The following is a 55,805-nucleotide window of genomic DNA, read 5'->3' as shown; positions in this document are numbered from 1 at the left end:
GAGTCACAGGCGCACCCGGGGTGCGGGCCGGTAGCCGGGATCGCAATCCCACCGGCCAGGGAGATCACGATGGACCGCAGGACCTTCCTCAAGGGCTCGGCCGCACTCGGGCTGGCAGCGCCGCAGATCGCGATGCCGGCCGTGGCGCAGGGCGCCAAGGTGCTGCGCTTCGTGCCCCAGGCGAACCTCGCCAATTTCGATCCGATCTGGGGCACGCAATACGTCGTGCGCAATGCCGGCACCCTCGTCTGGGACATGCTCTACGGGGTCGACGCGCAGCTGAAGCCGCAGCGGCAGATGGTCGAATCCGAGGAGGTCTCGGGCGACCAGCTGACCTGGACCTTCCGGCTCCGCCCCGGCCAGACATTCCATGACGGCGAGCCGGTGCTCGCCAAGGATGTCGTGGCGAGCCTGACCCGCTGGATGGCCCGCGACCCGATCGGCCTGATGATCCGCGGGATCCAGGACGACCTCGCCGCCGTGGACGACCGGACGTTCCGCTGGCGCCTCAAGAAGCCCTTCCCGAAGCTCCTCTACGCGCTCGGCAAGACCAACGCTCCGATGGCCCTGATCATGCCGGAGCGGATCGCCAAGACCGACCCGTTCACGCAGATTACCGAATATGTCGGCTCGGGCCCGATGACCTTCGTGCGCAACGAATGGGTGCCGGGCGCCCGGGCCGTGTTCCAGAAGTTCGCCGGCTACAAGCCCCGCGCGGAGCCGAATTCCTGGCTGGCCGGGGGCAAGCACATCCTGGTCGACCGGGTCGAGTGGGTGATCATGCCGGACGCGGCCACCGCCTCGGCGGCCCTGCAGAACGGCGAGGTCGATTGGTGGGAGAACCCGATCTCCGACCTCGTGCCGCTCCTGCGCAAGAACGCCAACCTCAACGTCGATATCGCCGATCCGCTGGGCAATGTCGGGTCGTTCCGGATGAACCACCTGTATCCGCCCTTCGACAACCCGAAGATCCGCCAGGCGGTCATGACCGCCATGAACCAGGAGGATTACATGCGGGCGATCGTCGGCGACGACGACAGCCTGTGGAAACCGCTGCCGGGTTTCTTCACGCCGGGGACGCCGCTCTACAGCGAGGCGGGGGGCGCCCATGTCGGCAAGGGCGACCTCAAGCTCGGCCAGAAGCTGCTCAAGGAAGCCGGCTACAAGGGCGAGCCGGTGGTCTGCATCGTGGCCCAGGACCAGGGGATCACCAAGGCGCAGGGCGACATCACCGCCGACCTCTTGAAGCAGATGGGCTTCAACGTCGATTTCGTCGCCACCGACTGGGGTACCACCGGCACCCGCAGGGCCTCCAAGGCGCCGCCGAGCCAGGGCGGCTGGAACATGTTCCACACCTGGCATGCGGGCGCCGACTGCATCAATCCGGCGGGCTACCCCGCGGTCCGGGCCAGCGGCGACAAGGCCTGGTTCGGCTGGCCGAACGTCCCGCCCGTGGAGGCGGCCATCGCCGAATGGTTCGACGCGGCTGATCCGGCCGCCGAGAAGGCCGCCATCGACAAGGTCAACGCCGCCGCCTGCGAGGGCGTGGTCTACGTCCCGACCGGGTTCTTCCTCGGCTACCAGGCCTGGCGCAAGAGCGTCTCGGGCATCGTGAAGGGGCCGATCCCGTTCACCTGGGGCGTGTCGAAGGCGTGATGGGACGTCCCGCGATCATCCCGTTCGGCGCGACGCGCCCCCTCTCCCGTGCGGGAGAGGGCTGGGGTGAGGGATATGCCCTCTCCGGACAAACCTGGCCCCTCACCCTGTCCCTCTCCCGCACGGGAGAGGGGACCTGCGCCCCAGCCGGATGCGGCCCGGGGCGCGGGCGACCGATGAGATAGCGGAGGACCCATGCTCGGCTATATCGGCAGGCGCATCCTGGCCACCATCCCGGTGATGGCGGTGGTCGGCTTGTTCGTCTTCAGCCTCCTCTACTTCGCCCCCGGCGATCCGGCCGCGATCATCGCGGGCGATCAGGCGACGCCGGACGATGTCGCCCGCATCCGCGCCTCGCTCGGCCTCGACCGGCCGTTCCTGGTGCGGTTCGGCGAATGGTCCTGGCAGATCCTGCACGGGGATCTCGGCACCTCGATCTTCACCAACCTGCCGGTCACCACGATGATCGGGCAGCGGGTGCAGCCGACCGTGTCGCTGATGCTCGTCACCCTGGTCCTGGCCATCGTGGTGGCGGTGCCGCTCGGTGTCGTGGCGGCCTGGAAGGCCGGCAGCCTGATCGACCGGCTGGTCATGGGGCTCGCCGTGATGGGCTTCTCGGTGCCGGTCTTCGTGGTCGGCTACGTGCTCGCCTACGTGTTCGCCCTCGAGCTCGGCTGGCTGCCGGTGCAGGGCTACACGCCGATCGAGCAGGGCCTGTGGCCATGGTTCGCGAACCTGATCCTGCCCGCGGTAACGCTCGGCCTCGTCTACATCGCGCTGATCGCCCGGGTGACGCGGGCGACTATGCTCGACGTGCTGAGCCAGGATTACGTCCGCACCGCCCGGGCCAAGGGGTTGGCGCAGGGGCCGGTGCTGTTCATCCACGCCCTCAAGAACGCCGCGGTGCCGATCGTCACCGTGATCGGCATCGGCATCGCCCTGCTGATCGGCGGCGCCGTGGTCACCGAGACGGTCTTCGCGATTCCCGGCCTCGGGCGCCTCACGGTCGATGCGATCCTGCGGCGCGATTACCCCGTCATCCAGGGCGTCGTCCTGCTGTTCAGCTTCGTCTACGTGCTGGTGAACCTCGCCATCGACCTGTTCTACACCTTGCTCGACCCGAGGATCCGCTATTGACCGCGACCGTCCCGCCTCTCTCCGGTCAGCCCCTCGCCAAGGGGCCCCTGCCCAAGGTGTCGCTCCCCGTCGGCATCGCCATCGCTTGGCCGATGCCGGATGTGATCCCGGCGCGCAAACGCCGGGGGCCGGTCTGGACCTATGTCCGCCGCCACCCGACCATCGTGGTCGGCGGGATCCTGCTGCTGATCGTGTTCCTGATGGCGGTGCTCGCCCCCTATCTCGGCACCGTCGATCCCACCGCCCTGGCCCCGGCCAAGCGCACCCGCGTGCCCTCGGCCCAGTACTGGTTCGGCACCGACATGCTCGGGCGGGACATCTACTCGCGGGTGGTCTACGGCGCCCGGGTCTCGCTGCTGGTCGGCTTCTCGGTGGCGCTCCTCGCCTCGGTGGCGGGGCTCGCGGTCGGGCTGATCTCCGGGATGGTGCGCTGGCTCGACGGGATCGTGATGCGGATCGTCGACGGCATGATGTCGATCCCGCCGATCCTGCTGGCCATCACCCTGATGGCGCTCACTCGCGGCTCGGTCCAGAACGTCATCGTGGCGATCACCATCGCGGAGATCCCCCGGGTCGCCCGGCTGGTCCGGGGCGTCGTGCTGTCTCTGCGCGAGCAGCCCTATGTCGAGGCCGCCGTGACCACGGGCACGCGCATGCCGGCGATCATCTGGCGCCACATCCTGCCCAACACCCTGGCGCCCATGACCGTGCAGGCGACCTATATCTGCGCCTCCGCGATGATCACCGAGGCGATCCTGTCGTTCATCGGTGCGGGCGTGCCGCCCTCGACGCCGTCCTGGGGCAACATCATGGCCGAGGGCCGGGCCCTCTGGCAGGTCAAGTTCTACATCATCCTGTTCCCGGCGATCTTCCTGTCCATGACGGTGCTCGCGGTGAACCTCGTGGGCGACGGCCTGCGCGACGCCCTCGACCCCCGCATGGCGAAAGACGCATGAGGAGCCCCGGCGTGAACGGCGTACCCCTCCTCTCCATCGAGAACCTGCAGGTCCATTTCCGAACCCCCGACGGAGCCAACCGGGCGGTGGACGGCGTGTCCTTCGCGATCCAGGCCGGCGAGACCCTGGCGATCGTCGGCGAATCCGGCTGCGGCAAGTCGGTGACCGCGATGTCGATCCTGCGGCTCCTGCCCGAGCCGCCGGCCAGCATCGCCGGCGCCATCCGGTTCGAGGGCCAGAACCTCCTCGACCTGCCCATGAAGGCGATGCGCAAGATCCGCGGCAACGACATCAGCGTCATCTTCCAGGAGCCGATGACCAGCCTGAACCCGGTGCTGACGGTCGGCCGCCAGATCGGTGAGACCTTAAGGCTGCACCAGGGCCTCAGCCGGCGCGAGGCCGAGGCGCGGGCGGTGGAGATGCTGACGCTGGTCGGCATCCCCGAACCCGGGCGCCGGGTCCGGGAATACCCGCATCAGCTCTCGGGCGGCATGCGCCAGCGGGTGATGATCGCCATCGCGCTCGCCTGCTCGCCCAAGCTCCTGATCGCCGACGAGCCGACCACGGCGCTCGACGTGACCATCCAGGCCCAGATCCTCGACCTGATGCGCGACCTGAAGCGCCGGGTCGGCGCCGCGATCATGCTGATCACCCACGATCTCGGCGTGGTCGCCGAGGTCGCCGACCGGGTGGTGGTGATGTATGCCGGCCGGAAGGTCGAGGAGGCGCCGGTCCGCGACCTGTTCCGGGCGCCGCGCCACCCCTACACCCGCGGGCTGATGGGGGCGGTGCCCAAGCTCGGCGCGGTCGAGCACGGCGCCACCGAGCGGCTCGCCGAGATCCCCGGCATGGTCCCGAGCCTGAAGCAGCGGATCGAGGGCTGCGTCTTCGCCGGCCGCTGCCCGGACGTGACCGACCTGTGCCGCGCCTACGCCCCGGCCCTGGAGCCGAAGGCCCCGGCCCACCTCGCCGCCTGCCACTACGCGCCCAAGGACGCACTCGCGGCATGATTCTTTTTCCTGGTGAGACCGGCACCCGCATGCGCCCTCCCTCCCCCCTCTGCGGGGGAGGGTGGGCCGGCCGTCAGGCCGGGTCGGGAGAGGAGAACCCGGCTTCAGAAAAGGGCGCGACTGTCAGGACGACCACAGGCCTGTTCGGCACCGTTGCTCCCCTCTCCCGACCCCCTTCGGGGGCCACCCTCCCCCGCACAGGGGGGAGGGAAGGCGCGGCTATCGACGCGCTTCACCATGATTGGGAGCCCCGCTCATGAACCCGGCCCCCCGCACCCTGCTGGAGGTCAACGACCTGAAAAAGCACTTCGCCCTCGGCGGCGGCCTGTTCGGCCGGTCCGCCCGGGTGCTGAAGGCGGTGGACGGCCTGTCCTTCACGGTGGACCGGGGCGAGACGCTCTCGCTGGTCGGCGAATCCGGTTGCGGCAAGTCCACGGTCGCCAAGGCGCTGATGCGCCTCTACACCCCGACGGCCGGGCAGGTTGTGCTGGCGGGCCGGCGCATCGACGACCTCTCGGCCGGCACCCTGCGGCCTCTGCGCCGCCGGATGCAGATGGTGTTCCAGGACCCGTTCTCCTCGCTCAACCCGCGGATGCGGGTGCGGGCGATCCTGGCCGAGCCGATCCGCAATTTCGGCCTGGCCCAGGGCTCGGCCGACCTCGAGGCGAAGCTCGCCGCCCTGATGGAGCGGGTCGGCCTGCCGCGGGAGGCCCTGGGGCGCTGGCCCCACGAATTCTCCGGCGGCCAGCGCCAGCGCATCGGCATCGCCCGGGCGCTCGCCGCCGAGCCGGACCTGATCATCTGCGACGAGGCGGTCTCGGCGCTCGACGTCTCGGTGAAGGCCCAGATCGTCAACCTGCTGCGCGACCTGCAGCGCGAGCTCGACCTCGCCATGCTGTTCATCTCGCACGACCTCGCCATCGTCGAGCACATGACCCACCGGGTGGCCGTGATGTATCTCGGCAAGATCGTCGAGATCGGCCCGCGCCGGGAGCTGTTCCTGGCCCCGAAGCACCCCTACACGCAGGCGCTGCTCTCCGCGGTGCCGATCCCGGAGCCCGGGGCCGGGCGCACGCGCATCGTGCTCAAGGGCGACGTCCCGAGCCCGATCAACCCGCCCAGCGGCTGCCGCTTCCACACCCGCTGCCCGCAGGCCTTCGACCGCTGCCGGGTCGAGGAGCCGACCCTGGATCCCGTGGGCGCCGGCCACCTCGCCGCCTGCCACCTCAACGACGCGGCCGTGCCGGCCCAGGCGGCCTGACGGATCGGATCCCTGCAGACGGCTTTTGGAGACAACCGTGCATCACGACCTCATCCTGAAGGGCGCGCGGGTGATCGACCCGTCGCAGAACCATGACGGCGTCTGCGACGTCGCCTTCGCGGAGGGCCGCGTCTCGGGCTTCGGCCGCGACCTGCCGGCCGGACCCGCCACGCAGGTCCGCGACATGGCGGGCGCCATCGTCACCCCGGGGCTGATCGACCTGCACACCCATGTCTACTGGGGCGGCACCTCGATCGGGATCGATGCGGACGAATTCTGCCGCACCTCCGGGGTGACCACCTCGGTCGATACCGGCAGCGCCGGGCCGGGCAATTTCGCCGGCTTCCGCAAGCACGTGATCGACCGCTCGGAGGCGCGCATCCTCGCCTACCTTCACGTGTCGTTCGCCGGCATCTTCGCCTTCTCCAAGACGATCATGGTCGGCGAGAGCAGGGACCCGCAGCTCATGGCGCCACGCGAGGCGGTGGAGGTGGCCGAGGCCAACCGCGACGTGATCGTCGGCATCAAGGTCCGGGTCGGGCGCAACTCCTCCGGGGACCAGGGCACCGCGCCGCTCAACATCGCCCTCCAGGTCGCCGAGGAGACCGGGCTGCCGCTGATGGCCCATATCGACGAGCCGCCGCCGAGCTACGAGGAGGTGCTGGCCATGCTGCGCCCCGGCGACGTGCTGACCCACGCCTTCCGGCCGTTCCCGAATTCCCCCGTGACCGCGCAGGGCGCGGTCAAGCCGGCGCTCCGCGACGCCCGGGCCCGCGGCGTGCTGTTCGATATCGGCCACGGCAAGGGCTCGTTCGCGTTCAAGACCGCCCGGGCCATGCTGGCCGGCGGCTTCCTGCCGGACACGATCTCGTCCGACGTGCACCAGCTCTGCATCGACGGCCCGGCCTTCGACCAGGTCACCACCATGTCGAAGATGCTCTGTCTCGGCATGAGCCTGCACGAGGTCATCGCCGCCTCCACGGTCAACGCCGCCGTGGCGCTCAAGCGGATGGAATACGGCACCCTGAAGGTCGGCGCGCTCGGCGACGCCACCGTGCTGTCGGTCCGGGACGGCGCGTTCGACTACGTGGACACAAGGGGCGAGCACATGACCGGCGCCCAGCGGATCTTTTCCGAGGGCGTGGTGCTGCGGGGCCGGTGGTGGCACCCGGTTTGAGATAGGAAGGCACGCTCGACCGTCCTTGCGAGCGCAGCGAAGCAACCGAGGGACACGCCACCTCCGGGGATCGCGCGCTGCCCTGGGTTGCTTCGCTGCGCTCGCCATGACGGTGCGGGACCATCGAACGGGCGCTTCGGCCGGGAGATGTACGAGAGACGCCCCCTCGGCTGCCCGCCGGGAACGGCTCTGTTGGATATTCCCGACCCTGAGCGGCAGACCGGGATAGACGAAACAATCGGGCTGATCCGGACAGCAATCCTGATTTATCAAGAATACGCCGCTTTACAGCCTCTCCTCGCCGACCCTACACTTTCCCGTGAGGCCCGGACCATCTCCGGGCCATCAGCGACACGCGGCTCAAGCTGCGGCGCCAGGGAGGATGGATGGGTACGGGTCAGCCTCTGCTGGAGGTCGACGGCGTCACGCTGCGCTACAAGACGCCCGAGCACCTCGTCACGGCCACCTACCGGGTGAGCTTCAAGGTCTGGCCCGGAGACCGGTTCGTCCTGCTCGGGCCATCCGGCTGCGGAAAGTCGACCCTGCTCAAGGCGGTCGGCGGCTACATGGCCCCCACCGAGGGGGAGATCCGGCTGAAAGGCCGCCCGGTGACCGAGCCCGGGCCCGACCGGATGATGGTGTTCCAGGAATTCGACCAGCTCCTGCCGTGGAAGACGGTCCGGCAGAACGTGGTCTTCGCCCTCGAAGCCTCGGGCCGGCTGAAAGGCCGCCAGGCGCTGGAGCGGGCCAACCTCTACATCGACAAGGTCAACCTCACGAAGTTCGCCGACAGCTACCCGCACACCCTGTCGGGCGGGATGAAGCAGCGCGTCGCCATCGCCCGCGGCATGGCGATGGAGCCCGACATCCTGCTGATGGACGAGCCGTTCGCGGCGCTCGACGCGCTCACCCGGCGGCGCATGCAGGACGAACTGCTGATGCTCTGGGAGGAGACACGCTTCACGGTCCTGTTCGTGACGCACTCGATCCCCGAGGCGATCAAGGTCGGCTCGCGCATCCTGCTGCTCTCGCCCCATCCCGGCGAGGTCAAGGCCGAGCTCAACAGCGCCGCCACTCCGGAGGCGGCGCTGCGGCTCGAGAACCGCATCCAGCAGATGCTGTTCTCCGAGGAGATCCAGGAGGCCGAGAATGTCTAGCGCGCCCCTTCTGAGCGAGGCTCCGACGGCCGTGCCGCCGCGGCCGGCCGCCGCGGAGCCGGTCCGCCCCGAGATCGTGCGGGAGACCGGCCACGCCCACGGCGCCCCGGTGGTGGAGAAGCCGCTCTCGGCTTTCGAGCGGCTCTACAACCAGGCGTGGCTGCGCAAGATCCTGATCCTGGTCCTGCTGGCGGGGATCTGGGAGGCCTACGGGCGCTACCTCGACAACGACCTGCTGTTCCCGACCTTCTCGGCGACCATGGAGGCGTTCTTCCGGGCGGTCGCCGACGGCACGTTGCCGGCCCGGGCCTGGAGCTCGCTGAAGGTGCTGCTGATGGGCTACGCCGCCGGCATCGTGCTGGCGACCCTGCTCACCGGCATCGCCATCGCGTCTCGGATCGGGACCGATTTCCTCGAGACCCTGACCTCGATGTTCAATCCCCTGCCGGCCATCGCGCTGCTGCCGCTGGCGCTGATCTGGTTCGGTCTGGGCAATGGCAGCCTGATCTTCGTCCTGGTCCACTCGGTGACCTGGGCGATCGCGCTCAACACCCATTCCGGCTTCCTGTCGGTGAGCCGGACGCTCCGGATGGTCGGGCGCAATTACGGGCTGTCGGGACCGCGGCTGATCGGCAAGATTCTGATCCCGGCGGCCTTCCCGTCGATCCTCACCGGATTGAAGGTCGGCTGGGCCTTCGCCTGGCGCACCCTGATCGCGGCCGAGCTCGTGTTCGGCGTCTCGTCCGGGGCGGGCGGGCTCGGCTGGTTCATCTTCGAGAACAAGAACATGCTCGACATCCCGAACGTGTTCGCCGGGCTGCTCACCGTGATCCTGATCGGTCTCGTGGTGGAGAACCTGATCTTCCAGACGATCGAGCGGCGGACCATCCAGCGTTGGGGGATGCAGGCCTGACCGAAGTCCGGCATGGCGTCGGGTGATGTCGCGCAGCCATCCGGAGTCCTGACCATGCCGATCCTGTCCCTCGCGGAGGCGCACGCCCTCGCGGCCGGCGCCTTCCGCCGCTGTGGCGCCTCGGCGGCTGCGGCCGACAGCACCGCCCGGGCCCTGGTGGCCGCCGAGGCGGACGGCCTGAAGGGGCACGGCCTGTCGCGGGTGCCGAGCTACGCCGCGCAGCTGCGGACCGGCAAGGTCGTGGGCGATGCCGCGGTCAGCGTCACCCACCCGCGGCCGGGGCTCCTGGCGATCGATGCCGGACACGGCTTCGCCTATCCGGCCCTCGACGCGGCGCTGGCCGAGCTGCCCGAACTGGCACGCCGGCAGGGGATCGCGGCGGCCGGGATCCGGCGCTCGCATCATTGCGGCGCCGCCGGCCGGCCGGTCGAGGCCCTGGCCGAGGCCGGATGTCTCGCGATCCTGTTCGCCAACACGCCGGCCGCTATGGCGCCCTGGGGCGGCAACCGCGCGGTGTTCGGCACCAACCCGCTGGCCTTCGCCTGCCCGTTGCCCGGTCGCGCGCCGATCGTGATCGACCTGGCTCTGTCGAAGGTCGCCCGGGCCGCCATCGTGGGCGCCAAGCAGCGCGGGGAGGCGATCCCGGAGGGCTGGGCGCTCGATGCCGAGGGCCGTCCGACCACCGATCCCGCCGCCGCCCTCGACGGCACGATGGTATCGCTCGGCGACGCCAAGGGCGCGGCCCTCGCCCTGATGGTGGAGCTGCTCGCTGCCGGACTCACCGGGGGGCGCTTCGCAGCGGAGGCCAGCTCGTTCCTCGACGCGGCGGGCGACCCGCCCGGAACCGGGCAACTGATCCTGGCGATCGACGCCACGGCCTTGAGCTCCGACGCGCCGGAGCGCTTCGCCGTCCTGGCCGGAGCGATCGAGGATCAGGACGGCGCCCGGCTGCCGGGGAGCCGACGCCTCGATCTGCGCAGCCGCGCCGCGCGCGACGGGCTGACGGTCCCCGACGCCCTCGCGGCCGAGATCGCGGCGCTGGGCTGAAAGCGGCGCAATGTTTCCCGTGAAACACGAATGCCTCGGGAGAGGCCGGTTCGGCCGGACGAAATTCTGATACACCCCCACGGTAGGGCCGCCCCGGGATTGCCGGATCGAGGAGCGTCCGCGCGCAGATCGTTCGGTTTCCCAGGGTGGTGGAAGAAGGACGCGACGATGGCTGATCTCGACAGGCGCCGGGTTCTGCAGGGCGGTCTCGGCGCGCTCGCGGCCGTGGCGGCACCGGTGCAGGCCCGGGCCGAGGAGGTCACGCTTCCCTTCGGCAACGGCACACGGCCGCTGGTCGCCTATCCGGGCAAGCGCCCGCTTCTCCAGAATACGGCCCGGCCGCCCCAGCTCGAGACGCCGTTCGCGGTGTTCGACGCGGGGGCGATCACCCCCAACGACGCGTTCTTCGTGCGCTACCACCTGGCCGACATCCCGCTGGAGATCGATCCGGACACGTTCCGGCTCGGGGTGACGGGCCATGTCGAGCACCCGGTCTCGCTGTCGCTGGCCGAGATCAAGGCCCTGCCCGGGCGGACCGAGATCGTGGCCGTGAACCAGTGCTCGGGCAATTCCCGCGGCTTCTTCGAGCCGCGCATGGCCGGCGGCCAGCTGGGCAACGGCGCCATGGGCTGCGCCCGCTGGACCGGCGTACCGCTGAAGAGCGTGCTCGACCGGGCCGGCGTGAAGGCCGGCGCCGTGCAGGTGACGTTCGACGGGATGGACGGCCCGGTCCTGCCCGAGACCCCGGATTTCGTGAAGGCGCTCGGCCTCGACCATGCCCGCGACGGGCAGGTGATGCTGGCCTGGGCCATGAACGGCGAAGACCTCCCCTGGCTCAACGGCTTTCCGCTGCGCCTCGTGGTGCCGGGCTTCTACGGCACCTACTGGGTCAAGCACCTGAACGCGATCACGGTCCGCGACACGCCCTTCGACGGCTTCTTCATGAAGAGCGCCTACCGCATCCCGGACAATGCGTGCGCCTGCACGGAGCCCGGCCAGGCCGCCGCCGCCACGGTGCCGATCGGGCGCCTCAATGTGCGGTCGTTCCTGACCAACCTCGTCGACGGCGCGGACATCCGGGCCGGCAGGACGCATCTGCGCGGGATCGCGTTCGACGGCGGCTCCGGCATCAAGGCCGTCGCGGTCTCCACCGACGATGGCCGGAGCTGGATGCCGGCGGCCCTGGGGCAGGATCTCGGCCCCTACGCGTTCCGTCCCTGGTCGCTCGATCTCGATCTGAATCCGGGGCCGCACGCGATCCGGGTCCGGGCCACCGCCAATGACGGCAGCACGCAGCCGATGGAGTCGCGCTGGAACCCGTCCGGCTACATGCGCAACGGGGTCGAGACCACCCGGGTCCGGGTGGCGTGAAAGGGAACGGGATGCGCGCGCTTCTTGTCGGATCGCTGGCCGCCGGTCTGATCGCGGGCACTGCCCTGTCGGCACCGCGAAGCTACTCCGTGCCGGATCCGACCGCGGCGCTGAAGGCGCCCCGGGACGGGGAGGGGGGCAGCCAGGGCCGGGGCTTCGCGGCGGCGCAGGCCAATTGCCAGACCTGCCACTCGGTCGATTACATCGCCACGCAGCCGCCGGGCCGCGGCAAGGCGTTCTGGGATGCGGAGGTGACCAAGATGATCAGGGTCTATCACGCCCCGATCGACGAGGCGGATGGCCGCGCGATCGCGGCTTATCTGGCCGATACGTATTGAGTGACGGCCGCGCCTCAGCGCAGGGCGACGACCTGCGCGGCGTAGGAGGCGACGCTTTCCACCGCCGGCATGTCGTAGGCGTAGACGCGCCCGGCCAGGATCGCCAGCGCGAGCGTCCAGAACACGGCGCCGCCGACCCGACGGGCGGTCCGGTCGCCGGACGCGGTCGGGCAAGCGTTCGCCACGCCTTCGGCGACGGGCTCGCCAAAGGGGTCGAACGCCATCGTCGTCGACCGGGTGTTCGGGGTAGTGCGCATGGGGGTGAATGTCGCGCTCGGACCCTCGCGCCGCAATGGACGCGTCTTCCGAAGTTTTCTCGCGCCGTAGAGTGTCCTTCTCTCTTGCGCGTTCGCGGCAAACGTTTTCTTCCCTTTGCTCGGGTGTCGACCACGGAGCGACCGGCGTGAGCTCAAAAACCTCGTCCCGGACGGGCGAAACCGGCGCGGCCGTGCGGGACGGAACCGGTGCCTCCGTGCTGCCGGGCCTCGGCCTGTGCGCGGCGATCACCGCCGTCGCCATGGCCGCGCAGGCGCTTGAGGAGCGCGTCGCCGGCCACCCCTATGTCGAGGCGCTGGTGCTGGCGATCCTGATCGGCATCGCCGTACGCACCGCCTGGACCCCGGATGCCCGGTTCCGCACCGGCATCGCGTTCTCGGCCAAGCAACTCCTCGAGGTCGCGGTCGTCCTGCTCGGCGCCTCCCTCAGTCTCGGGGCGATCCTGGCCTCTGGACCGGCCCTGCTCGCCGGCATCGTCGGCACCGTGGTGATCGGCATCGGCGCCAGCGTCGCGATCTGCCGGGCCCTCGGCCTGCCGCCCCGGATGGCGATCCTGGTGGCCTGCGGCAACGCGATCTGCGGCAACTCGGCCATCGCCGCGGTGGCGCCGGTGATCGGGGCCCAGCCCAAGGACATCGCGGCGGCCATCGCGTTCACGGCGGTGCTCGGCGTGCTGATGGTGCTCGGGCTGCCCTTGTTCGTGCCGCTCGCCGGCTTGAGCGACAACCAGTACGGCGTGCTGGCCGGGCTCACCGTCTATGCGGTGCCGCAGGTCCTGGCCGCGACCGTGCCGGTGAGCCTGCTCGCCACACAGGTCGGCACCCTGGTCAAGCTCGTGCGCGTGCTGATGCTCGGGCCGGTGGTGGTGGCGTTCTCGCTGATCGCCCCGCGCCTGCCCCAGGAGGCCGGCCTCGAAGCGACCGGCCCGAAGCCCCGTCCCGGCCTGACCAAGCTGGTGCCCTGGTTCATCCTGGGCTTCCTGGTGCTCGCCACCGCCCGCTCCCTCGGGCTGATCCCGGATGCGGCGGTCAAGCCGCTGACGCAGCTCGCGGGCGTGCTCACGGTCCTGTCCATGGCGGCCCTGGGTCTCGGGGTCGACGTGCGCGTCCTCGCCCGGGTCGGGGGCCGGGTCACCCTGGCGGTGACCGCCTCGCTGGCCGTCCTGGTCGCGGTCAGCCTCGGTCTCATCCGCGGACTCGGGATCGGTTGAGACCGTGGACAGAAGCATACTGCGTTCTGAGTTTCGTATTTCGGATTTTCTGCAGATCTGATCGGGACAGGCCCAGCAAATCGCGGGACGGACGCAGTGAAAACACTCTGTCGGAAACGTGTTTTCCTTAGAGGCTGCATTAAAATGCTGCCGCGAATCGGGATCGGCTGAACAAAGCATCTTGACACTGCGACGGTTTTTGCTTTGGAACCGTGGTGTCACGAACGAAATCTTAGACTGGAACTTGCGCAGTGCCCGAAGCGATCCCCGAGAGCAGCGCCGAACTGGCCGTCTTGGTCGGCGACATCGTCGCCGCCTATGTCTCGAACAATCCCGTCCCGCCGACCGCGCTGCCCGAGCTGATCGCCAGCGTTCACGGCGCCCTGGTCAATCTCGACGGCAAGCCGCCCGTGGAGGTCGAGCCCGTGATCGAGCCGCCGACCGCGGCCCAGATCCGCAAGTCGGTCCAGCAGGACGGCATCATCAGCTTCATCGACGGCCGGTCGTACAAGACGCTGAAGCGCCACCTGACGGCCCACGGCCTGACGCCCGAGCGCTACCGCGAGCGCTACGGCCTGCCGGCGGATTATCCGATGACCGCGCCGGGCTATGCCGCGCAGCGCTCTGCCCTCGCCAAGGCGATCGGCCTCGGCGTTCCGGGTGCCCGCGCCGATCAGCGCAGGACGGGCACCAAAGGCTGACCGGCGCCTCCGCCGATCAGCGGCTTCCTCCGGTCGCCGGTTACCGCTGGCGGAACGGCAGGATGCGGGCGATCATCCCGGGCAACCGCGCCCGGGGCGGACGTCCGAAGGTCTGGGCCCAGCTCAGGTAGATGATCCGAGCGCCGACGATCTCGGCGACCGCCTCCGGCTTGCCCGCGCGGCGGTTGCCGGTGTTGGCCCTGCGGCCCGCCCGGTGCGCCGATCCTTGGCGCCGGGACGGATGCCCATCCGGCAGGGACCGCCTGCGCGAGGGCTGAGGATCATCGGGCTTGGCTGAGAACGACACGTCAAGAGTCCCCGTCCGCGTTCGAGGTTCGAGCGGGGACGGACGTTGCGGTCGGCCGTAGATCCGCCGGGGCGCTCTGCCCTCGACAATGCCGGCATTTTACCGGATGGCCCGAAGCGGGACAGTCCGAGTCCGTCCAAAAAACTTGTCTGTGTGTCCAATGGCGGCCCGCGGCGTCTCAGAGAGGGGCCAGGACGTCTCAGCCGCCCGCTACGACGCGCGGGCGCCCGGCACGGCCGCCAGCAGGCTGCGCGTGTAGGCGTGCTCCGGCGCGGCGAACAGGTCGGCGGTGGTGCGCATCTCCACGATGGCGCCGCGATGCATCACGGCGATGCGGTCGCAGATCGTGGCCGCCACCCGCAGGTCGTGGGTGATGAACAGCATCGCCAGCGAGAGCCGCTGCTTCAAATCCTCCAGCAGGTCCAGCACCTGGCGCTGGACCGAGACGTCGAGGGCGGAGACCGCCTCGTCGGCCACCAGCACGTCCGGCTCCATGGCGAGCGCCCGGGCGATGCCGATGCGCTGGCGCTGGCCGCCCGAGAACGCGTTCGGGTAGCGGGCGGCCGCCTTGGGATCGAGCCCGACCAGATCGAGGAGGCTCCGGGCGCGCTCCCGCGCCTCCGCGACCGGCACCCCATGGGCGATCGGGCCGGCGATGATGATCTGCTCGACGGTACGCCGGGGGTTCAGGGACGCGAACGGGTCCTGGAAGATCATCTGGATGCGGCTGCGCTGAGCGCGCAGATCCGCGGTCCTGAGGGCCGTGTAGTCGAGGCTGCCGAGCCGGACGGTGCCGCCATCGGGCTCGATCAGCCGGATCGCCAGCCGCGCCGTGGTCGACTTGCCGGAGCCCGATTCGCCCACGAGCCCGAGGGTCTCGCCGCGCCGCACGTCGAAGCCGACCTCCTTCACGGCCGCCACAACCCGGGGCTTGCCGAACAGGCCCGCCTTGGTGGTGTAGGTTTTGGACAGCCCGACCACCGACAGGGCCACGGGAGCCGCCTGCACGCTGGGCCGGACCGGCGGGGTCAGGCTCGGCACCGCGGCGAGGAGCGCCCGGGTGTAGGGCGCCTGCGGATCGCGCAAGACCGCCTCGGCGCTGCCCGATTCCACCAGCCGGCCGCGCTGGAGCACCGCCACATGGTCGGCGATCTCGGCGACCACGCCGAAATCGTGGGTGATGAACAGGACGCTCATCCCGCGCTTGCGCTGCAGGTCGCGGATCAGCTTCAGGATCTGGGCCTGGGTGGTGACGTCGAGGGCGGTGGTCGGCTCGTCGGCGACGAGCACCGACGGCTCCAGGGCCAGCGCCATGGCGATCATCGCCCGCTGCCGCTGGCCGCCGGAGAGCTGGTGCGGATAGGCCCGCACCGCCTCCTCGGGATTGGGCAGCCCGACCTCGGTGGCGAGCGCCACCGCCCGGGCCCGCCGCTCGGCCCGGGTGAGCAGGTTATGCGCCTCGAACATCTCGGCGATCTGGTCGCCGACGCGCATCACCGGATTGAGCGCGGTCATCGGCTCCTGGAACACCATGGCGATGCGCCGGCCGCGCAGGGCGCGCCAGGCCGGCTCGTCCAGCGTCAGCAGGTTCCGTCCCTCGAACAGGATCAAGCCGGATTCGGGTTTCAGCGCCCGGGGCAGGAGGCCGGTCAGCGCGTAGGCGCTCATCGACTTGCCCGAGCCCGATTCCCCGACCACGCAGAGGATCTTGCCGGGCTCGAGGTCGAGGTTCAGGCCCTCGACGGCGTAGGGACGGTCGGCGCCCTTGGGGAGCGCGATCGTCAGGTCACGGATGCGGACGACCGGCTCGCTCATGGGTCAGGCCCTCGCTTGACGGCGACGCAGGATGTCCGGACCGGCCTCGCCGAGATCCCAGAACAGCCCGGCCATGATCGCCAGACCCTCGCGGGTGCTGGAGGCGAGCATGTGCTCGTCTGGCCCGTGCTGGCGGCAGGCCGGGTAGGAATGCGGGACCCACAGGGTCGGCAGGCCCAGGATCTCCGAGAAGGCGTCGTTCGGCAGCGAGCCGCCGAGATTGGGCAGCAGGGCCGGCTTCTTGCCCGCGCTCGCCGTCATCGATTCGAGCGCCCAGTCGACCCACGGGTCCTCCACGGGCAGCCGCGTCGCGTGGAACACCTCCGACGCCCGGGCCGGCTTGACCTCGATCATCGGGAAGCCGTTGGCGTCGAGATGGGCGCGGATATTCGCGATCAGGTTCTCCCAGTCGGTGCCGACGACGAAGCGCAGCTGCAGGGTCGCCTTGGCGTGGGGCGGCACGGCGTTGAGCGGCCCGTCGGGATCGCCGGTCTTGAAGGCCAGGACCTCCAGGGTGTTCCAGGCGAACACCCGCTCGGCCGGGGTCAGCCCGGGCTCGCCCCAATCGGCATCGATCGTCGGCGCGGTCGGATCCTCGCCGACCCGGATGTCGCGGAGCGCGGCGCGCACGCCCTCGGGGATCGGCGGCGGCCGCAGGGCGTCGACCCGGATGCTGCCGCGGGCATCGACCATGGACGCGATCGCCGAGGCCAGGACGGTGCCGGGGTTGCGCAGCAGGCCGCCCCAATTGCCGGAATGGTGCGGGCCCTCGCGCAGGTCGAGGCTCAGCTCGAAATTGTAGGCGCCCCGGGAGCCCAGGAACAGGGTCGGCCGCTCGGCGCTGAGCCGCGGCCCGTCCGAGGCGATCAGCACGTCGGAGCGCAAGGCTTCGGCCTGTGCGCGGCAGAACGGGCGCAGGCCCGGCGAGCCGGATTCCTCGCCCATCTCGATCAGCAGCTTCACGTTGAAACCGAGGCGGCCGTCGCGCGCCGCGATCACCTGCTCCAGGGCCGCGAGGTTGATGATGTGCTGGCCCTTGTTGTCGGCGGTGCCGCGCCCGTACCAGCGGTCGCCCTCGACCACGATCTCCCAGGGGCCGAGCCCCTCGCGCCACTGCTCGGGATAGCCCCGCACCGTGTCGCCGTGGCCGTAGATCAGCACGGTCGGCAGATCCGGCCCCTCGTGCCGCTCGGCGATCAGGAACGGGCCGTGCACCCCGTCGGGATTGTCGAATTTCTTCGGAACGGCGAAGCCAAGGCGCGTCACCAACGGGGTGATGTAGCTGTCGAGATAGGCGTGCAGGGCTGCTTCCTGGCCGGGCGCCTGGCTCTCCGTCGGGTAGGCGACCGCCTCCCGCAGGAGCGCGAGGAATGCGCCCGAATCGAAGGTCTCGGTGGCGCGCGCGATGGCGGCGTCTCGCGTCATGGTGTGTTTCCCGTGAAACATTGGGGGGCTTCGCCGGACTCGATCCGCGTCAGTTGCGCCCCTCGGGCGCCGTGATGTCGCGCAGGCCGTCGCCCAGGAGATTGATCGCCAGCACGAGGAGGAGGAGCGCCACGCCCGGGATGGTGATGACCCAGGGCTGGAAGAACATGTACTGCTTGCCCTCGGCGATCATCAGGCCCCAGGAGGGCAGCGGCGGCTGCACCCCGAGCCCCAGGAACGAGAGTGCCGCCTCCAGCAGGATCGCGTGCGCCATCTCCAGCGTCGCCACGACGATCAGCGCGTTGAGGATGTTGGGCAGGATTTCCTGGCGGATGATGCGCAGGTCGGTCAGGCCGGCGGCCCGCGCCGCCGAGACGAAATCCTGGTTGCGGATCTGCTGGGTGGCGGCCCGGGTCACCACGGCGAAGCGGTCCCAGAGCAGGAAGCCCAGCACCAGCACCACGACCTTCAGAGAGCCGCCGACCAGCGACGCCATGGCGAGCGCCACCAGCACCACCGGCATAGCCAGCCGGGTGGTCACGATGTAGCTCACGACCGAATCGACCCAGCCGCCGAAATAGCCGGCGCAGAGGCCGAGCACCGTGCCGATCACCCCGGAGATCAGCGCCGCCGAGATCCCGATCAGAAGGGAGATCTGGCCGCCATAGAGCAGGCGGCTCAGATAGTCGCGTCCGAGCTTGTCGGTGCCGAGCACGTGGTCCCAGGTGCCCTTGGCCTGCCAGACCGGCGGGATCAGGCGGCGCGAGACGTCCTGCGCGTAGGGGTCGTGCGGGGCGATCAGCGGGGCGGCGAGCGCGGCCAGCACGATCAGCCCGAGGATGCCGGCGCCGATCAGGAAGCCGCCGTGGCGCAGGCCGCGCCGGAGGACCAGACCGGTCGGCGAGCGCACCGGCGCCAGGGCGGTCGGCACCTCGATCTCCGGCGGGAGGGCGGGGGCGGCGAGCGCCGCCGTGTCGGTGGGCAGGCTCATGGGGCGAGCATCCTCACGATTGGCGCAGGCGCGGATCGAGGAAGGCGTTCAGCAGGTCGGCCGCGAGCGTCAGGGCGATGTAGATCATCGCCAGAACCAGCACGATCGCCTGGACCACCGGGAAGTCGTTGCGGGCGATGGACTCCCAGGCGAGCTGGCCGAGCCCCTGCAGCGAGAACACCGCCTCGATCACGATCGAGCCGCCGAGCATGAAGCCGAACTGCACCGCCGCCAGGGCGATCACCGGGATCACGGCGTTGCGCAGGGCATGCCGGACCAGGACCGTGCGGGGCGGCAGCCCCTTGGCCCGGGCGGTGCGGACGTAGTCGGAGGCCAGGACCTCGAGCATGCCGTTGCGGGTGAGCCGCATCACCGCCGGCATGGCGTAGTAGCCGAGCGCCACCGCGGGCAGGACGAAGTTCTTCCAGCTCGCATTGCCGGAGACCGGCAGCCACCGGAGGTTGACGGAGAAGACTAGGATCAGCGTCAGCCCGAACCAGAAGCTCGGCATCGCCTGGCCGAGCACCGAGATCGACAGGGCGAGCCGGTCGATCCAGGTATCGCGCTTGACCGCGGCGATCACCCCGAGCGGCACCGCCACGAACAGGGCTACGCTGAGCGCGATGATCCCGAGATAGAGCGTGATCGGCAGGCGGGCGGCGAGCAGGTCGATCACCCGCTCCCGGAAGTAGAAGGAATTGCCGAAATCGAGGTGCAGCGCCCGCCAGGCCCAGGCGAGGAACTGGGCCAGCAGGGGCTGGTCCAGGCCGTAATCCTTGCGGATCTGCACGATCTGGGGGCCGGTGGCCTCGGGCCCGGCGATCGCCGTGGCGAGGTCGCCCGAGAGGTGGAGGAGCATGAAGCTCGCTACCGAGACCGTGAAGGCCACCGCCAGGGCGACCAGGATGCGCCGGAGCGTGAAAGCCAGCACGAGAGCGGCCTACTTCCAGGACGCCGCGTAGAAGCGCGGCACCTCGTCCGGCTGGGCGGTGAAGTTCAGGTCCGACGTGAAGGCGTAGTTGGTCGCGTAGGAGAACATCGGCAGGGCGTAGGCCTGGGCGGCGATCCGCTGGAGCGCCTTGGCATAGGCGACCTTGCGCTTCTCCGGATCGGTCGAGCCGTCGCCCTCCTGCAGGTCGGCGATCACCTGGGGATCCTTGGTCAGGTCCTCCTCGCCGCCGCGGAAGAACACCCCGTCGAAGGCCGAGACGTCGTAGACCGAGAACGAGCCCCAGGTCTGGTAGCCGATCGAGATCTTGCCGCTCCGCAGGGCATCCCGGAACGCGGCGTAGCGCAGGTAGTTGAGCCGCACCTTGATGCCGACCGCCCCGAGATAGCCGATCACCGCCTCGGCATAGTCCCGCTCGCGATAGGCGCCGAGATCGATCTCGAACCCGTTCGCGTAGCCGGCTTCCTTGAGCAGCGCCTTGGCCTTGGCCGGATCGTAGGGGTAGCGCATCACCCCCTGGTCGTTGCAGCCGAACTGGTCGACGAAGCAGAGCGCGTTCATCACCCGCGAGGCGCCGCGCACGAGGTTGTCGACCATGGCCTTGCGGTCGATGGCGTAGGAGATCGCCTGCCGGACCCGCACGTCCTTGAGCGGCGAGTTCTCCTTGGCGCGGCCGAGCGTGTCGAATTGCAGGAAGCCGACCCGCATCGTCTCGGAATTGAGCACGGTGACGTTGGGCGCGGCGCGCAGCTGCTCGGCCTGGTCGCTCGGCACCCGCCAGATCCAGTCGACGCCGCCGGTCATCAGCTCGGCCATCCGGCTCTCGCCGTCCGGGATGACCCGGAATTGCAGCTTGCCGATCTTCGGCTTCCCGAGCGGGCTGCCGGTCCAGTACTGGGCGAAGCGCTCCATGGTGACGCCGCGGCCGCTATCGACCTTGGTGATCTTGTACGGGCCGCTGCCCACCGGCGCCTTGGCGAAGCCGTCGAGGCCGACCTTCTTGAAGTAGGCGGCCGGGAAGATCGGCGTCGGGCCGGCGAGGTATTCGAGCGCCGCCGGGAACGGCGCCTTGAGGTGGATCCGCACGCTGTGCGGGCCGGTGACCTCCACCGACTTCATCCAGTCGACGTTCTGCCGGGTGACCGTGCGGGCCTCGGGCGTCAGCACGAAGTTGAACGTGAAGGCGACGTCCTCCGGCCCGAGCGGGTCGCCGTTGTGGAAGGTCACGCCCTCGCGGATCGTCAGGTCCAGGGTGGTGTCGTCCGTCCAGGTCCAGGCGGTGGCGAGCATCGGCTTGTAGGTGCCGTCCGCGGGGTCGCGGTACAGCAGCGTGTCCCAGCAGTTCCGGGCCAGGACGAGGCCTTCGCGGGCGCTGTTGTGATAGGGGCTGACATTCTCCGGCTCGCTGTCGGAGGCGTAGACCAGGGTGTCGTCGGCCTTGCCGGCGAGCGCCGGGCTCGCAGCGACCAGCGCGATCAGGGATGCTGCCAGGGAAGCGGTGAGGGGGATCGTCCGTACCGGCATGTCGACTCCGTCTCCGACGGCGGAGCGGCAGGATGCCCGGAGAGACTCCGCGACTGCCGCGTTTTTCACCCTGCGATGATGTTGTGCATCTGGGATCGCAACAAGTAGAATTTGGCGAGCGCTGCATTGCCATTCCGGCAACGGAGCTGCGGTATAAGTGATATCGAGGCAGGATAATGCAGGCAACCGGGCTGCGCTACTTCCTAGCGGTCGCCCGCACCGGCTCCATCGCGGCGGCCTCGACCCAGCTCAACGTCGCCGCCTCGGCGATCAGCCGACAGATCGCCAACCTCGAGGCCGAGCTCGATTGCGTCCTGTTCGAGCGCCGCCCGCGCGGCATGGTGCCGAGCCCGGCCGGGGAGCTTCTGGCCCAGCACGCCCACCAGATGCTGATCCGCTCCGAGCAGGTGGTCGCCGAGATCCGCGAGCTGGAGGGGCTCGCCCGGGGCCTGATCCGGGTGGCGAGTTCCGAGGGGTTTTCGCTCGACATCGTGCCGAGCGCCGTGGCGTCCTTCCACGCGGCGCATCCCGGCCTGCGCTTCGAGGTGACGGTGCTGCCCCCCGCCCAGGTGACCCAGATGGTGGCCGCCGGCGAGGCCGATCTCGGCATCACCTTCGCGCTCGCGCCGACCACGCAGGTCGAGGTGCTGTATGACGGGCAGGTCGACATGCGGGTGCTGGCCGCGCCCGATCATCCCCTGGCGCGGGCGAAGGTCGTGCAGCTCTCCGAGCTGCCGCATTATCCCGTCGCCCTGCCGACCCGGGACACGACCCTGCGGCAGGTGTTCGACGCCGCCTGCCTGCACGAGGGGATCGTGATCGAGCCGGTCCTGACCGCCAACAACCTGGCCACCCAGCTGCCCTTCGTGCGCAGGTCCCGCGGTCTCGCGCTGATGTCGGCGCTGTCGGTGCGGACGCCGGTGGACCTGAACGCGTTGATCAGCCTGCCGATCCGCGCCCGGGCGAGCCTCGCCCGGGGCATCCAGATCCAGGCCATGCGCGACCGGCGGTTGCCCCGGGCGGTGCGCGGCTTCCTGCGCCAGCTCATGGACGCGCTGCCGCCGGCAGGGGCGGGCTGATCAGATCTTTGCCTGAACTATCATCGCTGCATGGGAAAGATCAGCGACGAACCAAGCATAGGAGCGATCGCAGCCTCGGCTTGTTGCAGCAGTTCTGATGAGATGAGGCGTCCTGAATCCGGTACATCGTCCCGCTGAATTCCCTGGGCATCCTTGCCGACTCAGATCTATGCGTTGATCCTGTTGGCGGGCGTCGAGGTGAGACCATGATCCTGGATGAACTCGGGTCGCGCATCTGCATCATGGGCCCGTCAAACAGCGGCAAATCCACCCTCGCGGTCGCCATAGGGCGGACCCGGGGCCTGCCGCCGATCCATCTCGACCAGCTCCATCATCGGCCGAACACCGATTGGGAGCCCCGCCCCGATGAGGAGTTTCGCGCCCTGCACGATGCGGCCATCCTCGGCCCGCGCTGGGTGATAGACGGCAATTATGCCCGATGCCTGCCGCAGCGGCTGGAACGAGCGACGGGCGTCATCCTGCTCGACGTCCCGACCGCCACCAGCCTTCTGCGATACCTGCGCCGGTCGTGGTTCGAACGCGATCGACCCGGTGCGCTTGAAGGTGGCCGGGACAGCGTGAAGTGGAACATGATCCGCCACATCGTGGTCGCCGCCTCGGCGAATCGCAAGCAATACGCAGCTTTGTTCGACTGCATCGGCCTGCCGAAGCTCCGGCTCGACACGCCGAGCGCGCTGGCCCGCTTCTACCTGACGGCGGGGCTCGATCGCTGATCGGCGGTACGTCGCCTCAGGCGCCGCCGCGGCCCGAGGCGACGGCGCAGCTATGGTCCATCACGTCCTCGGCGCTGGCGCTCGGCGCCCGGTAGGCCAGCAGCAGGAAACCCGGCTCGGGATCGCCCGGCGGTGTCGCCACGGCGGCAAAGCTCGTCCGGTGCAGGTCCGGCCGGGGCCCCGGCAGGGTGCGCAGGGCCGCGAACGGGTTGAAGCGCGCGGCCTCCGCTTCCGGTACCCGCATCGCGTGGAAGCGATCCCCGGCGAGCGGCACCGGGAAGCGCGTCCAGGTCCCGCGGATCTGGCGGCCATGCGCCTTCACGGCGGCCAGCACGCTCGGCTTCAGGCAATCGAGGTGGATGTGGAGCTGGTCCTGGCTCCGGCCCCGGGCGGAGTTGACCGCGAGCCCCACCGCCTCAAGCGGCAGCCTGCCCTTCAGGGCATCCGACACGAACGGGCGCGCCGCCAGCGCCGCCCGCCAATAGGCGGCCCCGCGCGGCCCGCGCAGGACTGGGGCTTCGAGCCCGGGCGTCGTGTCGGTCGGCATCACCACGATGTGGGTCGGCTCGCCGGGCGCGCGCAGCACCGCCGAGCCGGGACGGTCCTTGTCGCCGAGATCGACCGAGAGGCACGGAAACGTGCGGTCGGCGATCCGCTTGGCGAGCACGCAGGTCTTGAGCGCGGCCCAGAGCACGTCCCGGCTGGGATCCGGCGCCGCCGCGGCCGGCATCGCGAGCGTAACGACGAGGGCGGCGATCGGTGCACGGCGCATGGACAGTCCCGATGAGGCCAAGCCGGCGGACTGCCCGGCTGGCCGGGCTTGCGATAACCGTCTCGCACCGCGTCGGCAAAGCGCCCGGCGCCGCATTGGGAGTTCCGCGATGCCGCACGCGCTCACCCCGGAGATCGGTGCCCGCTTCGCGGCACTCGCCCTCGGCCACGTTACCCGCGAATATCCGAACAAGCCGGGCCACGTCCTGGCCGGCCCCGAGGATGCGCGCACGCCCGCGGCGCTGCACCCGGTCTTCCACGGCAGCTACGATTGGCATTCCTGCGTCCACGGATACTGGCTACTGGCGCGGGTGCTGCGGCGTTTCCCCGACGGGGCGCAGGCCGGGGCGATCCGCACGCGGTTCGACGCGCAGCTGGTGCCCGACAAGGTGGCCGGGGAATGCGCCTACTTCGCTGCCCCGACCGCCCGGGGCTACGAGCGGCCCTACGGCTGGGCCTGGCTCCTGAAGCTCGCCGACGAGCTGGCCCGCCTGCCCGAGCGCCGCTGGGCCGAGGCCCTGGCGCCGCTCACCGCGATGATCGCGGATCGCGTGCGGGATTTCCTGCCGGTCGCGCCCTATCCGGTGCGGGTCGGCACGCATTTCAACACCGCCTTCGCGCTGCGGCTGGCGGCCGACTACGCCGAGGGCGCGGGCGACGCGGCCCTGTCCGACCTGCTGCTGCGCACCGCCGAGCGCTGGTACGGGGCGGACGCGGATTGCCCCGCCTGGGGCGAGCCCGGGGGCGACGATTTCTTGTCCTCCGCGCTGATCGAGGCCGAATGCCTGCACCGCCTCCTGCCGCCGGACACGTTCCGGCCCTGGTTCGACCGGTTCCTGCCCGACCTCGCGGCGGGGCGGCCCGCGACCCTGTTCCGGCCCGCCAGCGTGACCGACCGCAGCGACGGCAAGATCGCCCATCTCGACGGGCTGAACCTCAGCCGCGCCTGGTGCTTCCGCGCGCTCGCCGCCGCCCTCGACCCGGACGACCCCCGCCGCCCGCCGCTCCGGGCCGCCGCCGAGGCCCATCTGGACGCCGGCCTCCCGCATGTCGCCGGCGATTACATGGGCGAGCACTGGCTCGCGACCTTCGCGCTGCTGGCGCTGGAGGCCTAAGCCGGGTCGGACCCGCGGCGGCTGATGATGAGAGATTCTTGAGAACCTTTCGCCGCAGGCGGCGTTGTTCTCCGTCGGGGTGAAGCAGGACCCCGAACAAAAAAAGGACCGCCCCCGAGAGGGCAGCCCGAAGTCTTGGGAGGAAACGCCCACGAGGGGCAGCAGCGCGGCGACGCCATCGCCGTGCTGCATCGCATCAACCGGAGAGCGGAGGCCTTGTTCCCCGCCCGATCCGGCTCTGCGTCGCCTCGTAGAGCACCTGGGCGAGCTGCTCGGCCGAATAGGGCTTGCGCACCAGCGCGAATCCGTGCGCGTCGTCGGTCGCGAGCACGTGGCTGTAGCCGGAGGTCAGGACCACCGGCAGCTCCGGCCGGCTGCGCTGCAGATGGCGGGCGAGGGCGACGCCGCCCATCCCGGGCATGACTACGTCCGAGAAGACCGCGTCGAAGCGGCTCGGCGTCTGCTCGAGCTCGGTAAGCGCCTCTTCGGCGGATTTCGCCCAGATCGGCGCGTGACCGAGATCCTCGAGGATCTGGGTGCAGAAGCGCCCGACCCCGAGATTGTCCTCCACGACCAGGATGCACAGGCTCCGCTGCGGTTCGGCCTCCCGGCGGTCGTCGCGGTTCGGATCCGCCGCCTTCGTGGGGGCGTCGACCTGCGGCAGGTAGAGGGTGAAGCGGGTGCCTTCGCCCGGCTCGCTCGCCACATCGATATCCCCGCCCGACTGCTTGGCGAAGCCGATGACCTGGCTGAGCCCGAGGCCCGTGCCCTTGCCGATCTCCTTGGTGGTGAAGAACGGCTCGAAGATCCGGCCGAGGTCGGGGGCCGGGATGCCGGCGCCGGTATCGATCACCACCACCGCCACGAACGGCCCCGCGGCGCCGGCATGCCCGCGGATCGGCGGCATCGGGCGGCCGCTCTCGAGGCGCAGGGTCAGGCTGCCTTCGCCGTCCATCGCATCGCGGGCGTTCACCGCCATGTTGATCAGCGCGGTCTCGAACTGGCTCTCGTCGGCCCGCACGAAGCAGGCGCTCTCCGGCAGGTCGGTCTCGACATGGATGCGGGCACCGGTGACCGAGTCGATCATGTCGGCGATGCTGCGCAGGCGCTGGCCGATATCGAAGACCTGGGGCTTGAGGGCCTGGCGCCGGGCGAAGGCCAGCAACTGGCCGGTGAGCTTGGCGGCCCGGTCCACCGTGTCGGACACGGCGTCGAGGTAGCGGCGCTTGCGCTCCTCGGCGAGGTCCGGCCGGCGCAGGAACTCGACGGACGAGCGGATAATCGTCAGCAGGTTGTTGAAGTCGTGCGCGACGCCGCCGGTGAGCTGGCCGATCGCCTCCAGCTTCTGCGATTGCCGCAGCGCCTCCTCGGCCTGGCGCTGCTCGGTGATGTCGCGGCCGAAGCCGTAGAACAGCCCGTCCTCCGGCACGACGGTCCAGAGCACCCGCCGCCGGTCGCCGTCGCGGGTCATGCATGACAGCTCGACATCCTCGGCCCGGCGGCCCTCGCAGAGCGGCCGGAGCGCCGCCAGCGCCGTCTCGCGCTCCGCGGCGGCGACGAAGTCGATGGCTTTCCCGCCCAGGGTCTCGTCCTCGGACCAGCCGAGCGCCCGGCTCCAGGACGGGTTGACCGACTGGACCTGCCCGTTCTTGTCGGAGACGATCTTCAGCACCGGCGACAGGTTCCAGACCCGGTCGCGGTCCCGGGTCTGGGCGGCGACCTGCGCCTCCAGCCGGTCCGCCCGGGATTGGAGCAGCGCCTCGTCCCGGTGCCGGGCCGCGGCGGCGCGCCGGCTCTCGAGCAGGCTCATCAGGGTCCGGGCGAGCCCCTCCAGGATGGCGACCTGCGGCCCGGTCAGGCCGCGCGGCTCGGGATCGAGGAGGCTGAGCGTGCCGATCGCCCAGCCATCGGGGGTGACGAGCGGGACGCCGGCGTAGAAGCCGAGGCCCGGCGCGCCGGTGCCGTCCTGCAACACCAGGGCGCCCGGCTGGCACAGGGTCCGGATGCACAGCTCGGCGTCGAGGGACCGCTCCGGCCCGTCCTCGCCGATGGCGGCCGCGGTCCACAGCCGGTCGGCGTCGACGAAGGTGATCCGCGCCAGCGCGGTGCCGCAGGACGCGGCGGCGATCCGGGCGATGTCGTCGAATACGGGGTCCGGCGGGGTGTCGAGAACGGCATAGCTGTGCAGCGCCGCCAGGCGCTGGGGGTGGTGGCGTTCGAAGCCCGACGGGCAGGACATGGTCTCGTTCCGCGACACGGCTGCGTCATAGCTCACGGCACCGACCTCCCAAACTGGGGCGATCGCCCGCGGCCTGCCGACTTGTTAAGCCGGTTCTCCCTACAACGCATGGGTGCAGATTTGAGTCCGGCTGCCCGGTGCAGATCGCCGCGCCGCCAGGCTGTCCGCGCTTGAGCCACCGCCCGACGGTTTGCGATGTGCAGTATCGTCGCACGGTGGGCCGAAACCCGGAGCGGCAAGTTGCCCGTGGGCAGCATGCTTCCGAGGGGTGGTCGCCGGCGTTCGGGAGACGATGATGGCAAGCCAAGGCCCTGGCGCGTCGCCCCGGATCCGGTATCCAGGGTGACGGGCTGGGCTCGTCATGACCGGAGCAGCCGTGGACCTCAGACTCGACGACATCGCCTGGGGCACGCGGGGCGATCCGGTTGCGGCGGCCCGCGCGGTCGCGGCCGTGGCGGCGCGTCGGGCCGGCCGCCACGATCACGACGGCGGCTTTCCGGCGGAGGATGTCGCCGAACTCGCCCGGGTCGGCCTGCTGGCCGCGCCGGTCCCCCGGCGTGACGGCGGCGCGGGTCTCGGCGAGGAGCCGGACGGGGCGACCCTGCGCGCGGTGCTGACGCGCATCGGGGCCGGCAGCCTCGCGCTCGGGCGCGTCTACGAGGGCCACGTCAACGCGGTCCAGCTCGTCGCCCGCTTTGCCAGCGGCGAGGCACGCAACACCCTGCTGGCGGATGCCGCGCAAGGCCACCTGTTCGGGGTCTGGAACACCGAGCCGCCGGGCCAGGGCCTCAAGATCGACGGCACCGACGGAACCCGGGTCCTGCGCGGCGTGAAGACCTTCGCGTCGGGGGCCGGGTTCGTGACCCGCGCCCTCGTGACCGCGCAGCCCGCCGCGCCCGGGTCGCAGATGATCGTCGTCGCCCTCGAACCCGGCGAGCGGGCGGACCTCTCCGCCTGGCGGGCGCAGGGGATGCGCGCCTCGGCCACCGGCACCGTGGATTTCACCGGGCTCGGCGCCGACCGCTTCACGCCGGTCGGCGCGCCCGACGATTACCAGGCGCAGCCGCATTTCTCGGGGGGCGCCTGGCGCTTCCTCGCGGTGCAGCTCGGCGGCCTGGAGGCGCTGCTCGACGCCTGGCGCGGCCATCTCGTCGCCACCGGCCGCGGCGAGGATCCGCACCAGCTCGCCCGTCTCGGCGAGGGCGTGATCGCCGCCGAGACCGCGCGCCTCTGGGTGGCGCGGGCGGCCGCGATCGTGGGCGAGGAGGGCGATCCGGACGGGATCATCGCCTACGTGAACCTCGCGCGCCTCGCAGTGGAGCGCGCTGGGCTCGACCTCCTGGAACGGGCGCAGCGCTCGGTCGGCCTGCAGGGCTTCCTGCGCGACCACCCCCTGGAGCGCCTGACCCGGGATCTCGCCACCTACCTGCGCCAGCCCGGCCCCGACCGGGCGCTGACCGAGGGCGCCCGCCACGTCCTGCACGCGCCGCTGGCGAGCGGCGATCTCTGGCTCGACGAGGCCTGACCCCGAGGGGCGGCGGCCCGGATCCGGGACGCAAGCCTTTTCGAATGCGGCATCGGGTCTGTGGATCGGATGGCCGCGGCCGGGAGCCCTAACCGTCGCCCGGCGTTTCCAGCGGCCGGGACAGGTTCGGATCATAGATGGCCAAGCGCAGGACGAAGACGGTCGCCCATCCGGAGACCGAAGACGCGCCATTGATGCCCACCGGCGCGCTGGCGGTGGCGCTGCTGGACCTGGCCGAGGGCACGGCCCCCCTGGTCCACGTCGCCCGGGATGCCCGGCGGCTGGACGAACTGGCCGCAACCCTCAGGGCCCTGGACCCCGAGGCGCGCGTCGCCGTCTATCCGGAATGGGATTGCCTGCCGCTCGACCACGCCTCGCCCTCGCGGGGCATGATGGGCGCCCGGGCGGCCACGATGCGCTGGCTCACCGACCGGGACGCCCTGCCGGGCTTCGTGCTCACCACCGCCCCGGCGCTGATCCAGCGCGTGCCCCCGCCCGAGACCTGGGCCGATGCCCGGGTGACCCTCCGGGTCGGCGATGCCCTCGACGTCGCCGCCGCGATGGCCGACCTCAAGCGCCTCGGCTACATCCTCGACGAGCGGGTCGACGAGCCGGGCGAGATCGCGGTCCGGGGCCGCACCATCGAGGTGTTCCCCGCCGCCGCCCCGCGCCCCTGCCGGATCGAGCATGCCGAGGGCCGCGTCACCGCGATCCGCTCCTACGACCCGATCTCGCAGCGCTCCGTCGCCGAGGTCGCGGACCTGGTGATCGACCCGGCCACCGAGATCATCCTGGCGCCGGATTCCGGCCAGAGCTTCGAGCCCTTCACCGGGCAGGAGCACCGCCTCGAGCGCTACTATCCCCGCCTGGTCACCCTGCTCGACTACGTGCCCGAAGCCCGGCTGGTGGTCGAGGACGGGACCCAGGCCCGGGTCGACGCCTTCTACGAGCAGATGGACGAGGCCGGAGCCCGCCGGGCGCCGGGCGGCGGCCGGCCGGAGGGCGGCGAGGGGCTCTACCTCGCCCCCGAGGCGTGGCGGGCCATCGTGGCGGAGCGCACCCGCGCGGTCGCCACGGACGCCGCGGCCGAGCCGGTGGCGGTGCCGGTCTTCGCCCGGGAGCGCCGGCCCGAGGCGGCCTTCGCCAAGGCGATGCGCGAGCGGCTGAAGGCCGGGGACATCGTCGTCCTGGCCGGCTCCCGCCAGCCGCTGCGGCGCCTCGTGCGCCAGGCCGGCAAGATCGCCGAGCGCCCGGTCCGGCTGATCGACGGCTGGTCCGACCTCGCCGACGCGGCCCCGGGCGACATCCTCGCCCTGGAGGCACCAGTCGGGGCCGGCTTCCGGGTTCCGGCCAGGGGCGCGACGGTGTTCGCCGCGGCGGACCTGTTCGGGCCGGATGCCGCGGTGGCCGGCACCGCCCGGGCGATCCTGCCGATGGGCGAGGTCGACCTGCGCCCCGGCGACGTCGCGGTCGATCGCGACCACGGCCTGTGCGTGTTCGAGGGGCTCGAGCCGGTCGAGACGCCGGCGGGCATCGCCGCGGAAGCCGCCTCCGAGCCGTCCGAGGCCCTGCGCCTGCGCTTTGCCGGCGACGCGATCCTGATGGTTCCGGTGACCCAGGCCGACCGGATCTGGCGCTACGGCCCCGAGCCGGATGCCGTCACCCTGGACAAGCTCGACGGCGGCACCTGGGCCCGCCGCCGCCTGGAGGCCGAGGCCACCATGGCGCGCACCGCCCGGGCGATGCTGGAGGCCGCCCGCGCCCGCCGGGACACCGAGGCGCCGGTCCTGGCGCCGCCCTCCCGCGACATGGAGCGGTTCGCCGCCGGCTTCGGCTACGCCCCGACCCCGGACCAGGCCGCCGCGGTCGACGCGCTGATGGCCGACCTCGCCTCCGGCCGGCCCATGGACCGGCTGGTCTGCGGCGATGTCGGCTTCGGCAAGACCGAGGTCGCGCTGCGGGCCCTGGCGGCGACGATTTTTGCCGGCAAACAGGCTGCGCTGATCGCCCCGACCACGGTGCTGGCCCGCCAGCACGCCGAGACCCTGCGCCGGCGGTTCGGCCGGTTCGGCATCGAGGTCGCGCAGCTCTCGCGCCTGGTCTCGCCGGCCGAGGCCAAGCGGGTGAAGGCCGGGCTGGCCGACGGTTCGATCCAGCTCGTCGTCGGGACCCAGGCGCTTGCCGGCCGCGGCGTGCGATTTGCCGATCTCGGCCTGACCGTGATCGACGAGGAGCAGCGCTTCGGCGCCAAGATGAAGGCGGATCTGCGCCGCCTCGCCGAGGGCGGGCACGTGCTGACGCTCACCGCCACCCCGATCCCGCGCACCCTCCAGGCGGCGCTCGTCGGCCTGCAGAGCCTCAGCGTGATCGCCACGCCCCCGGTGATGCGCCAGCCGGTCCGGACCGTGGTGGCGCCGTTCGAGGCCGACGCGGTGCGCGAGGCCCTGATCCGCGAGCATCGCCGGGGCGGGCAGAGCTTCGTCGTCTGCCCGCGCATCGAGGACATCGCCCCCATGGCCGAGCGCCTGCGCGGCCTCGTGCCGGGCCTCGACGTGCTGGTGGCGCATGGCGACCTGAAGCCCTCGGCCATGGACGAGGTCATGGTCCGCTTCGCCGACGGGGACGGCGACGTGCTGCTCGCCACCGCCATCGTGGAGAGCGGGCTCGACGTACCCCGGGCCAACACGATGCTGGTCTGGGAGGCGGCCCGGTTCGGGCTGGCGCAGCTCCACCAGTTGCGCGGCCGCGTCGGGCGGGGCCAGCGGCGCGGGGTCGTCCACCTGCTCAGCGATCCGGCCGCGCCGCCCCCGCCGGCGGCCCTGCAGCGCCTGCGCGCCCTGGAGGCGCTGGACCGCCTCGGCGCCGGCTTCGCGGTCAGCGCCCGCGACCTCGACCTGCGCGGCGCCGGCGACCTCGTCGGCGAGGACCAGGCCGGCCATGCCAAGCTGGTCGGGCTCGGCCTCTACCAGCACCTGCTGCAGCTGGCACTCACCGCCGCCAAGGGCGAGCCGGCCGAGGATTGGAGCCCGGAGATCGAGATCGGGCTGCCGAGCCGGATCCCGGCGGATTACGTCCCGGAGCCGGAGATCCGGCTGAGCCTCTACACGCGGCTGCTGCGCCTGCGCGACGGCGAGGCGATCGAGGCGCTGGCCGGCGAGGTCGAGGACCGCTTCGGCACGCCGCCGGCGTCGGTCCTGGCCCTGTTCACCCTGGCGCGGCTGCGGGCCGCCTGCTGCGGGCTGGGCATGGCCCGGCTCAGCGGCGGTCCCCAGGGCGTCGCGGCCGATATCCGCCCCGACCGGCCCCTGCCGCCGATGCCGGCCGAGGACGGGATCATCCTGCGTGCGGGGCGCGTGGTCTGGCGGCAGGCCTGCGCCGACGCGGAGGCGCGCGCGGGCCTCGCGGCGGATCTGCTCGACCGCATCCGGACCGCCCGGGACCGCGCCGCCTGACGCGGATCCGAACCCGGGCGGCCCTCACGCGGTTGTGAGCGGCGCCCGGGCCGGACCGGTAAAATCGTATCAGTGACAGCGGGCCCGCCGCAGCCCATCTGCGGCGGGCCACATCCCGACCGAGCGCCCCGTGCCACCCGGCGGCACGCCGGACCGGTCGGGTCCCGACGTTGTACCGGGGTCTCTTGCCCTTTCGTCTCCGGTACGGCCGCATGGCCGGGCGCCCATGACCCCGTGCAAGGCGGGTGCCCGGCCTGTCGTCCGTGGAGGCCGGGCCGGGCGATCGGCCCGATCCGGAGTTGACCGGCGCCGTCCGCTCGGGCCTTCTCACCCAGAACGGGAAAAGCCCGGGTTCGATGGAATTTCTCCGCGATCCTGCGCCGACCCGGGGTCAACCAGGGAGGTACCATGCACGTCACGATTGAGCAGGCCGAGCGGGCGATCGCCGCGGCACGGGCGAAGGCCCAGGAGCTGGGCACCCAGATGTGCATCGCGGTGGTCGATTCCGGCGGCAACCTGAAGGCGTTCCACCGCATGGACGATGCCTGGGTCGGCTCGATCGACATCGCCCACAAGAAGGCCAAGACCTCGGTGTTCTTCGGGATGATGACCGGCCAGATCGGCCAGCTGTCCCAGCCGGGCGGCCCGCTCTACGGCATCGAGCATTCCAATGACGGGCTGATCACCTTCCCGGGCGGTATCCCGATCGTCGACGCCGACGGTGTCATGTCGGGCGCGATCGGCGTCAGCGGCTCCACGGTCGAGAACGATCACGTCGTGGCGGAGGCCGGCGCCAAGGCCATCGGCCAGACCGAGCTCCCGGCCCATCCCTGGCGGACCTGAGACCGCTCCGGCCCCGGCCTTACGGGTCGCGCTGCGCCAGCGCCCGGCCGATCCCGAGCAGCAACATGCTCGAGATCAGCCGGAGGTTCTCGTCGCCGTAGCGATCGAGCGCGGAATGGACCCGGATGCAGTGGTCGGCCGCGGATTCCAGATGCTTCACCTGCGTCGCATCCGCGTCCAGCCCGGCCGGGACGGAACCGGGATAGAGGTCCGTCACATCGATATAGGCGCCGCGCCCGCGCAGCGCCCCGCCGGTATCCGGGGCCAGGCGGCCGCGATTGAGGATCCAGCGGACCTCGCCGGTCGCGCTCAGGACGCGGAATTCCAGCGAGACCAGGCCGCCGGTCCGGCGCACCTTGCGGATCCGGTCGAACACCCAGCCGCGATCCTCGGGATGGATGCGCCCCAGGGCCACGTCCAGCGGCAGGGGCTTGCCGGCAAAGCTCGGATTTCCGGACAGCAGGGTGGCCGCGCCCGCGTCGAGCACGGAGCGGCCGGCCAGGACATCCGTGTCCCAGGTCCCGACAAATCCCGCATCTTGCAGGGCGGAGGTCGCCGTGGAGGCCAACGCCATTCAATCCCCCGAAGCGGCTGTGTCGGGCCCGGCACCCGACAACCTGCTGCGACACAAGCCAGCGACAATTCGGTTGTCGGCGAATCGATCCAAGTCCGGCGCCGCCCCGGCCCTGACATGTCGTCACGGGTCTCCGGCACCGGGCCGACGCCGCGAGCCCGCGGGCGGGCCGAGCAAACGCGGCGTAAAGCTTTTCGTGATGCGGTCTCGGCGCCGTTGAGACTGTATCCACGTCGGCGGTGAGCACCCACGATGCTCGGATACCGTATCGTTCCAGGTCTTTTGATGCGCAGCTACATCTTCCGGGCGATCCGCCGCGAGCCGGACGGGATGCTCGGCCCGGACCTGTACCGGCAGCCCTTCGAGGCCGCCGGCGACGCGGCCGCGGTGGTTGCAGCCAAGCGGATCGATCTCGATCTGGCCGAGCTCGGAGCCAACGCGGTCTACGTGACCGCCGAGGATGGACGGGCGATCTGGAGCCTGCACGCGCAGGACTTCCCCGATCCGCGCCTCTGACGGCGATGCCCGTCCCCCGCCGCCCCGTCCCTGGTGCTGCGCGGGATCAGGGCCTAACCTCGTCGGCTCCGGTATACGGTCGGCCAGGGCGCGCGGGATCACACCAGCATGGATCGCACCAATCTCCCGCTCTCGCAGGAGCGCCTCTGGGACAGCCTGATGGAGCTCGCCCGGATCGGCGCGCTCCCCAACGGCGGTAACGATCGGCAGACCCTCACCGACCGGGACGCCGAGGGGCGCGCCCTGTTCCAGCGCTGGGGCGAGGCGATCGGGCTGACGCTCACGGTGGACCGGATCGGCAACATGATCTTCCACCGGCCGGGGCGCGACCCGGGCCGGAAGCCGGTCGCCATCGGCAGCCATCTCGACACCCAGCCCACCGGCGGCAAGTTCGACGGGCCGCTCGGCGTCCTCGCCGGCCTGGAGATCCTGCGCGCCCTGCATGAGGCCGGGATCGAGACCGAGGCGCCGCTCCTGCTGATCAACTGGTGCAACGAGGAGGGCGCGCGCTTCGCCCCGCCGATGAGCGGCAGCGGCGTCGCCATGGGGATCGTGCCCGAGGCCGACGTGATGGAGACCCGCGACCTCGACGGCCGCGTCTTCGGCGACGAGCTGCGTCGGATCGGCTGGCAGGGGGAGGCGGATCCCGCGGCTCTTCGCGGCATCGCCGCCTATTTCGAATTGCACATCGAGCAGGGCAAGCGCCTCGAGGATGCCGGCCTGACCATCGGGGTGGTCGACCGGGCGCTCGCCCAGATCTGGTACGAGATCACCGTGCTGGGCGAGGAGGCCCATGCCGGCAGCCCGATGGCCGGGCGGCGCGACGCCATGATGGCCGCCGCGGCGCTGATCGGGTCCCTGGAGGACATCGCCCGGGACGCCGTCGGCCCGGAGGGCGAGCGCGGCCGCGCCACCGTGGGGGTCCTGAAGGCCGAGCCGGCGAGCCGCAACATCACCCCGGGCCGGGTCTGGTTCAGCCTCGACACCCGCCACGGCGATCCCGGACAGCTGGAGGCGATGCGCGGGCAGGTCCTGGCCCGGGCCGACGCGCTCTCCGCCGAGCGGGGCGTGACGATCCGGGTCGAGGAGTTCTGGCGCGCGCCGCTCACGCCCTTCGACCCGGTGCTGGTCGACCGCGTCCAGGCGGCCGCCGAGGCGCGGGGCCATGCCTGGACCCGGATGCCGACCGCGATCTATCACGATGCCGTCTACTGTGCCCGGACGGTGCCGGCGGCCCTGGTGTTCTGCCCCTGCCACGGCGGCATCAGCCACAACGAGGCCGAGAGCATCACGCCGGACTGGGCCCGGGCCGGCATGGAGGTGCTGGCCGACGCGGTGCTGGCCACCGCCGGTCTCGCGCGCGCTTGAGGAGGCTGGTTCGGCATGTCCGACGACAACGTCATCCGTCCGACCTTCGGCGCGCCCCGCCCGGCCGCGCCCCCGGAGCCCGATCCCGGGCAGCCGCCGATGCGCCTGTTCGGTGCGGCGGCGGGCCACCGGGTCGGCCTGATCCGCGACCCGGCCGCCCAGGAGGGCGACGTGTTCCGGATCGTGGTCGGCCCGGAGGACGAGCACGCCGTCGAGACGGTGGCGCTGCTGCCGGCGGCGGGCGACACGGAAGGGGAGGCGGAGCGGATCGGCTTCGCGATCCTGCGGGCGCTCGAAGTGGTCGAGGGGGCGGTCTGATCCGGGCTGCCGGCCCGGCCGGTCAGGCGATCGGCTTCGGCTTGATGATCGGCGAGCGCGTGAGGCTCTGGATCTCGCGGCCGGGCCGCCCGGCCTTGAGGGCGATCTCCTCCTCCTGCTCGGCGATGACCTGCCGGGCCGGCTCGTCGCCGTCCAGCCCGCCGAGGATCTCGGCCGGGACGCGCCGGTTCGAGGCCCGGGAGCCGTCCTCGAAGACGACGTCGAACAGAATGAAGCCCCGTTCCTGGGGTCTCGACTTGATGCGCTTAGCCATAGGTGCTGATACGCCAGCGCGATCCCGCGTGGCAGGGGGCACCGCCGCGCAGGGGGTTGCGCCGCGCGCAGCGCCGAACCCGCCCGCGGCCCCGCTCTCGCCGTGATCTTTCGTGCCGACGGTCCCGGACCGGCCGCACCGCCAATCGAGGAAACGTCCGTGATACCCTGGGTTCATCTCGACACCGGCTCCGTCCCGGGGGGCGGCACCGACCTGCGCCTGATGCAGCGGGGCGACGAGTTCTCGATCCTGGCCGACACGATCGAGCTGATGAACAACCGCCGCAGCGGCTCCGAGGCGGCGCTCGCCGCGATGACCTGCGAGCGGCTCAGGGACCGGCCCCGGGCCCGGATGCTGATCGGCGGCCTGGGCATGGGCTTCACCCTGCGGGCGGCGCTCGAGGGGCTCGGCCCGGACGCGCGGGTCGTGGTGGCCGAGCTGGTGCCGGCCGTGATCGCCTGGGCCCGCGGCCCGCTCGCCCATGTCTTCGGCGATTGCCTGGACGATCCCCGGGTCGACGTGCAGGAATCCGACGTGAACCGCCTGATCCAGGCGGGGCCAGGCCAGTACGACGCCATCCTGCTCGACGTCGATAACGGCCCGGAGGGGCTGATGCGCCGCTCGAACGACCGGCTCTACGACAATTGGGGCCTCAAGCGGGCCCGCTGGGCCCTGCGGCCGGGCGGCATCCTGGCTGTCTGGTCGGGCGCCCCAGACCGGAAGTTCAAATCGCGCCTGCAGCGCTCGGGCTTCGCGGTCGAGGAGGCCCGCGTCCACGCCAGCGGCCGCGGCAGCGGGCCCAAGCACGTGGTCTGGCTCGGCACCCGGACCGAGGGTCCGGTCGCGCCGGACCGGGCCGAGCCCGGCCGTCCGAAAGCGGCCCGGTAAGCGCCGGGCTGCCGCCCACGGTCGCACCCCCTGGGCCGGCGCGCGGGAATCCGCACATGCGGGTCATGGGTGCGAATGGCGGGCATCTCTACACGGTTGAGGTCAGGCCGAGCCGGCATGACCCGGGCCGTTTCACGTGGGCGATCCGCGACCGCGGCAAGCTGGTCCGCGGCTCGTACCGCCCGCATGCCTCCGAGGGGGCCGCCCGGGCGGTCGCCTTGGCCGAGGTGGACCGGCTCATCGGGCATGACGAGCCGCAGAACGACGGCTGACCGGCCGGAGCTATGGCCTGGACGCGCATCTCGACGACCAGGCCGTGTCATCCATGCATGCAGAAACAACCTTCGGTCTGTTGCATGCCGCAATGCGGTAGCCTATCTGTGCAGTGCGGGATGGCGATGGCGTCGCGATCCCGCTGCCCTTCTTGGGCGTTTCCTCCCTAGACTTCGGGCCGCTCCTTCGGGAGTGGCCTTTTTTCTGTGCTGTATCCGCCGCGGGATATACGCCCGAGATCCGCGCCCTGGGCCCGGAGCTTCGGTCAAGCGGAACCATGACCTTGGCTGTTCGTTCTGCCGTCATGGAACACTACAGATCCACCCTTGCGACGACCGCGATCGCCGTATTCGGCCTGGTCGTAGCCGCCCATACTCTGCATCCGGGCAATTACGAGGTGCAGCCGCGCCCCGTCCGGACGGAGGCGGCGCAGGCCGCGCCGTCGACCTGGATGGATCCGCCGGCCCGGATGGCCGGCACGATCAAGCCCGAACCCGCCGTCTCCGAGACGGCGCGCGCCCCCGCTTCCGACCTGCTGTCGCCCCGGCTGGCCGCCGCGCTGCCGCCGGGCGCCGTCACGGCCCCGGCGCTGCCGAGCGCGCTGGTGGCTCCGGCCGAGAAGGCGCGCAAAACGCTCATGGCGAGCCGGGTCAAGGTGGCGGATCGCGGCCTGCGTCGGACCGCCCGCCTGCGCCATGCCGGCCTGGACCGCCCTGCGGCCGTCGAGCCGATCGTCGCCGCCGCCGCACCGAACCCGGCCCCCGCGCAGGCGGCCCAGAGAATCGATCCGATCGGCGACCTGATTCGCGGCCTCGGCCTCGCTCACGACAGCGAGGGCTGAGCCGGGCCGAGCTCAGCCATACCCGCCCACGCGCTACTGGACGTGGATGGTCAGCTTCATCTTCGGGTGGATGCCGCACTGGATGACGAAATCCCCCGGCTCCTTCAGGACCAGCCGGGTCTCGGTGCCGGGCTCCTGATCGCCGGCATCGAAGGAGAACCTGTCCGCCTCGATGAAGGCGTGGTGGGTCTGGTTGGCATCTTCGTTGCGCAGGGTGATCGTGTCGCCGCGCCGCAGGAACAGGTCGGTCGGCACGTAGTGACGCCCCTTCTGCAGGACGAGCCGGGTCGTGGCCGACAGCGTCGCCCAGGCCGCGTGCGGCGCGACGCACAGACCCGCCAGAACCACCGTCCCGACGAGGAGCAAGGGCTGCAGGCGCCGGTCGCGAAGGGGCATGTTGGGTGTCCGCTGGAAAATGGGATGCGCCGGGGCAAGGGATGAGGACCGGATCGCCCGCCGAGCGGCCCGGGAAACCGCGACGCCCATGGTGCGCCGAGGCCCTCAACATCCCGCTACGCCAAATCGTAAGATTGTCTCAATCGCCCGATGAATAAGCGCCGATATTTAGTATCTACAAGTCTTGATTGTATTCGTCGCTAGAAAGCGGCTCCCCATCATGCGCGCCGCACAGCCTCAGCGCGCCGCGGACATGCTCCCGGAAGACCTGGACCCGCGCCGGCAGATCGCGCCCGGCCAGGGTCACGGCGCGCAGCACCGCCCCGCGACTCGCCCAGGGCGCCAGCACGCGCACGAGCTGGCCCGCCGCGACCGCCCGGGCGGCGACAAGGCTCGGGATATGGCCGATCCCGGCCCCCACCAGGGTCAGGCGGTGCACGGTCGCGAAGTCGCTGACCCGGATGGCCGGGCTCAGGACGATCCGCTCGGTCCGGCCGCGCCCGTCCGTGAGGGGCAGGGCGCCCGAGCCCGGCCGATCCCGGGACAGGATCAGGTCGTGCGCGTCGAGCCCGGCCAGGTCGGCGGGCGCCGGGCGGCGTAGCAGGTAGGCGGGCGCGGCGTAGAGGCCCACCGACAGGGTCGCCAGGACGACGGCCCGGTAGCCGGTCTCCTCCGCGCCGCCGAGCCGGAGGGCGAGGTCGATCCGGTTGGCCGCCAGGTCGAGGCGGGCATCGGTGTTCAGCATCTCCACCGTGATCTGCGGATAGGCCGCCCGGAAGCTCGCGACGATCTCGGGCATCACCTCGATCCCGAAATCGATCGAGGTGGTCAGGCGCAGGTGCCCGGCCGGCACCGTCCGGGCGTCGCGGGCGGTCTCGGCGGCCTCGTCGAGGAGCGCGAGGCTCTCATGGGCCTTGGCGTAGAAGGCCAGCCCCTCCGCGGTCGGCGAGACCGCCCGCGAGGTGCGGGCCATCAGCCTCGTGCCGAGCGCCCGCTCCAGCCGGGACAGGCGCCGGCTGACGCTGCCCTTGGTTTCCCGCAGGCTCGCGGCCGCGGCCGTGACGGTGCCGAGATCGACGACCGTGCAGAAAGCGCGCACGTCGTCGAGGCCGCCCTGGAAGGTTTCCGTTCTCGCAACCATGGGGTTCCGGATAGCAGGCTCAACCGCGGCCGTGAACGGGTCTACAGGGCGGCTGCGGCGCACCGAATCGCGCACGATCGTCTGCTGTGTAGGAGACACCCTTGAAGTCGATTCTCGCCTCCGGCCTTCTGGCCCTCCTGGTCGCCACCCCCGTCCTGGCCCAGTCCCCCGCGACCCGCGACCCGGCCCAGATCCAGGCCGGCACCTACGCGGTCGATCCCAACCACACCCAGGTCGGCTGGCGGGTCTCCCATATGGGCTTCTCGAACTATGCCGGCGGCTTCTCGGACGTGTCCGGCACCCTCGAGCTGCAGCCGAAGAACCCGGCGGCCGCGAAGCTGTCGATCAAGATCCCGGTCGCCTCCGTGACCACGACCAGCGCCAAGCTCACCGACGAGCTGAAGGGCGACCAGTGGCTCGACGCGGCCAAGTTCCCCGACATGACCTTCGTGTCCACCAAGGTCACGCCGGAGGGCAAGGACAAGGCGAAGGTGACCGGCAACCTCACGCTCCACGGCGTGACCAAGCCGGTGACGCTGGACGTCACCCTGGTCGGGGCCGGCGTGAACCCGCTGAGCAAGAAGGTCACGGTCGGCTTCGACGCCACCGGCACGCTCAAGCGCTCCGAGTTCGGGGTGAAGACCTACCTGCCGCTGATCGGCGACGACCTGCACCTGACCATCGCGGGCGCCTTCGAGCGTCAGGACTGAGCCTGAACCGCGGGGCGGGAGGATCGCCATGGCACCCGACGCGTCGGCGCGGCGCTACTCCGCGGTGGCCATCCTGCTGCACTGGGCGAGCGCGCTGGGCGTGCTCGCCCTGATCGGCATGGGCCTGACCATGACCCATGCCGGGCTGACGCCGATGCGCCTGTTCCCGCTCTACCAGTGGCACAAGTCGGTCGGGATCACCGTGCTGGTCCTGACCGGGCTGCGCCTCGCCTGGCGGCTGGCTCACCGGCCGCCGCCCTATCCGGCGGCCATGCCGGCCCGGGAGCGCCGGGCGGCGGGGGCGGCGCACGCCCTCCTGTACGGGCTTCTCATCGGGCTGCCGCTGACCGGCTGGGCCGTGGTCTCGCTCTCACCGTTCAACATCCCGACGGTGCTGTACGGGCTCGTGCCCTGGCCGCACCTGCCGCTCGCGCCGCTCCTGGCCGATCCCGCGGGCGCGGAGGGGCTGCTCAAGGCGCTGCACGCCTCCGGCGCCTGGATCCTCACCGCGCTGCTGGTGCTGCACGTGGCGGCGGCGCTGCGCCACCATCTCATCCTGCGGGACGGCGTGCTGGGACGGATGCTGCCCGGCCGCCGCCCGGCGGGGCTCCCCGACGCCCTGGAATCGCCCCGATGATGCCGCGCCGCCTGCGCCTCGCCCTGTGCCTGTCGGCCGCCCTGTCGGGTGCCGTCTCCCCCGCGCTATCCGCCCCGTGGGCGGTGGATCCGGCCCGGAGCGCGATCCGGTTCTCGGGCGTGCAGGTCGGGACCCCGTTCTCTGGACGCTTCGAGCGCTTCGAGGCCCGGGTGGAGTTCGACCCCGCCAAGCCCGAGGCGGGCCGCGCCACGGTGCTGGTCGATCTCGCCAGCGCCCGCACCGGCGATACCCAGCGCGACACGGCCCTGCCCCAGAAGGACTGGTTCGACGTGGCGAGCGCCAGCCACGCGCGCTTCGAGGCGAGCCGCTTCGTCGACAAAGGCGGCGGCGACTACGAGGCCGTCGGCGACCTGACGATCCGGGGTACGAAACGCCCGCTGACGCTGCCCTTCCACCTGTCGCTCGACGGCGACCGGGCGCACGCCACCGGGCATGTCGGCCTCGTCCGCACCGCGTTCGGTGTCGGCCAGGGCGCCTGGGCCTCCGGGCAATGGGTCGCCCTCGAGGTCGGGGTCGATGTCGACCTCGTCGCCACCGCCCGGTCCGACGCTCCGGCGCAGGCGCACTGAGCGCGCCCGCCGATCCGGATGCGGGCTCGGCGTGAGCCCCGGCCACTGCCGAAACGTCCTCCAGCCCGACGCACCGGAACGCGCCGCCTCCGCAGGGATCGGGAGGGCGCCAGGGCGCCTGGTTTTCGCGCGCACAACCGACGTGCTCTGACACACCTAAGACCTGAGCCGGCAGCGGTATGTCATTCCGCGGCGGCTTACTGATTTCAACGGATTGGCCGCCGGATCTACTGTCAACGAAACGAGTCCGCTCGTTATCTGGCAAAGGCGCCAATCATGAAATCACTCATCGTTGCTGGAATGCTGTCGGCGGCTTGCATGGGCTCCGCCTATGCCGGGCCCGCCATTCCCATGGATGCAGGCCTCGCGACCGGCGGTCAGACCGCGGTGACCAACGTCGCCTGGCTCAGCCGCTACGGCAAGCTCTGCTATCACGGCACGCGGTGGATCCCGGCCTGCCACGCCACCAATCGGCCGGTCGGCTACATGAGGGGACACTGGAACGCGACCCGCACCCGTTTCATCCCGGGGCGCTACTATTGAGGTCCTGTACCGCCGCGTCGATCGCACCACGAATGGTCCTGCGATCGATGCGGCGATCGGACGGCACGGCCCGCGATCCCGATCGTCACCCTGAGCGCGCCGCCGATCCGTACGATCGCCCCGGCCATGCGCCCAGGCGCAGGATCCCCCGCAACGTCTGGTCGGACGTCGTCATGAGCAAGTACGTTCTCGGCGCCCTTCTCGGGGCGTGGGCCGGTGTCATCGCGACCGTGAGCGTCGCTCCCCCGGCCGTGGCGGCCCCGCCTGCGCCCGCGTCCAGGACCTGCGACACGGACGAGCCGACGGCCTGCATGAACCGCTACGGCGAGGGCGCGGCCCGCAGCCTGTCCAGGGCCTACGAGAAGGCCGCCGGCCAGGTCGATACGCTCTGCGCCGAGGCCACCAGCTCCGGGATCGCGTATTGCCTGGAGCCCGCTCAGCAGGTTGCCGATAAGGACCTCAACGCGACCTATGCCCGGGCCCTGGCCTCGATCGGCGACGACGCCGAAGGCCGGACATGGCGCGCGCGCCTCAAACAGGCGCAGCAGGCCTGGCTGCATTTCCGCGACGCCGATTGCGGGGATCTCACCTTTTCCGAATGGGGGAGCGGCACGGGAGCCGGCCCGGCGATGTCGGCCTGCCTCATCGCCCATACCGTGGAGCGCACCGCCGAACTCCGCCGGCGCTACGACCGTCGGTGACGGTCACGGACAAGGGCAAGGGCAAGGGGGCGGGCGGTCCGGGCCGCGCTTCTACGCCCCCGGCTGGTCCTCGGAGCCGGTGCCCAGGGCCCGCTGCACCATCACGCTGTCCGACCAGCGCCCGTATTTGAAGCCCACCGCCTTCAGGTAGCCGACGCGGACGAAGCCGCAGGTCTCGTGGAGGCGTAGGGACGCCTGGTTCTCGGCGTCGATGTAGCCGATCATCTGCCGGTAGCCGCCGGCCGCGCAGGCCTCGATCAGCGCCGGCAGGAGGCGGCGCCCGATCCCGGCATGGAGGTGGTCGGGATGCACGTAGATCGAGTGCTTGAGGGTGTAGCGATAGGCCGGGCGCTTCCGGAACGGCACCGCGTAGGCGTAGCCCGCCACCTGGCCGCCGCGCTCGGCGACGAGGTGGGGCAGGCGCTTCTTGCGCATGGTCTTGCGCCGCCGCTTCAGGTCGTCGGGCAGCAGGCGCGCCTCGTCGTCGAAATCGGCGACGTTGCCGACGCCCTTGCCGATATGATGCTCGTAGATCGCCACCATGGCCTCGACATCCGCGTCCGAGGAGGCGCGGATGATGATGTCCGGGCTCGGATGCGCCGGGACTGGGGCGCCCGCCTCGGGCTCGATCTCCATCAGGCGCCGTCCCGCACGACGTAGGTGTGGAAGCGGATCCGCCCGTCCGGATCGACCTCGCGGTAGACGCCCTGGATCTCGGCCTCGAAGCCCGGGAACAGGTTGGCGGAGGCCTCGAACATCTTGAAATAGTCGAGCATCGGCTTGGCGCGGTCGTCCAGCCACTCGCCCGGCAGCACGGTGCCGATGCCCGGCGGGTAGACCAGCATCAGGGTCGTGGCGATGCGCCCCTCGGCCTCGGCGATCGGCACGTAGTCGACCTTGTTGCGGGTCAGCATCTGGGCGGCCTTCTTGGGCGCCATCACCATCTCGGGCAGGTGCTCGGGGGCGAATTGCCGCCGCTGGAGCGCGGAGGTGCCGGCCTCCCGGTGGAAGGCGTGGAACTCGGCGCAGAGGTCGCGCAGGCGCACCCCGCGGTAGCGGTTGGGCCGGCGGTTGACGAATTCCGGCATCGCCTCCTCGAGCGGCACGTTGTCGTCGTGGAGCCGCTTGAAGGCGACGAGCCCCGAGATCAGGGTCCCGGCTTTGGAGGATTCGACACCCGGCGTCAGCAGGAAGAGCAGCGAGTTCAGGTCGTTCTTCTCGGCCACGATCCGGTTCTCGCGCAGGTACTGCGCGACGATCGGGGCCGGCACGCCGTGATCGGCATAGGCCCCCGTGGCCCGGTCGAAGCCCGGGGTGAGCACGGTCAGCTTGTTCGGGTCGGTGATCGCGTAGCCCGGCGCCACGTGGCTGAAGCCGTGCCAGGCCGCCCCCGGGGTGAGCTCCCAGTAGCGCGGCTCGGACGCGAGCGCGTCGGTGGGCACCCGCTCCCAGGCGATCTCGGCGCCGTCCGGGCCGGTCACCCGGTCAGGCACGAACGGGTCGAAGAACCAGCGCCGCAGCGGATCAGCCTCGTTCTCCTCGAATTCCCGCCGGATCGCCCGGACCTTCTTGCGCCACTCGATCCCGAGCCGGATCGTGTCGTCCCACAGGATCATGCCCGAGCGGCCCTTCATCATCTGGGCGCCGACATCGAGGGAGGCGAACAGGGGATAGAACGGCGAGGTCGAGGCGTGGACCAGGAAGCTCTCGTTGAGGCGCTTGTGCTCCACGCGCCGGGTCTGGCCGCGGATATGGCCGTCGCGGGTGTGGATCTGCGAGGCCTGGGAGAAGCTCGCGAGCTGCTTGTGGGTCGATTGCGTGGCGACGATGCCGGGCGAGGTCTCGTCGAGCCCGGTGAGCCCCATGGCGAAGCGACGGGCGAAGAGCGGGTGGAACTTCATGAAGCCCGCCCAGGCCTCGTCGAACAGGATGTAGTCGCAGAGGTGGCCGATCCGCTCCAGGATCTCCTGCGCGTCGTAGATCGTGCCGTCGTAGGTGCATTGCTCGATCACCGCGACGCGGAACGGACGCTCCCGGCGCCAAGCCTCGGGATCGGTCACCAGCGGGTTGGTCCGGATCTTCTCGCGGATCCGGGTCTCGTCCAGGGCCTCGTGGTAGATCGGGCCGATCAGCCCGAAGGCGTTCCGGTCGGTCTCCAGGAAGATCGGGATGCCGCCGCCCAGGAACAGGGCGCCGTGATGGGCCGCCTTGTGGTTGTTGCGGTCGAACAGGACGAGGTCGTCCTCGGCCACCAGGGAGGACAGCACGATCTTGTTGGAGGCCGAGGTGCCGTTGAGGACGAAGTAGGTCTTCTCCGCCCCGAAGATCCGGGCGGCCTCCTTCTGGGCCTTGAGGGCCGGACCCTCATGGGTCAGCAGGTCGCCCAGATCGAGCACCGAATTGTCGAGGTCGTCGCGGAAGATCGCCTCGCCGAGATGCTCGACGAAGATCCGGCCGATCGGCGAGCGGTTGTAGAAGATGCCGCCGTTATGGCCCGGGCAGGTCCAGAGCTGGTTGCCCTTCTCGGCGTAGTCCACGAGGGCGCCGAAGAACGGCGTCTTCAGGGTCTCGGCATATTGCGTCACCCGGCTGACCAGGCCGCGGGCGATGAATTCGGGGGTCTCTTCCGCCAGGAAGATGTAGCCGTCGATGAAGTCCAGGAGCTCGACCGGGATGTCCTCAAGCCGCTTGCGGCGGACCATGATGACGATCGGCATTTCCAGGCCGCGCTTGCGCATCATGTCGATGAGCGCGGCGGCCTTGCCGTCGAGGCCGCGCTTGCCCCAGTCGACCACCATGCAGCCGATGGCGGCGTCCGTCTGCACCGCGATGGCCGCGTCCTCGACGCGCCGCGCCCGCACCACCTCGAAGCCGCGATTCTCCACCGCCGCCACGATCTGGGCGACGCGCGCGCCCTCCAGGTCGTCCGGATCGAAGGCGGGAGCGCACATCAGAACCGTGAAGCGACGGTGGAAATCCATGGAGCCCCTCTCAGCCTTGCAAGCAGCGAGTGGCTTTCTGGCCCATCTGCGACGTTTGCATGACATCGTCCGGGATCGCGGCCGAAACCGGCTCGGGAATCGATGCGCTCAGGCGCCGATCACTTCGGCCATGGGCCTGACCGCGATCCCCCGGTCGGCGAGGTCGGCGCGCAGCTGCGCGGCCATCGTGACGGCCCCGTGGGTGTCGCCGTGGACGCAGATGCTGTCGATCCGGGCCGGGATGCGCCGCCCGGACAGGCAGAGGATCGCGCCGTCCTCGATCATCCGCACGACGCGCTCGGCCGCCTCCACGGGATCGTGCAGCACCGCCCCCGGCAGCTTGCGCGACACCAGGTTGCCGGTCTCGGCATAGGCGCGGTCGGCGTAGATCTCCCGGGCCAGGGGCAGGCCGAGCCGCTCGCCCGCCCGCTCGGTCTCGAGGCCGGGCATCACCACGAAGATCAGGTCGCGGTCGAGGGTGCGAATCGCCCGGGCCACCGCCAGGGCGAGGTCCGCATCCGCGTTGGCGATGTTGCCCAGCGCCCCGTGGGTCTTCACGTGCCGCACCGGGCAGCCGGCATCCTGCGCGAGCGCCAGCAGGGCGCCGACTTGGTAGAGCACGGCCTTCTCGACATCGGCCGGGCGCTCGCCGTGGATCGGGCGCCGCCCGAAACCCCAGAGATCGAGGAAGCCCGGATGCGCCCCCGCCTGGACGCCGGCCCGGGCGGCGAGCGTCAGGGTCTCGTGCATGACCAGCGGGTCGCCGGCGTGGAACCCGCAGGCGATGTTGGCCGAGCTGGCGATCGCCAGCATCCCGGCATCGTCGCCCAGGCGATAGACGCCAAACCCCTCGCCCATGTCGCAGTTCAGGTCGACGATCATCCGGGTCCCTCGCAAGCGCGGCGGCTCCGCGCATTCAAGGGTCGGACCAAACGCATCACCAAGCGGCTCAGCGTGAGGGCGGATGCCCGGACGGGGCGGGCGTCGCGCGAACCCCGAAACCTCCACGCTGTCATTTCGGCTCGCGGGCAGGAACGGCGCCTCAATCGAGTGGGTACCGGCTCAGGATATCCTCGGTCCGCTGGACGGTCTTGTCGTATTGGCAGGCATACAGCGCGCCGGTGGTGCCGCTGCCGTTGTTCCACTCGCTGAAGGTGAGATCGCCGCAATCGGCGTCCCGGAAGGCGATCCAGGCGCGCTGGGCCGTTGCGAACTGGGCCTTCCAGGCCGCTTTCGCGTCCTCCGGGCGGTCATCCTGGTCGATGATCGACAGGGCCTTCCTGTAGGCCGCATTGAGCTTCGCGTCGGCGGCTTCCAGCGCCTGGTGCAGACAGGTCTGGGTCTCGGGCGTCGAGGTCGCGTCCTGGCACAGCTTGGCCGAGGGCTGGTCGGCCCGCGCGCCGGCGTACGGGAGCGCGCACGCCCAGAATGCGGCGAGGATCAGGATCCCGGCCGGGCGCGCGGGCTTGGGCGGATACGGACGCATCTATGTCTCCCCGGGGCGAAGCGGGCCGGCTCGGGCGAAAGGCCAGGCCGCCTGACGCTGGCCGGAAAGGCATGAAGACTTCTTTGGCGCGTCGCATGCCCGATCCCGCTTTGCACCGCTGGGTGCGGGGAGGAGGATGCAATGCTCAGACTTCGACGGGCGCTGGCTGTGAGTCTCGTCATGTCGTTCAGTTAAAAAATTGGACTGTCGTGTGCTTCCGCAAGATTGGTCATTCGTATCAAGTCGTAGTGTCTGTTTTTGCCTTCAGAACTATAATTATTACAACATAAAACCACGATTTTCTTGCAGTTTATCGTTGACTTGCTTCACGCGGGATGAAACGCCGCCCGTGATCGGCTCGGCGCCGAGACAGCGAGTCGTTTCCCATGGGTATGATGCGTCCGGGCCGGTGCGTGCCGCTGTTTCGCGGCTCCCCTGCGATCCTGAGCGCCGGTGTCCTGATCCTGGTCACCGCCGGCGCGGCACGGGCCGAGGACGGGCGCCCCGGATCAACCGTCCAGCTCGAGGAGCTCTCGGTGGAGAGCACCGGCGCGGCGCGCGGGATCGTGCCGGCCTATCCCGGCGGTCAGGTCGCGCAGGGCGGGCGCGTCGGCCTGCTCGGCAACACCGAGGCGAAGAAATCGCCGTTCAGCATCACCAGCTACACCGACACGTTCGTGCGCGACCGGCAGGCCCGCACCGTGTCCGAGGCCCTGAGCCGCGACCCGTCGGTGCGCGCCACCCAGACCACCGGGGCGCCGTTCGATTCCTTCTCCATCCGCGGCTTCCCGTCCGGCGAGGGGACGAGCGGCGAGATCGCGTTCGACGGCATCTACGGCGTCGCGCCGAGCTTTCGCGTCTTCACCGACTATGCCGAGCGGATCGAGGTGCTGAAGGGCCCCTCCGCGGCACTCTCTGGCGTCTCGCCGAACGGCGCGGTCGGCGGCGTCGTCAACGTCGTCCCCAAGCGCGCCGGCGAGGACCTGACCCGCGTCACCCTGGATTACGGCTCGGTCGCCACGGGCGGCGGCCAGCTCGACGTCGCGCGCCGCTTCGGCCCGGGCCGGGAATGGGGCGCGCGCGTCGTCGGCAGCCTGCATGGCGGCGACACGCCGTTCGCGCGCCAATCCGAGACGACCGGCGTCGGGGCGCTCGCCCTCGACTACCAGGGCGACCGTTTCCGGGGCTGGCTCTACCTGCTGGCGCAGAATGACCGTTTCGACGCGCCCCTGCGCCCGTTCCAGCTCAGGGCCGGCGTACCGGTCCCGCGGGCGCCGGACGGACGCCTCAACCTGACCCAAAGCTGGGAATATTCCGATATCGACGACCGCGGCGCCCTGCTGCGGATGGAATACGACCTCACCGACGCGGTCACGCTGTTCGCCGATGCCGGCGGCGCGCAGACGGAGGTTCAGCGCTACTTCCAGTCCGCGCCGACGATCCTCAATGCCCGCGGCGATACGACCAGCACGCCGCAGTTCTACGCGATGGGCATCGCCCGCTCGACCGTCGATGGCGGCGCCCGAGCCCGGTTCGACACCGGCGCCATCCACCACGCGCTCGTCGTGCAGGCCTCGACCTACAACGAGGATACGGCCCGCCAATTCCCCGCCGGGCGCGGCGCCTACCTGTCGAACATTTACGCGCCGCGTCTGGCCGCCTACATCCCCCCGCCGATCACCGCCGGGCGGCCGCGCCTGTCCGACAGCACGCTGTCCGGGGTCTCGGTGGCCGACACGCTCTCGGCCCTCGACGAGCACGTCCTGCTGACGGTGGGCGTGCGCCGGCAGCGGGTCGAGGCGCACAATTACCTGGCCAATGTCGGCACGCTGAGTTCCGCCTACGACAAGAGCGCGACCACCCCGGTGGTCGGCCTGGTGATCCGGCCCTGGGACGCCGTCTCGCTCTACGCCAACTCCATCGAGGGGCTGAGCCGCGGCGACGTCGCCCCGCTGGCGGCGAGCAATGCCGGCGCGATCCTGGCACCCTACGTGGCGCACCAAATCGAGGCCGGTGTGAAGCTCGATCTCGGCCGGATCGGCGCGACGTTCAGCGCCTTCCGGATCACCAGGCCGAATGGCGAGGCGAACCCCGTCACCCGGAGCTTCGCCCAGACCGGCGAGCAGCGGATCAGCGGGCTCGAGTTCAGCGTCTACGGCGAGATCACCCCGGAGCTGCGGGTGCTGGGCGGGCTCAGCCTGCTCGACGGCGTCCTGACCCGGACCGCCACCGCCGCCAATCTCGGCCACGTGCCGGTCGGGGTGCCGGACGTGCAGCTCAATCTCGGCGCCGAATGGGACCTGCCCGGGCTGCCGGGCCTGACCGTCGACGGGGCGGTCATCTATACCGGGCGGCAATTCATCGACGTCGCCAACACCCAGGCGCTGCCGGACTGGGCGCGGCTCGATCTCGGCCTGCGCTACGCCACCGTGATCGACGGGCGCCGGACGACGTTCCGGGCCAACGTGCTGAACGCGACGGGGACGCGCTACTGGACCGGGGTCGCCTCGTTCGGGACGTTCTTCCAGGGCGGGCCGCGCACCTATCTGTTGTCTATGTCGGTCGATCTGTAGGCGTCGACAGGGCGCGGCCGCATGCGGATGCGGCGATGTTTCACGGGAAACACTTTCTTAAGCCTGCCGGCCCGAACCTGTGGCCCGGATGCCGTCGCCTCCCCCGCGTCGCGCGCTAGAGCGCTCGCCGCCGAAGTGGAGACCGGTTCGGCGTAAGCGAGCGCGTCATATGAAGGATTTAGAGGCGAGCCCGATTGCAACGCGATCGGGAACGGCTCTAGCACGGCCCGACATGACGGTCTCGATCACGACATCCAGCTGGCGCGACCTGAAGAACGCCAAGGCCCGGGCCCGGCTGGAACGGGCGCTGCCGGCGATCTTTCCGGCCCCGGTCCTGCACCACGCCCTGACGCGGCCCCTGATCCCGCCGACCCCGCGGCTGGCGATGGAGAGCTACTGGCGCAACCACATCCTGCGGGCCGACCGGCTGGCCCGGGCGCTGGCGGCGCGCTCCGGGACGCCGGAGGGCTGGACCTGGCAGCTCGGCGAGGGCGGCGCCGGCGGCCGTCCGGCGAGCTTCCGGATTCCACCCGCCCCGTTCCGCGAGCCAGCCTTCGCCCGCGGCCGCGGCGCCTGCTGCATCTGCGGCCAGCCAATCTACCGGTTCGGCTGGCACCGCGACCTCTGGGGGCAGGGCGTGCCGAACGGCAAGGCCGCCTGGCATGCGGCCTGTGTCGCCGCCTGGAAGTTCTGGATCGCCCCGCATGAGCAGGTCCGGGTGCTGAAGCGCCACCAGGGGCATCGCTGCAAGGCGTCGGGCAAGCGGCTGCTGCGCACCGCCGAGGTCGACCACGCCGTGCCGCTCTACCGGGTCTGGCGCGAACACCGCGACGCGCCTTGGCCGGAGCTGCTCGGCTACTGGGGTGTGCCGAACCTGCAGGTGGTCAACCGGACCGCCCACGTCCTGAAATGCCGGGACGAGGCGGCCGAGCGGTCTCAGACCCTGCGGCTGTCCCGGTACCGGGTGGTCGAGGACGAGTCCGGGTTCAGCGTGGTCGAGGAGGAGTGAGGCGCCGGCTCAGCCGCGCGTGACCGTCTCCAGGCCGCGGGACAGGTCGGCCAGGAGATCGTCCACGGCCTCGAGGCCGATCGACAGGCGCAGCAGCCCGTCGGTAATGCCCGCGATCGCGCGCGCCTCGGGATCCATCGCCGCATGCGTCATGGTCGGCGGATGGGCGATCAGGCTCTCGACCCCGCCGAGCGACTCGGCCAGCGTGAACACCTGCAGATTCTCCACCAGGGTCTTCACGGCGGCGCGGCCCCCGACCAGCTCGAAGCTCAGCATGGCGCCGAACCCGGCCTGCTGCGCCTTGGCGATGGCGTGGCCCGGATGGGATTCCAGGCCGGGATAGTGGACGCGGCTCACCGCCGGATGCGCGTCCAGGAAGGCGGCGAGCTGCCCGGCATTCTGCTGCTGGCGCTCCACCCGGACGAACAGGGTGCGGATGCCGCGCAGGGTCAGGTAGGCGTCGAGCGGCGAGCCCGTCACCCCGATCGTGTTGGCCCAGGCGGCCAACTCGTCGCCGACCGCGGCCTCGGCGGCGATCACGGCCCCGCCGATCACGTCCGAATGGCCGTTGAGGAATTTCGTGGTGGAGTGGACGACGAGATCCGCCCCGAGGGCGATCGGCTGCTGCAGCGCTGGCGACAGGAAGGTGTTGTCGACCACCGCCAGGGCGCCGACCGCCTTGGCCTGACCGGTGACGCGCCGGACATCCACCACCCGCATCAGCGGATTGCTCGGCGTCTCGACCAGCACGACCTTGGGTTTTTGGGCGAGCGCCGCGGCGAGCGCGGCCTCGTCGGTCTGGTCGACGAAGATCACGCGGTACTGGCCGCGGGCGGCGCGCAGGCTGAGCAGCCGGTGCGTCCCGCCGTAGCAATCATGGGGCGCCACCAGCAGGTCGCCGGGACACAGGCTCGACAGGGCGAGATCGAGGGCCGCCATGCCGCTCGACACCATGACCGCCCGGGCGCCGCCCTCGAGCTTGGCGATCGTGTCGGCGAGCTGGTCGCGGGTCGGGTTGCCGAGCCGGGAGTAATCGTAGGGACCGGGCTGCTCGAAGGCCGGGAACTTGAAGGTCGTCGACAGGTGGATCGGCGCGATCACGGCGCCGAAGGACGTATCCTGGGCCACACCGTTGGTCGCCGCGATCGTGCGGGCATCGAGTCCCTCTGGCATCGGCTCGTCCTTCCTGTGCCGGAATTGCACCGGCGCGCGTGACCGGCCGGCTTGCGAGCGCGTTCTTTATGGCGAACGGATCAGGCTTTCAAGAGAACGAAAGCTGTATCAACAGAGCAAGCCCCGCATGCGCAACAGGGGTTGCGGTCGCGCATCCGCACCAATCTGGTTCGCCGATGCGCGGTGTCTCAGAGCCGAGGCGGCATCACGGCCAGAAATCCAGCCGCGACAGCAGGCGGTACCCCGCAGCCGCCTCGCCGACGGCCACGCTGCACGTGGTGCCCGCCGCGAGCGTCACGCCCGGGGGCACGCTGTCGATGTGGATCCGGACGGGGATGCGCTGCGCCAGCCGCACCCAGGCGAAGACCGGATTGACGCTCGGTAGGCCCAGATGGTCCGGGACATCGTTGGCGTCGGCGATACCGTGTCCGATGCTTTCGACATGTCCGGAGATGGGCGGCTCGAAGCCCATCAGGCGGATCTGGGCGCGGGCGCCGATGGCGATCCGGGACAGCTTGGTTTCCTCGAAATACGCGGTGATCCAGAATCCCTCGGCATCGATGATCGAGACCCGGGTCAGGCCGGCCGTCGCATAATCGCCCGGCCGCATCCGGAGGTTGGTGACGTAGCCATCCAACGGCGCCCGGACCGTCGTGCGATCGAGGTCGAGCTCAGCGACATGGGCGGCCGCGATCGCCGCATCGTAATCCGCCCGCGCGATCGCTGCCGTAGCGTTCGCCTGCTCGATCGTCTCTGAGGCGACGACACCGGGGCTCAACTGGCTGCGCCGCCGCGCTGTCGCGGTTTTCAGCGCCGCATCCTCGCGCCTGGCCAGGACCACGGCCTGCGCCGTGTCGAGCGCCAGCCGGAAGCGGCGTGGGTCGATGACGTAGAGGATATCGCCCCGCCGGACGAACTGGTTGTCGACGACGCGCACCTCGACGACCGTACCCGAAACCTCGGGGGTGACCCGCACGACCTCGGCGCTGACCCGCCCGTCGCGCGTCCAAGGTGCCAGCATGTAGACCCGCCACAGGGCCGTCAGCAGCATCGCCGTAGCGGCGACGATGGCCAGGGTCAGCAAGGGGCGGAGCAGGCGCTTCAGGACCGTCATGGCGGCACTCAGACGATAAGGAGGAGCAGTGCCACCGTCGCGAGCAGCACCGCGCATTCGAGCAGCGCGGGATGCCAGGCGAAGCGCAGCAGGCCGGCCCGGTCCAGGACGGCGCGGAGCCCCATGAAGACCGGGATCGCCGCGGCGAGGTAGACGAGGATGGGCGGCAGGTAGACGCCGCCGATCGCGACCTCGCTCAGCATGGGGGGCTCAGGTGCCGGTCGAACGACCAGTCCGGATGGGCTTCGAGCAGCGCCGCCATGTCGGTGAGGCCGGCGGCGACCCGATGGGCCGCGGGCCATGCGCGAGGATTTGCGCTCGCGCGCGTGGCGATGTCGGCGGCCACCGCGAGGCTGTCGCGCGCCTGCCGCGGCGACCGGGCGGCGTCGGCCAAGGCCTGCAAGATCGGGGTGCGGAGGAGGGCGGATGCGGCGGGGTGCTGGGCCGCGGCGCGGGCCCGGATTGCGGCGCGACCGAGACGCAGCCATGCGATCCCGTCCGCCAGGATCGCCGCTGCGGCGGGATCGCCTCTGAGGCTCAGCGCGATACGGGCCAGGCGGTGATGCTGAAGATGCGCCCAGACATGCCGATGGTCCGGTGGATCCGCATGGAGCAGCGCCAGCGCGTCGCGGCGCAGAGCCGCATGGATCCGGCCGGCCTGCCGCCGCGGATCGTGCGGCAGGAGCAGTTGAAAGGTCAGACGCGTCACGAGGACCGCCGCGATCCAGCCGAACGCCTGGTTCAGGAAGGCCGGCACACTGAACACCATCGGGTTGGTGGCACCGACGAGCGTGTTGAACGCGACCAGGAAGGCCAGGCCGGACAGCATGTGGCGGGGCAGGGTGGTGGCGTAGAGCCCCGCCATCCAGAACGGCGCGAGCACGGCGATCAGCAGAGGAAAGCCTTGCACGTTCGGGATCAGGCCGAAGGCGCAGACGAAAGCCGCCGGCACGGCCACGATCGTACCGTTGACGAACGCGCCGGCGCTCGCGGCCGGGTTGCCGGTCATGGCGAGCAGGACCGCGTAGGGGGCGAGGATCAGCAGCAGGAGCGACCAATCGTTCCAGCTGGTCGCGATCCCGAAGGCGCCCGCGAGCAGGATCGCCAGCGCGGAACGCAGGCCGTTCTCCGTCGCGGCCCCCCAATCCCGATGGAACCGGAATGATCTCGCCGGCACCGGGCGGCCACCGGACAGCCCTGCCATTCCGGACAGCGCCGACCTGTAATCCTCGGCGAATGCCAGGAGCCGGTCGAGGCCGATCAACCGGGCGGGGGTTCCGACATCGGCGGCTTCGGCGCGGCCGATGCGCGCCTGCAGCGCTTGGCTCAGCGCGGTGATCCGTTCGACCGCCTCATCGCAGCGCCGGGCCTCCAGAGCGGACAGGATCCGCGGCAGTTCGGTGACCACGTCCCTCCGTGCCGCGACGAGATCCTCGGGCGTCCGTGGATCGGGATCGCCGAGGTCCAACGTGCCTAGCAACGCGCCGAACAGGGCGGCGATGATGTCACGAACCGCGGAGTCACGCCCTGCCATGTCCCGGGACTCGGCACGGCTCAGTTCCAGCAGGTCGTCGATCGCGAAGAGGCCGGCAATCTGAACCGCGGCAGGCAACGCATGCGGCTGGCCTTCGTGCCGCAGCCGCTCCAGGGCGAGGCCGGCGATCGTGCCGAACTGCCCGATCAGCGCCTGATCCAGCGTGGTGCGGGTGGCACGCCTGCTGAGCAGGGCCGTCACCAACCCGAGGCAGGCTACGCCGACAGCGACGGTGGCCGTCCGGCCGAGCACGGCATCCAGCGCCCGCTCGGGCGCCTCCAACGCGCCATATGTGGCAAGACCCACCGTGTAACCGGCCACCGCCGCGCCCGACCCCCGGAAGTGGCGGAGCAGCGTGGCCGCGCCGGTACAGAGACCGAGCCAGAGCGCGAAGCCGAGGATGAACAGGGCGGGAGCCTGGATGAACAGGCTCATCAGGGCGAGCGCCGCCGCCGCGCCGACCAGCGTGCCGGCGAGGCGCCATCCCCCCTTGGCGAAAACCGCACCCGGGTTCGCGTTCGCCACCAGCAGCACCGAGGAGGCCGCCGAGTAAGGCGTCTCGAGTTGCAGGCCGAACGCGATCCCGAGGGCGAGGATCGCGGCGGCCGTAGATCGTGCGACGTGACGAGTGCGGGGCGTGAGGATGTCGATCGCACAAAGGCGGTCGCTGGCGCTTCTCAGCAGGGCCGAGGCGCGCATCGCGGAGCGCGCGGCGTGGCCGGTCATCGGCAGGCAGCCGACGGATCGGCCGCGGTGCAGGGTTCTGCGCTGCCAGATCGAATCGATGAATGACCCATGGTCGCCGCTCGGGTGTAGAAAGTAGGATCATCCTATCTTTCACGGGAGCGGCGTCAATCTGTGCGGCGGCGGAGACGTAAGCCTGATCCACGTCGCCCACGTCGGAGGCGACCGACAGCCAGTCGCGCGAACAACCGGGCGCTCGGGATTCCCTGGAAGCCAATCTGACCAGGCTGCCAGACAGTGAGCGCCCACATCCCAAAGCGCGGGAACGCGCCGCGAAGCCACGCACCTTCCCGGCTGCCGACTCACCGGACTATTCAGCCCACATCGCCGGCCCTAGCCATCGGAAGCCGCGGACCGATTGCGGGGCGGCGTGAAGCAGGGCGCCGCACATGCAGGGATGCGCCGCGGCTTTTCCCGTGAGATGCCGGCAAAAGGGTTGTTG

General features: G+C 70.9%; 53 protein-coding genes. 32 read left to right on the top strand and 21 right to left on the bottom strand.

Features of this window, described 5'->3' with window-relative positions; all coding sequences use genetic code 11:
* The first annotated feature begins 69 nt into the window (after positions 1-69).
* The 11 genes from WYO_RS18335 (at position 70) to WYO_RS18285 (ending at position 12,023) form a co-directional block, all read left to right on the top strand.
* Positions 70-1,656, top strand: coding sequence for an ABC transporter substrate-binding protein (locus WYO_RS18335; protein WP_007565230.1), 1,587 nt, complete (start codon positions 70-72; stop codon positions 1,654-1,656).
* A gap of 195 nt (positions 1,657-1,851) precedes the next feature.
* Positions 1,852-2,793, top strand: coding sequence for an ABC transporter permease (locus WYO_RS18330; RefSeq protein WP_007565229.1), 942 nt, complete (start codon positions 1,852-1,854; stop codon positions 2,791-2,793).
* 92 nt (positions 2,794-2,885) lie between these two features.
* Complete coding sequence (locus WYO_RS18325) at positions 2,886-3,749, top strand: ABC transporter permease (protein WP_047170875.1); 864 nt, start codon at positions 2,886-2,888, stop codon at positions 3,747-3,749.
* On the top strand, positions 3,746-4,759 hold the full coding sequence (locus WYO_RS18320) for an ABC transporter ATP-binding protein (RefSeq protein ID WP_039903295.1): 1,014 nt from the start codon (positions 3,746-3,748) through the stop codon (positions 4,757-4,759). Before WYO_RS18325 ends, WYO_RS18320 begins: the two co-directional genes overlap by 4 nt.
* Before the next feature lie 256 nt (positions 4,760-5,015).
* Positions 5,016-6,020, top strand: coding sequence for an oligopeptide/dipeptide ABC transporter ATP-binding protein (locus WYO_RS18315; RefSeq protein WP_007565226.1), 1,005 nt, complete (start codon positions 5,016-5,018; stop codon positions 6,018-6,020).
* Between the two features lie 37 nt (positions 6,021-6,057).
* Positions 6,058-7,197, top strand: coding sequence for an amidohydrolase/deacetylase family metallohydrolase (locus WYO_RS18310; RefSeq protein ID WP_007565225.1), 1,140 nt, complete (start codon positions 6,058-6,060; stop codon positions 7,195-7,197).
* Between the two features lie 386 nt (positions 7,198-7,583).
* Positions 7,584-8,354, top strand: a complete 771-nt coding sequence (locus tag WYO_RS18305; RefSeq protein ID WP_007565223.1) for an ABC transporter ATP-binding protein — start codon at positions 7,584-7,586, stop codon at positions 8,352-8,354.
* Positions 8,347-9,267, top strand: a complete 921-nt coding sequence (locus WYO_RS18300) for an ABC transporter permease (protein ID WP_007565222.1) — start codon at positions 8,347-8,349, stop codon at positions 9,265-9,267. The genes WYO_RS18305 and WYO_RS18300 overlap by 8 nt, the downstream gene beginning before the upstream one ends.
* A gap of 54 nt (positions 9,268-9,321) precedes the next feature.
* Positions 9,322-10,314 (top strand): Ldh family oxidoreductase, encoded by a 993-nt coding sequence (locus WYO_RS18295; protein WP_007565220.1) that lies wholly within the window; start codon positions 9,322-9,324, stop codon positions 10,312-10,314.
* Between the two features lie 168 nt (positions 10,315-10,482).
* On the top strand, positions 10,483-11,685 hold the full coding sequence (locus tag WYO_RS18290) for a molybdopterin-dependent oxidoreductase (protein WP_007565218.1): 1,203 nt from the start codon (positions 10,483-10,485) through the stop codon (positions 11,683-11,685).
* A gap of 11 nt (positions 11,686-11,696) precedes the next feature.
* Complete coding sequence (locus WYO_RS18285; RefSeq protein WP_007565216.1) at positions 11,697-12,023, top strand: hypothetical protein; 327 nt, start codon at positions 11,697-11,699, stop codon at positions 12,021-12,023.
* Between the two features lie 14 nt (positions 12,024-12,037).
* On the opposite strand, the gene WYO_RS18280 is transcribed toward WYO_RS18285, so the two are convergent.
* On the bottom strand, positions 12,038-12,247 hold the full coding sequence (locus tag WYO_RS18280) for a hypothetical protein (RefSeq protein WP_122162904.1): 210 nt from the start codon (positions 12,245-12,247) through the stop codon (positions 12,038-12,040).
* Positions 12,248-12,471: 224 nt separating this feature from the next.
* Here WYO_RS18280 and WYO_RS18275 point away from each other — a divergent pair, with 224 nt between their 5' ends.
* Entirely contained in the window at positions 12,472-13,509 is a 1,038-nt protein-coding gene (locus tag WYO_RS18275) for a YeiH family protein (protein ID WP_039903293.1), read from the top strand.
* A 251-nt stretch (positions 13,510-13,760) separates the two neighbouring features.
* Entirely contained in the window at positions 13,761-14,210 is a 450-nt protein-coding gene (locus tag WYO_RS18270; RefSeq protein WP_007565209.1) for a MucR family transcriptional regulator, read from the top strand.
* 40 nt (positions 14,211-14,250) lie between these two features.
* Here WYO_RS18270 and WYO_RS18265 read toward each other — a convergent pair whose 3' ends face one another.
* The 6 genes from WYO_RS18265 to WYO_RS18240 form a co-directional block, all read right to left on the bottom strand.
* Positions 14,251-14,517, bottom strand: a complete 267-nt coding sequence (locus WYO_RS18265) for a hypothetical protein (RefSeq protein WP_007565207.1) — start codon at positions 14,515-14,517, stop codon at positions 14,251-14,253.
* 210 nt (positions 14,518-14,727) lie between these two features.
* Positions 14,728-16,332, bottom strand: a complete 1,605-nt coding sequence (locus WYO_RS18260; RefSeq protein WP_007565204.1) for an ABC transporter ATP-binding protein — start codon at positions 16,330-16,332, stop codon at positions 14,728-14,730.
* 3 nt (positions 16,333-16,335) lie between these two features.
* Entirely contained in the window at positions 16,336-17,757 is a 1,422-nt protein-coding gene (locus WYO_RS18255) for a M20 family metallopeptidase (protein WP_007565202.1), read from the bottom strand.
* Between the two features lie 49 nt (positions 17,758-17,806).
* Positions 17,807-18,748, bottom strand: a complete 942-nt coding sequence (locus tag WYO_RS18250) for an ABC transporter permease (RefSeq protein ID WP_007565200.1) — start codon at positions 18,746-18,748, stop codon at positions 17,807-17,809.
* 13 nt (positions 18,749-18,761) lie between these two features.
* Entirely contained in the window at positions 18,762-19,679 is a 918-nt protein-coding gene (locus tag WYO_RS18245; RefSeq protein WP_007565198.1) for an ABC transporter permease, read from the bottom strand.
* 9 nt (positions 19,680-19,688) lie between these two features.
* A complete protein-coding gene (locus WYO_RS18240; protein ID WP_007565195.1) occupies positions 19,689-21,221 on the bottom strand; it encodes an ABC transporter substrate-binding protein in 1,533 nt (510 codons plus the stop codon).
* 176 nt (positions 21,222-21,397) lie between these two features.
* Between WYO_RS18240 and WYO_RS18235 the strand changes: the two genes are divergently transcribed.
* Positions 21,398-22,300: a LysR family transcriptional regulator gene (locus WYO_RS18235; protein ID WP_007565193.1), complete on the top strand. Its 903-nt coding sequence runs from the start codon at positions 21,398-21,400 to the stop codon at positions 22,298-22,300.
* 206 nt (positions 22,301-22,506) lie between these two features.
* The gene (locus tag WYO_RS18230) at positions 22,507-23,034 is read left to right on the top strand and encodes a hypothetical protein (RefSeq protein ID WP_007565191.1); all 528 of its coding nucleotides are present in this window, start codon (positions 22,507-22,509) and stop codon (positions 23,032-23,034) included.
* 16 nt (positions 23,035-23,050) lie between these two features.
* Here the strand turns inward: WYO_RS18230 and WYO_RS18225 are convergent, their stop codons facing one another.
* Complete coding sequence (locus WYO_RS18225) at positions 23,051-23,806, bottom strand: CDP-diacylglycerol diphosphatase (RefSeq protein ID WP_007565189.1); 756 nt, start codon at positions 23,804-23,806, stop codon at positions 23,051-23,053.
* A 109-nt stretch (positions 23,807-23,915) separates the two neighbouring features.
* Between WYO_RS18225 and WYO_RS18220 the strand changes: the two genes are divergently transcribed.
* The gene (locus WYO_RS18220) at positions 23,916-24,920 is read left to right on the top strand and encodes a DUF2891 domain-containing protein (protein ID WP_007565187.1); all 1,005 of its coding nucleotides are present in this window, start codon (positions 23,916-23,918) and stop codon (positions 24,918-24,920) included.
* A 196-nt stretch (positions 24,921-25,116) separates the two neighbouring features.
* On the opposite strand, the gene WYO_RS18215 is transcribed toward WYO_RS18220, so the two are convergent.
* Positions 25,117-27,159, bottom strand: coding sequence for an ATP-binding protein (locus tag WYO_RS18215; RefSeq protein WP_081497004.1), 2,043 nt, complete (start codon positions 27,157-27,159; stop codon positions 25,117-25,119).
* Between the two features lie 376 nt (positions 27,160-27,535).
* On the opposite strand from WYO_RS18215, the gene WYO_RS18210 reads away from it, so the two are divergent.
* The 3 genes from WYO_RS18210 (at position 27,536) to WYO_RS18200 (ending at position 32,979) form a co-directional block, all read left to right on the top strand.
* On the top strand, positions 27,536-28,684 hold the full coding sequence (locus WYO_RS18210; RefSeq protein ID WP_007565182.1) for an acyl-CoA dehydrogenase family protein: 1,149 nt from the start codon (positions 27,536-27,538) through the stop codon (positions 28,682-28,684).
* A gap of 137 nt (positions 28,685-28,821) precedes the next feature.
* Positions 28,822-32,136 carry a DEAD/DEAH box helicase gene (locus WYO_RS18205; protein WP_007565180.1) on the top strand — a complete coding sequence of 1,105 codons (3,315 nt, stop codon included), beginning with the start codon at positions 28,822-28,824 and terminating at the stop codon, positions 32,134-32,136.
* A 408-nt stretch (positions 32,137-32,544) separates the two neighbouring features.
* Positions 32,545-32,979, top strand: coding sequence for a heme-binding protein (locus tag WYO_RS18200; protein ID WP_007565178.1), 435 nt, complete (start codon positions 32,545-32,547; stop codon positions 32,977-32,979).
* A gap of 19 nt (positions 32,980-32,998) precedes the next feature.
* Here WYO_RS18200 and WYO_RS18195 read toward each other — a convergent pair whose 3' ends face one another.
* Positions 32,999-33,553, bottom strand: a complete 555-nt coding sequence (locus tag WYO_RS18195; RefSeq protein WP_007565177.1) for a PAS domain-containing protein — start codon at positions 33,551-33,553, stop codon at positions 32,999-33,001.
* Between the two features lie 285 nt (positions 33,554-33,838).
* Here WYO_RS18195 and WYO_RS18190 point away from each other — a divergent pair, with 285 nt between their 5' ends.
* The 3 genes from WYO_RS18190 to WYO_RS18180 all read left to right on the top strand — a co-directional run bounded on the left by WYO_RS18190 (position 33,839) and on the right by WYO_RS18180 (position 35,755).
* Positions 33,839-34,069 carry a hypothetical protein gene (locus WYO_RS18190; protein WP_007565176.1) on the top strand — a complete coding sequence of 77 codons (231 nt, stop codon included), beginning with the start codon at positions 33,839-33,841 and terminating at the stop codon, positions 34,067-34,069.
* 108 nt (positions 34,070-34,177) lie between these two features.
* Positions 34,178-35,437 carry a Zn-dependent hydrolase gene (locus WYO_RS18185; RefSeq protein ID WP_007565175.1) on the top strand — a complete coding sequence of 420 codons (1,260 nt, stop codon included), beginning with the start codon at positions 34,178-34,180 and terminating at the stop codon, positions 35,435-35,437.
* 15 nt (positions 35,438-35,452) lie between these two features.
* Complete coding sequence (locus tag WYO_RS18180; RefSeq protein ID WP_007565174.1) at positions 35,453-35,755, top strand: hypothetical protein; 303 nt, start codon at positions 35,453-35,455, stop codon at positions 35,753-35,755.
* A gap of 22 nt (positions 35,756-35,777) precedes the next feature.
* Here the strand turns inward: WYO_RS18180 and WYO_RS18175 are convergent, their stop codons facing one another.
* The gene (locus WYO_RS18175; RefSeq protein WP_007565173.1) at positions 35,778-36,029 is read right to left on the bottom strand and encodes a hypothetical protein; all 252 of its coding nucleotides are present in this window, start codon (positions 36,027-36,029) and stop codon (positions 35,778-35,780) included.
* 159 nt (positions 36,030-36,188) lie between these two features.
* On the opposite strand from WYO_RS18175, the gene WYO_RS18170 reads away from it, so the two are divergent.
* The 3 genes from WYO_RS18170 (at position 36,189) to WYO_RS18160 (ending at position 38,031) form a co-directional block, all read left to right on the top strand.
* Positions 36,189-36,917 (top strand): hypothetical protein, encoded by a 729-nt coding sequence (locus WYO_RS18170; protein WP_007565172.1) that lies wholly within the window; start codon positions 36,189-36,191, stop codon positions 36,915-36,917.
* Positions 36,918-36,982: 65 nt separating this feature from the next.
* Positions 36,983-37,189 carry a hypothetical protein gene (locus WYO_RS18165; protein ID WP_039903324.1) on the top strand — a complete coding sequence of 69 codons (207 nt, stop codon included), beginning with the start codon at positions 36,983-36,985 and terminating at the stop codon, positions 37,187-37,189.
* Between the two features lie 305 nt (positions 37,190-37,494).
* Complete coding sequence (locus tag WYO_RS18160) at positions 37,495-38,031, top strand: hypothetical protein (protein ID WP_007565170.1); 537 nt, start codon at positions 37,495-37,497, stop codon at positions 38,029-38,031.
* 33 nt (positions 38,032-38,064) lie between these two features.
* Here the strand turns inward: WYO_RS18160 and WYO_RS18155 are convergent, their stop codons facing one another.
* Both WYO_RS18155 and WYO_RS18150 read right to left on the bottom strand, forming a co-directional pair.
* Positions 38,065-38,427, bottom strand: coding sequence for a hypothetical protein (locus tag WYO_RS18155; RefSeq protein ID WP_007565169.1), 363 nt, complete (start codon positions 38,425-38,427; stop codon positions 38,065-38,067).
* Between the two features lie 175 nt (positions 38,428-38,602).
* Positions 38,603-39,568, bottom strand: coding sequence for a LysR family transcriptional regulator (locus WYO_RS18150; RefSeq protein WP_007565168.1), 966 nt, complete (start codon positions 39,566-39,568; stop codon positions 38,603-38,605).
* A gap of 101 nt (positions 39,569-39,669) precedes the next feature.
* Here WYO_RS18150 and WYO_RS18145 point away from each other — a divergent pair, with 101 nt between their 5' ends.
* The 5 genes from WYO_RS18145 (at position 39,670) to WYO_RS31690 (ending at position 42,749) form a co-directional block, all read left to right on the top strand.
* Positions 39,670-40,278 carry a YceI family protein gene (locus tag WYO_RS18145; RefSeq protein ID WP_007565167.1) on the top strand — a complete coding sequence of 203 codons (609 nt, stop codon included), beginning with the start codon at positions 39,670-39,672 and terminating at the stop codon, positions 40,276-40,278.
* Between the two features lie 28 nt (positions 40,279-40,306).
* The gene (locus WYO_RS18140; protein WP_007565166.1) at positions 40,307-40,915 is read left to right on the top strand and encodes a cytochrome b; all 609 of its coding nucleotides are present in this window, start codon (positions 40,307-40,309) and stop codon (positions 40,913-40,915) included.
* Positions 40,915-41,505: a YceI family protein gene (locus WYO_RS18135; RefSeq protein ID WP_128755053.1), complete on the top strand. Its 591-nt coding sequence runs from the start codon at positions 40,915-40,917 to the stop codon at positions 41,503-41,505. Before WYO_RS18140 ends, WYO_RS18135 begins: the two co-directional genes overlap by 1 nt.
* A gap of 276 nt (positions 41,506-41,781) precedes the next feature.
* A complete protein-coding gene (locus tag WYO_RS31695; RefSeq protein ID WP_007565163.1) occupies positions 41,782-42,048 on the top strand; it encodes a hypothetical protein in 267 nt (88 codons plus the stop codon).
* 173 nt (positions 42,049-42,221) lie between these two features.
* Positions 42,222-42,749 carry a lysozyme inhibitor LprI family protein gene (locus tag WYO_RS31690; RefSeq protein WP_007565160.1) on the top strand — a complete coding sequence of 176 codons (528 nt, stop codon included), beginning with the start codon at positions 42,222-42,224 and terminating at the stop codon, positions 42,747-42,749.
* 51 nt (positions 42,750-42,800) lie between these two features.
* On the opposite strand, the gene WYO_RS18120 is transcribed toward WYO_RS31690, so the two are convergent.
* From WYO_RS18120 to WYO_RS18105, 4 genes are all read right to left on the bottom strand, one after another.
* Positions 42,801-43,385: a GNAT family N-acetyltransferase gene (locus tag WYO_RS18120; protein WP_007565158.1), complete on the bottom strand. Its 585-nt coding sequence runs from the start codon at positions 43,383-43,385 to the stop codon at positions 42,801-42,803.
* Entirely contained in the window at positions 43,385-45,730 is a 2,346-nt protein-coding gene (locus tag WYO_RS18115; RefSeq protein ID WP_007565156.1) for an Orn/Lys/Arg decarboxylase N-terminal domain-containing protein, read from the bottom strand. The genes WYO_RS18120 and WYO_RS18115 overlap by 1 nt, the downstream gene beginning before the upstream one ends.
* Before the next feature lie 108 nt (positions 45,731-45,838).
* Positions 45,839-46,612, bottom strand: coding sequence for a 5-oxoprolinase subunit PxpA (locus tag WYO_RS18110; protein ID WP_007565155.1), 774 nt, complete (start codon positions 46,610-46,612; stop codon positions 45,839-45,841).
* Between the two features lie 160 nt (positions 46,613-46,772).
* The gene (locus tag WYO_RS18105) at positions 46,773-47,216 is read right to left on the bottom strand and encodes a lysozyme inhibitor LprI family protein (protein WP_007565153.1); all 444 of its coding nucleotides are present in this window, start codon (positions 47,214-47,216) and stop codon (positions 46,773-46,775) included.
* Positions 47,217-47,602: 386 nt separating this feature from the next.
* Here WYO_RS18105 and WYO_RS18100 point away from each other — a divergent pair, with 386 nt between their 5' ends.
* Both WYO_RS18100 and WYO_RS18095 read left to right on the top strand, forming a co-directional pair.
* On the top strand, positions 47,603-49,789 hold the full coding sequence (locus tag WYO_RS18100) for a TonB-dependent siderophore receptor (protein WP_007565151.1): 2,187 nt from the start codon (positions 47,603-47,605) through the stop codon (positions 49,787-49,789).
* 232 nt (positions 49,790-50,021) lie between these two features.
* Entirely contained in the window at positions 50,022-50,798 is a 777-nt protein-coding gene (locus tag WYO_RS18095; protein ID WP_244424228.1) for a hypothetical protein, read from the top strand.
* A gap of 9 nt (positions 50,799-50,807) precedes the next feature.
* On the opposite strand, the gene metB is transcribed toward WYO_RS18095, so the two are convergent.
* The 4 genes from metB to WYO_RS18075 all read right to left on the bottom strand — a co-directional run bounded on the left by metB (position 50,808) and on the right by WYO_RS18075 (position 55,345).
* Positions 50,808-51,971, bottom strand: a complete 1,164-nt coding sequence (metB, locus tag WYO_RS18090; protein ID WP_007565147.1) for a cystathionine gamma-synthase — start codon at positions 51,969-51,971, stop codon at positions 50,808-50,810.
* A gap of 205 nt (positions 51,972-52,176) precedes the next feature.
* Positions 52,177-53,085: an HlyD family secretion protein gene (locus WYO_RS18085; RefSeq protein ID WP_007565145.1), complete on the bottom strand. Its 909-nt coding sequence runs from the start codon at positions 53,083-53,085 to the stop codon at positions 52,177-52,179.
* Between the two features lie 8 nt (positions 53,086-53,093).
* Complete coding sequence (locus WYO_RS18080) at positions 53,094-53,288, bottom strand: DUF1656 domain-containing protein (RefSeq protein ID WP_007565143.1); 195 nt, start codon at positions 53,286-53,288, stop codon at positions 53,094-53,096.
* The gene (locus WYO_RS18075; protein WP_007565140.1) at positions 53,282-55,345 is read right to left on the bottom strand and encodes an FUSC family protein; all 2,064 of its coding nucleotides are present in this window, start codon (positions 55,343-55,345) and stop codon (positions 53,282-53,284) included. Before WYO_RS18075 ends, WYO_RS18080 begins: the two co-directional genes overlap by 7 nt.
* Between the last annotated feature and the right edge of the window lie 460 nt (positions 55,346-55,805).

Origin of the sequence: Methylobacterium sp. GXF4, assembly GCF_000272495.1 — a bacterium.
Taxonomy (GTDB): Bacteria; Pseudomonadota; Alphaproteobacteria; order Rhizobiales; family Beijerinckiaceae; genus Methylobacterium; species Methylobacterium brachiatum.
Note: the sequence above shows the minus strand (reverse complement) of the source record. Positions and strands in the feature narration are given on the sequence as shown.

Bases quoted from the DNA above. Each gene is read 5' to 3' on its own strand.
- WYO_RS18150 (WP_007565168.1), bottom strand. From the start codon at position 39,568: ATGGTTGCGAGAACGGAAACCTTCCAGGGCGGCCTCGACGACGTGCGC.
- WYO_RS18165 (WP_039903324.1), top strand. From the start codon at position 36,983: ATGGGTGCGAATGGCGGGCATCTCTACACGGTTGAGGTCAGGCCGAGC.
- WYO_RS18155 (WP_007565169.1), bottom strand. From the start codon at position 38,427: ATGCCCCTTCGCGACCGGCGCCTGCAGCCCTTGCTCCTCGTCGGGACG.
- WYO_RS18175 (WP_007565173.1), bottom strand. From the start codon at position 36,029: ATGGCTAAGCGCATCAAGTCGAGACCCCAGGAACGGGGCTTCATTCTG.
- WYO_RS18180 (WP_007565174.1), top strand. From the start codon at position 35,453: ATGTCCGACGACAACGTCATCCGTCCGACCTTCGGCGCGCCCCGCCCG.
- WYO_RS18115 (WP_007565156.1), bottom strand. From the start codon at position 45,730: ATGGATTTCCACCGTCGCTTCACGGTTCTGATGTGCGCTCCCGCCTTC.
- WYO_RS18300 (WP_007565222.1), top strand. From the start codon at position 8,347: ATGTCTAGCGCGCCCCTTCTGAGCGAGGCTCCGACGGCCGTGCCGCCG.
- WYO_RS18325 (WP_047170875.1), top strand. From the start codon at position 2,886: ATGCCGGATGTGATCCCGGCGCGCAAACGCCGGGGGCCGGTCTGGACC.
- WYO_RS18160 (WP_007565170.1), top strand. From the start codon at position 37,495: ATGGAACACTACAGATCCACCCTTGCGACGACCGCGATCGCCGTATTC.
- WYO_RS18220 (WP_007565187.1), top strand. From the start codon at position 23,916: ATGCCGCACGCGCTCACCCCGGAGATCGGTGCCCGCTTCGCGGCACTC.
- WYO_RS18100 (WP_007565151.1), top strand. From the start codon at position 47,603: ATGGGTATGATGCGTCCGGGCCGGTGCGTGCCGCTGTTTCGCGGCTCC.
- WYO_RS18290 (WP_007565218.1), top strand. From the start codon at position 10,483: ATGGCTGATCTCGACAGGCGCCGGGTTCTGCAGGGCGGTCTCGGCGCG.
- WYO_RS18320 (WP_039903295.1), top strand. From the start codon at position 3,746: ATGAGGAGCCCCGGCGTGAACGGCGTACCCCTCCTCTCCATCGAGAAC.
- WYO_RS18305 (WP_007565223.1), top strand. From the start codon at position 7,584: ATGGGTACGGGTCAGCCTCTGCTGGAGGTCGACGGCGTCACGCTGCGC.
- WYO_RS18285 (WP_007565216.1), top strand. From the start codon at position 11,697: ATGCGCGCGCTTCTTGTCGGATCGCTGGCCGCCGGTCTGATCGCGGGC.
- WYO_RS18215 (WP_081497004.1), bottom strand. From the start codon at position 27,159: ATGTCCTGCCCGTCGGGCTTCGAACGCCACCACCCCCAGCGCCTGGCG.
- WYO_RS18120 (WP_007565158.1), bottom strand. From the start codon at position 43,385: ATGGAGATCGAGCCCGAGGCGGGCGCCCCAGTCCCGGCGCATCCGAGC.
- WYO_RS31695 (WP_007565163.1), top strand. From the start codon at position 41,782: ATGAAATCACTCATCGTTGCTGGAATGCTGTCGGCGGCTTGCATGGGC.
- WYO_RS18315 (WP_007565226.1), top strand. From the start codon at position 5,016: ATGAACCCGGCCCCCCGCACCCTGCTGGAGGTCAACGACCTGAAAAAG.
- WYO_RS18195 (WP_007565177.1), bottom strand. From the start codon at position 33,553: ATGGCGTTGGCCTCCACGGCGACCTCCGCCCTGCAAGATGCGGGATTT.
- WYO_RS18200 (WP_007565178.1), top strand. From the start codon at position 32,545: ATGCACGTCACGATTGAGCAGGCCGAGCGGGCGATCGCCGCGGCACGG.
- WYO_RS18185 (WP_007565175.1), top strand. From the start codon at position 34,178: ATGGATCGCACCAATCTCCCGCTCTCGCAGGAGCGCCTCTGGGACAGC.
- WYO_RS18135 (WP_128755053.1), top strand. From the start codon at position 40,915: ATGCCGCGCCGCCTGCGCCTCGCCCTGTGCCTGTCGGCCGCCCTGTCG.
- WYO_RS18110 (WP_007565155.1), bottom strand. From the start codon at position 46,612: ATGATCGTCGACCTGAACTGCGACATGGGCGAGGGGTTTGGCGTCTAT.
- WYO_RS18330 (WP_007565229.1), top strand. From the start codon at position 1,852: ATGCTCGGCTATATCGGCAGGCGCATCCTGGCCACCATCCCGGTGATG.
- WYO_RS18255 (WP_007565202.1), bottom strand. From the start codon at position 17,757: ATGACGCGAGACGCCGCCATCGCGCGCGCCACCGAGACCTTCGATTCG.
- metB (WP_007565147.1), bottom strand. From the start codon at position 51,971: ATGCCAGAGGGACTCGATGCCCGCACGATCGCGGCGACCAACGGTGTG.
- WYO_RS18295 (WP_007565220.1), top strand. From the start codon at position 9,322: ATGCCGATCCTGTCCCTCGCGGAGGCGCACGCCCTCGCGGCCGGCGCC.
- WYO_RS18280 (WP_122162904.1), bottom strand. From the start codon at position 12,247: ATGGCGTTCGACCCCTTTGGCGAGCCCGTCGCCGAAGGCGTGGCGAAC.
- WYO_RS18190 (WP_007565176.1), top strand. From the start codon at position 33,839: ATGCGCAGCTACATCTTCCGGGCGATCCGCCGCGAGCCGGACGGGATG.
- WYO_RS18105 (WP_007565153.1), bottom strand. From the start codon at position 47,216: ATGCGTCCGTATCCGCCCAAGCCCGCGCGCCCGGCCGGGATCCTGATC.
- WYO_RS18235 (WP_007565193.1), top strand. From the start codon at position 21,398: ATGCAGGCAACCGGGCTGCGCTACTTCCTAGCGGTCGCCCGCACCGGC.
- WYO_RS31690 (WP_007565160.1), top strand. From the start codon at position 42,222: ATGAGCAAGTACGTTCTCGGCGCCCTTCTCGGGGCGTGGGCCGGTGTC.
- WYO_RS18080 (WP_007565143.1), bottom strand. From the start codon at position 53,288: ATGCTGAGCGAGGTCGCGATCGGCGGCGTCTACCTGCCGCCCATCCTC.
- WYO_RS18140 (WP_007565166.1), top strand. From the start codon at position 40,307: ATGGCACCCGACGCGTCGGCGCGGCGCTACTCCGCGGTGGCCATCCTG.
- WYO_RS18205 (WP_007565180.1), top strand. From the start codon at position 28,822: ATGGCCAAGCGCAGGACGAAGACGGTCGCCCATCCGGAGACCGAAGAC.
- WYO_RS18075 (WP_007565140.1), bottom strand. From the start codon at position 55,345: ATGACCGGCCACGCCGCGCGCTCCGCGATGCGCGCCTCGGCCCTGCTG.
- WYO_RS18225 (WP_007565189.1), bottom strand. From the start codon at position 23,806: ATGCGCCGTGCACCGATCGCCGCCCTCGTCGTTACGCTCGCGATGCCG.
- WYO_RS18335 (WP_007565230.1), top strand. From the start codon at position 70: ATGGACCGCAGGACCTTCCTCAAGGGCTCGGCCGCACTCGGGCTGGCA.
- WYO_RS18085 (WP_007565145.1), bottom strand. From the start codon at position 53,085: ATGACGGTCCTGAAGCGCCTGCTCCGCCCCTTGCTGACCCTGGCCATC.
- WYO_RS18095 (WP_244424228.1), top strand. From the start codon at position 50,022: ATGACGGTCTCGATCACGACATCCAGCTGGCGCGACCTGAAGAACGCC.
- WYO_RS18230 (WP_007565191.1), top strand. From the start codon at position 22,507: ATGATCCTGGATGAACTCGGGTCGCGCATCTGCATCATGGGCCCGTCA.
- WYO_RS18260 (WP_007565204.1), bottom strand. From the start codon at position 16,332: ATGAGCGAGCCGGTCGTCCGCATCCGTGACCTGACGATCGCGCTCCCC.
- WYO_RS18240 (WP_007565195.1), bottom strand. From the start codon at position 21,221: ATGCCGGTACGGACGATCCCCCTCACCGCTTCCCTGGCAGCATCCCTG.
- WYO_RS18250 (WP_007565200.1), bottom strand. From the start codon at position 18,748: ATGAGCCTGCCCACCGACACGGCGGCGCTCGCCGCCCCCGCCCTCCCG.